At 46.0% G+C, this 57,671-nt stretch carries 52 protein-coding genes and 1 riboswitch (2 of these 53 cut by a window edge); of the genes, 25 read left to right on the top strand and 27 right to left on the bottom strand.

Going from position 1 to position 57,671, the window contains the following annotated elements; translation table 11 throughout:
- A protein-coding gene (gene radC, locus WR49_RS06335; RefSeq protein WP_046223504.1) for a RadC family protein crosses the window boundary here: on the bottom strand, nt 1-109 show its start. 566 nt of this gene lie to the left of the window's left edge; only the first 109 of its 675 coding nucleotides appear in the window; it begins with the start codon at nt 107-109; its stop codon lies off the left edge, out of view.
- A gap of 225 nt (nt 110-334) precedes the next feature.
- Here radC and coaBC point away from each other — a divergent pair, with 225 nt between their 5' ends.
- The 3 genes from coaBC to lpxL all read left to right on the top strand — a co-directional run bounded on the left by coaBC (nt 335) and on the right by lpxL (nt 3,326).
- Nucleotides 335-1,576 (top strand): bifunctional phosphopantothenoylcysteine decarboxylase/phosphopantothenate--cysteine ligase CoaBC, encoded by a 1,242-nt coding sequence (gene coaBC / locus WR49_RS06330; RefSeq protein ID WP_046223436.1) that lies wholly within the window; start codon nt 335-337, stop codon nt 1,574-1,576.
- Between the two features lie 139 nt (nt 1,577-1,715).
- Nucleotides 1,716-2,306 carry a nucleoid occlusion factor SlmA gene (gene slmA, locus WR49_RS06325; RefSeq protein ID WP_017055639.1) on the top strand — a complete coding sequence of 197 codons (591 nt, stop codon included), beginning with the start codon at nt 1,716-1,718 and terminating at the stop codon, nt 2,304-2,306.
- Between the two features lie 39 nt (nt 2,307-2,345).
- Nucleotides 2,346-3,326, top strand: coding sequence for an LpxL/LpxP family Kdo(2)-lipid IV(A) lauroyl/palmitoleoyl acyltransferase (gene lpxL / locus WR49_RS06320; RefSeq protein ID WP_046223435.1), 981 nt, complete (start codon nt 2,346-2,348; stop codon nt 3,324-3,326).
- A gap of 173 nt (nt 3,327-3,499) precedes the next feature.
- On the opposite strand, the gene pyrE is transcribed toward lpxL, so the two are convergent.
- A complete protein-coding gene (gene pyrE, locus WR49_RS06315; RefSeq protein ID WP_017059267.1) occupies nt 3,500-4,141 on the bottom strand; it encodes an orotate phosphoribosyltransferase in 642 nt (213 codons plus the stop codon).
- Between the two features lie 107 nt (nt 4,142-4,248).
- Complete coding sequence (gene rph / locus WR49_RS06310; RefSeq protein ID WP_046223434.1) at nt 4,249-4,965, bottom strand: ribonuclease PH; 717 nt, start codon at nt 4,963-4,965, stop codon at nt 4,249-4,251.
- A gap of 332 nt (nt 4,966-5,297) precedes the next feature.
- Here rph and WR49_RS06305 point away from each other — a divergent pair, with 332 nt between their 5' ends.
- Nucleotides 5,298-6,164, top strand: coding sequence for a YicC/YloC family endoribonuclease (locus tag WR49_RS06305; protein WP_017055635.1), 867 nt, complete (start codon nt 5,298-5,300; stop codon nt 6,162-6,164).
- Between the two features lie 318 nt (nt 6,165-6,482).
- On the opposite strand, the gene cspE is transcribed toward WR49_RS06305, so the two are convergent.
- From cspE to WR49_RS06290, 3 genes are all read right to left on the bottom strand, one after another.
- Nucleotides 6,483-6,695 carry a transcription antiterminator/RNA stability regulator CspE gene (gene cspE, locus WR49_RS06300; RefSeq protein ID WP_017055634.1) on the bottom strand — a complete coding sequence of 71 codons (213 nt, stop codon included), beginning with the start codon at nt 6,693-6,695 and terminating at the stop codon, nt 6,483-6,485.
- Between the two features lie 312 nt (nt 6,696-7,007).
- Nucleotides 7,008-7,433: a phosphate-starvation-inducible protein PsiE gene (locus tag WR49_RS06295; RefSeq protein ID WP_046223433.1), complete on the bottom strand. Its 426-nt coding sequence runs from the start codon at nt 7,431-7,433 to the stop codon at nt 7,008-7,010.
- A 171-nt stretch (nt 7,434-7,604) separates the two neighbouring features.
- Nucleotides 7,605-8,975 (bottom strand): NCS2 family permease, encoded by a 1,371-nt coding sequence (locus WR49_RS06290; RefSeq protein ID WP_046223432.1) that lies wholly within the window; start codon nt 8,973-8,975, stop codon nt 7,605-7,607.
- 58 nt (nt 8,976-9,033) lie between these two features.
- Nucleotides 9,034-9,133: riboswitch (purine riboswitch) on the bottom strand.
- 324 nt (nt 9,134-9,457) lie between these two features.
- Here WR49_RS06290 and gmk point away from each other — a divergent pair.
- The 4 genes from gmk to recG all read left to right on the top strand — a co-directional run bounded on the left by gmk (nt 9,458) and on the right by recG (nt 14,986).
- Nucleotides 9,458-10,081 (top strand): guanylate kinase, encoded by a 624-nt coding sequence (gene gmk / locus WR49_RS06285; RefSeq protein WP_017055631.1) that lies wholly within the window; start codon nt 9,458-9,460, stop codon nt 10,079-10,081.
- A 116-nt stretch (nt 10,082-10,197) separates the two neighbouring features.
- Nucleotides 10,198-10,470 (top strand): DNA-directed RNA polymerase subunit omega, encoded by a 273-nt coding sequence (gene rpoZ, locus WR49_RS06280; RefSeq protein ID WP_017055630.1) that lies wholly within the window; start codon nt 10,198-10,200, stop codon nt 10,468-10,470.
- 67 nt (nt 10,471-10,537) lie between these two features.
- Nucleotides 10,538-12,664, top strand: a complete 2,127-nt coding sequence (gene spoT, locus WR49_RS06275) for a bifunctional GTP diphosphokinase/guanosine-3',5'-bis pyrophosphate 3'-pyrophosphohydrolase (protein ID WP_017055629.1) — start codon at nt 10,538-10,540, stop codon at nt 12,662-12,664.
- Between the two features lie 243 nt (nt 12,665-12,907).
- Entirely contained in the window at nt 12,908-14,986 is a 2,079-nt protein-coding gene (recG, locus tag WR49_RS06270; RefSeq protein WP_046223431.1) for an ATP-dependent DNA helicase RecG, read from the top strand.
- Nucleotides 14,987-15,062: 76 nt separating this feature from the next.
- Here recG and envZ read toward each other — a convergent pair whose 3' ends face one another.
- Complete coding sequence (envZ, locus tag WR49_RS06265; RefSeq protein WP_017055627.1) at nt 15,063-16,364, bottom strand: two-component system sensor histidine kinase EnvZ; 1,302 nt, start codon at nt 16,362-16,364, stop codon at nt 15,063-15,065.
- A gap of 165 nt (nt 16,365-16,529) precedes the next feature.
- Nucleotides 16,530-17,249: an osmolarity response regulator transcription factor OmpR gene (ompR, locus tag WR49_RS06260; protein ID WP_046223430.1), complete on the bottom strand. Its 720-nt coding sequence runs from the start codon at nt 17,247-17,249 to the stop codon at nt 16,530-16,532.
- Between the two features lie 170 nt (nt 17,250-17,419).
- On the opposite strand from ompR, the gene greB reads away from it, so the two are divergent.
- Together greB and WR49_RS06250 are read left to right on the top strand one after the other, a co-directional pair.
- Nucleotides 17,420-17,902 carry a transcription elongation factor GreB gene (gene greB / locus WR49_RS06255; protein ID WP_046223429.1) on the top strand — a complete coding sequence of 161 codons (483 nt, stop codon included), beginning with the start codon at nt 17,420-17,422 and terminating at the stop codon, nt 17,900-17,902.
- A 696-nt stretch (nt 17,903-18,598) separates the two neighbouring features.
- Nucleotides 18,599-20,929, top strand: a complete 2,331-nt coding sequence (locus WR49_RS06250) for a Tex family protein (protein ID WP_046223428.1) — start codon at nt 18,599-18,601, stop codon at nt 20,927-20,929.
- A 208-nt stretch (nt 20,930-21,137) separates the two neighbouring features.
- On the opposite strand, the gene WR49_RS06245 is transcribed toward WR49_RS06250, so the two are convergent.
- Nucleotides 21,138-21,611, bottom strand: a complete 474-nt coding sequence (locus tag WR49_RS06245; protein WP_017055619.1) for a hypothetical protein — start codon at nt 21,609-21,611, stop codon at nt 21,138-21,140.
- Between the two features lie 193 nt (nt 21,612-21,804).
- Entirely contained in the window at nt 21,805-22,581 is a 777-nt protein-coding gene (bioH, locus tag WR49_RS06240) for a pimeloyl-ACP methyl ester esterase BioH (protein ID WP_046223427.1), read from the bottom strand.
- Between the two features lie 92 nt (nt 22,582-22,673).
- Here bioH and WR49_RS21745 point away from each other — a divergent pair, with 92 nt between their 5' ends.
- The 4 genes from WR49_RS21745 to cysQ all read left to right on the top strand — a co-directional run bounded on the left by WR49_RS21745 (nt 22,674) and on the right by cysQ (nt 25,809).
- Nucleotides 22,674-23,387, top strand: coding sequence for a ComF family protein (locus WR49_RS21745; protein ID WP_197078521.1), 714 nt, complete (start codon nt 22,674-22,676; stop codon nt 23,385-23,387).
- 109 nt (nt 23,388-23,496) lie between these two features.
- Entirely contained in the window at nt 23,497-24,081 is a 585-nt protein-coding gene (nfuA, locus tag WR49_RS06235; RefSeq protein WP_029626881.1) for a Fe-S biogenesis protein NfuA, read from the top strand.
- A 291-nt stretch (nt 24,082-24,372) separates the two neighbouring features.
- A complete protein-coding gene (gene nudE, locus WR49_RS06230; RefSeq protein ID WP_017055616.1) occupies nt 24,373-24,924 on the top strand; it encodes an ADP compounds hydrolase NudE in 552 nt (183 codons plus the stop codon).
- Nucleotides 24,925-24,981: 57 nt separating this feature from the next.
- Nucleotides 24,982-25,809, top strand: coding sequence for a 3'(2'),5'-bisphosphate nucleotidase CysQ (cysQ, locus tag WR49_RS06225; protein WP_046223426.1), 828 nt, complete (start codon nt 24,982-24,984; stop codon nt 25,807-25,809).
- A 119-nt stretch (nt 25,810-25,928) separates the two neighbouring features.
- Here cysQ and WR49_RS06220 read toward each other — a convergent pair whose 3' ends face one another.
- From WR49_RS06220 to gspC, 12 genes are all read right to left on the bottom strand, one after another.
- Nucleotides 25,929-26,708, bottom strand: a complete 780-nt coding sequence (locus WR49_RS06220; protein ID WP_017055614.1) for a type II secretion system protein N — start codon at nt 26,706-26,708, stop codon at nt 25,929-25,931.
- 1 nt (nt 26,709) lies between these two features.
- Entirely contained in the window at nt 26,710-27,198 is a 489-nt protein-coding gene (locus WR49_RS06215; RefSeq protein WP_017055613.1) for a type II secretion system protein M, read from the bottom strand.
- A gap of 19 nt (nt 27,199-27,217) precedes the next feature.
- On the bottom strand, nt 27,218-28,447 hold the full coding sequence (gene gspL / locus WR49_RS06210; RefSeq protein WP_046223425.1) for a type II secretion system protein GspL: 1,230 nt from the start codon (nt 28,445-28,447) through the stop codon (nt 27,218-27,220).
- On the bottom strand, nt 28,416-29,465 hold the full coding sequence (gene gspK / locus WR49_RS06205; protein ID WP_046223424.1) for a type II secretion system minor pseudopilin GspK: 1,050 nt from the start codon (nt 29,463-29,465) through the stop codon (nt 28,416-28,418). The genes gspL and gspK overlap by 32 nt, the downstream gene beginning before the upstream one ends.
- A complete protein-coding gene (gene gspJ / locus WR49_RS06200; RefSeq protein ID WP_046223503.1) occupies nt 29,458-30,243 on the bottom strand; it encodes a type II secretion system minor pseudopilin GspJ in 786 nt (261 codons plus the stop codon). Before gspJ ends, gspK begins: the two co-directional genes overlap by 8 nt.
- Before the next feature lie 4 nt (nt 30,244-30,247).
- The gene (gene gspI, locus WR49_RS06195) at nt 30,248-30,622 is read right to left on the bottom strand and encodes a type II secretion system minor pseudopilin GspI (protein ID WP_046223423.1); all 375 of its coding nucleotides are present in this window, start codon (nt 30,620-30,622) and stop codon (nt 30,248-30,250) included.
- Nucleotides 30,609-31,202 carry a prepilin-type N-terminal cleavage/methylation domain-containing protein gene (locus tag WR49_RS06190; protein ID WP_046223422.1) on the bottom strand — a complete coding sequence of 198 codons (594 nt, stop codon included), beginning with the start codon at nt 31,200-31,202 and terminating at the stop codon, nt 30,609-30,611. Before WR49_RS06190 ends, gspI begins: the two co-directional genes overlap by 14 nt.
- Before the next feature lie 100 nt (nt 31,203-31,302).
- Entirely contained in the window at nt 31,303-31,749 is a 447-nt protein-coding gene (gspG, locus tag WR49_RS06185; RefSeq protein WP_017055607.1) for a type II secretion system major pseudopilin GspG, read from the bottom strand.
- A 96-nt stretch (nt 31,750-31,845) separates the two neighbouring features.
- Nucleotides 31,846-33,066, bottom strand: coding sequence for a type II secretion system inner membrane protein GspF (gene gspF, locus WR49_RS06180; RefSeq protein WP_017055606.1), 1,221 nt, complete (start codon nt 33,064-33,066; stop codon nt 31,846-31,848).
- 1 nt (nt 33,067) lies between these two features.
- On the bottom strand, nt 33,068-34,570 hold the full coding sequence (gene gspE / locus WR49_RS06175; protein WP_017055605.1) for a type II secretion system ATPase GspE: 1,503 nt from the start codon (nt 34,568-34,570) through the stop codon (nt 33,068-33,070).
- Nucleotides 34,570-36,594 carry a type II secretion system secretin GspD gene (gene gspD, locus WR49_RS06170; protein ID WP_046223421.1) on the bottom strand — a complete coding sequence of 675 codons (2,025 nt, stop codon included), beginning with the start codon at nt 36,592-36,594 and terminating at the stop codon, nt 34,570-34,572. Before gspD ends, gspE begins: the two co-directional genes overlap by 1 nt.
- 41 nt (nt 36,595-36,635) lie before the next feature.
- On the bottom strand, nt 36,636-37,562 hold the full coding sequence (gene gspC / locus WR49_RS06165) for a type II secretion system protein GspC (protein ID WP_046223420.1): 927 nt from the start codon (nt 37,560-37,562) through the stop codon (nt 36,636-36,638).
- A gap of 287 nt (nt 37,563-37,849) precedes the next feature.
- Here gspC and hslR point away from each other — a divergent pair, with 287 nt between their 5' ends.
- The 4 genes from hslR to WR49_RS06145 all read left to right on the top strand — a co-directional run bounded on the left by hslR (nt 37,850) and on the right by WR49_RS06145 (nt 43,231).
- Nucleotides 37,850-38,236, top strand: a complete 387-nt coding sequence (hslR, locus tag WR49_RS06160; protein ID WP_046223419.1) for a ribosome-associated heat shock protein Hsp15 — start codon at nt 37,850-37,852, stop codon at nt 38,234-38,236.
- An 18-nt stretch (nt 38,237-38,254) separates the two neighbouring features.
- Nucleotides 38,255-39,148: an Hsp33 family molecular chaperone HslO gene (hslO, locus tag WR49_RS06155; protein WP_046223418.1), complete on the top strand. Its 894-nt coding sequence runs from the start codon at nt 38,255-38,257 to the stop codon at nt 39,146-39,148.
- Nucleotides 39,149-39,483: 335 nt separating this feature from the next.
- On the top strand, nt 39,484-41,109 hold the full coding sequence (gene pckA / locus WR49_RS06150) for a phosphoenolpyruvate carboxykinase (ATP) (protein ID WP_017055600.1): 1,626 nt from the start codon (nt 39,484-39,486) through the stop codon (nt 41,107-41,109).
- 151 nt (nt 41,110-41,260) lie between these two features.
- Nucleotides 41,261-43,231: an AsmA family protein gene (locus WR49_RS06145; RefSeq protein WP_046223417.1), complete on the top strand. Its 1,971-nt coding sequence runs from the start codon at nt 41,261-41,263 to the stop codon at nt 43,229-43,231.
- A gap of 63 nt (nt 43,232-43,294) precedes the next feature.
- On the opposite strand, the gene WR49_RS06140 is transcribed toward WR49_RS06145, so the two are convergent.
- Genes WR49_RS06140 through WR49_RS06130 form a run of 3 tightly spaced genes read right to left on the bottom strand, consistent with a single transcriptional unit; the run spans nt 43,295 to nt 45,594 of the window.
- Nucleotides 43,295-44,230, bottom strand: a complete 936-nt coding sequence (locus WR49_RS06140; protein ID WP_017055598.1) for a bifunctional GNAT family N-acetyltransferase/hotdog fold thioesterase — start codon at nt 44,228-44,230, stop codon at nt 43,295-43,297.
- Nucleotides 44,231-44,246: 16 nt separating this feature from the next.
- Nucleotides 44,247-44,681, bottom strand: a complete 435-nt coding sequence (dtd, locus tag WR49_RS06135) for a D-aminoacyl-tRNA deacylase (protein WP_046223416.1) — start codon at nt 44,679-44,681, stop codon at nt 44,247-44,249.
- Nucleotides 44,653-45,594 carry a virulence factor BrkB family protein gene (locus WR49_RS06130; protein WP_046223415.1) on the bottom strand — a complete coding sequence of 314 codons (942 nt, stop codon included), beginning with the start codon at nt 45,592-45,594 and terminating at the stop codon, nt 44,653-44,655. The genes dtd and WR49_RS06130 overlap by 29 nt, the downstream gene beginning before the upstream one ends.
- 42 nt (nt 45,595-45,636) lie before the next feature.
- Between WR49_RS06130 and WR49_RS06125 the strand changes: the two genes are divergently transcribed.
- Complete coding sequence (locus WR49_RS06125; RefSeq protein ID WP_046223414.1) at nt 45,637-46,278, top strand: DUF2959 domain-containing protein; 642 nt, start codon at nt 45,637-45,639, stop codon at nt 46,276-46,278.
- Nucleotides 46,279-46,321: 43 nt separating this feature from the next.
- On the top strand, nt 46,322-46,852 hold the full coding sequence (locus tag WR49_RS06120) for an AAA family ATPase (RefSeq protein WP_046223413.1): 531 nt from the start codon (nt 46,322-46,324) through the stop codon (nt 46,850-46,852).
- A gap of 258 nt (nt 46,853-47,110) precedes the next feature.
- On the opposite strand, the gene typA is transcribed toward WR49_RS06120, so the two are convergent.
- Nucleotides 47,111-48,946: a translational GTPase TypA gene (gene typA, locus WR49_RS06115; RefSeq protein WP_017055594.1), complete on the bottom strand. Its 1,836-nt coding sequence runs from the start codon at nt 48,944-48,946 to the stop codon at nt 47,111-47,113.
- A 561-nt stretch (nt 48,947-49,507) separates the two neighbouring features.
- Between typA and glnA the strand changes: the two genes are divergently transcribed.
- The 5 genes from glnA to WR49_RS06090 all read left to right on the top strand — a co-directional run bounded on the left by glnA (nt 49,508) and on the right by WR49_RS06090 (nt 57,099).
- Entirely contained in the window at nt 49,508-50,917 is a 1,410-nt protein-coding gene (gene glnA, locus WR49_RS06110) for a glutamate--ammonia ligase (RefSeq protein WP_017055592.1), read from the top strand.
- Between the two features lie 205 nt (nt 50,918-51,122).
- Complete coding sequence (locus WR49_RS06105) at nt 51,123-51,686, top strand: DUF4124 domain-containing protein (protein ID WP_046223412.1); 564 nt, start codon at nt 51,123-51,125, stop codon at nt 51,684-51,686.
- A 167-nt stretch (nt 51,687-51,853) separates the two neighbouring features.
- Entirely contained in the window at nt 51,854-52,930 is a 1,077-nt protein-coding gene (gene glnL, locus WR49_RS06100; RefSeq protein WP_046223502.1) for a nitrogen regulation protein NR(II), read from the top strand.
- 110 nt (nt 52,931-53,040) lie between these two features.
- On the top strand, nt 53,041-54,444 hold the full coding sequence (gene glnG, locus WR49_RS06095; protein ID WP_046223411.1) for a nitrogen regulation protein NR(I): 1,404 nt from the start codon (nt 53,041-53,043) through the stop codon (nt 54,442-54,444).
- Nucleotides 54,445-54,552: 108 nt separating this feature from the next.
- Nucleotides 54,553-57,099, top strand: coding sequence for an EAL domain-containing protein (locus WR49_RS06090; protein ID WP_046223410.1), 2,547 nt, complete (start codon nt 54,553-54,555; stop codon nt 57,097-57,099).
- A 97-nt stretch (nt 57,100-57,196) separates the two neighbouring features.
- On the opposite strand, the gene hemN is transcribed toward WR49_RS06090, so the two are convergent.
- Nucleotides 57,197-57,671 carry the 3' end of an oxygen-independent coproporphyrinogen III oxidase gene (gene hemN / locus WR49_RS06085; protein ID WP_046223409.1) on the bottom strand. 917 nt of this gene lie beyond the right edge of the window, so only the last 475 of its 1,392 coding nucleotides appear in the window; its start codon lies off the right edge, out of view; its stop codon occupies nt 57,197-57,199.

The following is a 57,671-nucleotide window of genomic DNA, read 5'->3' as shown; positions in this document are numbered from 1 at the left end:
CTGTACGAAGAAATATCGCGAGCAATTCGGCATCACTCAAAGAATCCGGCCCTCTATTTAGTAGTTTTTCTCTCGGCATCGATTCGGCAGGAATATTACTGATAGGCATATAAAGGCTATTTCGTTGGTCATAAATACAGTCCATCAGATTAACGGCCTTGCTCAATGAGATCCTTCAATGCAGTAGAAGGGGGTCGAGTCGCTTGTAAAACCGTGTAATTGATAAGTTTGATAACACCAACTTGATGCGCGTCAACTCTGTTCGAACTCTGCTTCTAGGCACTCATCCTTTGTTCTGATATCGTAAGTCGCAGAAAAATTAAGGAACAGAATCATGCAAACATTGGTTAATCAACTGAGTAACGCAGACCAACAAGGCCTAGCAGGTAAAAAAATCCTACTTGGTATTAGTGGTGGTATCGCTGCTTATAAATGTGCCGAACTGACTCGTCGCTTAATTGAACGTGGAGCACAGGTACAAGTCGTGATGACAAATGCGGCCAAGGAGTTCATTACTCCCCTCACCATGCAAGCCGTCTCTGGAAGGCCAGTGTCTGATAGTTTGCTTGATCCTGCGGCGGAAGCTTCCATGGGGCACATCGAGCTCGCAAAGTGGGCTGACTTGGTATTACTAGCACCAGCAACCGCCGACCTTATTGCGCGCATGACAGCTGGCATGGGTAACGACTTGCTGACCACTTTGGTTTTAGCAACCGATGCACCAGTTGCGGTCTCTCCGGCCATGAACCAGCAAATGTACAGCCATCCTGCGACTCAAGAGAACATCGCGACACTAAAACGTCGTGGTTGTGAAATCTGGGGGCCTGCGGCTGGCGAGCAAGCGTGTGGTGATGTCGGTATGGGTCGTATGTTAGAGCCAATGCAGCTAGTACATCGCTGTGAAGACTTCTTCCAACCTAAGCCGCTTACTGGCCGTTCTGTGCTTATTACGGCAGGTCCGACTCGTGAAGCGATTGACCCTGTGCGTTACATTACCAACCACAGCTCAGGCAAGATGGGCTATGCACTGGCTGAAGCAGCCGCTAAACAAGGCGCAACAGTCACTCTAGTCAGCGGCCCTGTATCACTCGCGACACCAAGCCAAGTGACTCGTATTGATGTCGACAGCGCTCAACAGATGTTTGATGCGGTTACAGCAACAGCTTCTCAACACGATATTTTCATCAGCTGCGCAGCGGTTGCCGATTACCGCCCTGAGACCATTGCAGACCAAAAGCTTAAAAAGGTCGACGGTAAAGACGACATGACCATTCAAATGGTGAAGAACCCAGATATCGTCGCTTCTATCGCTTCAATGACCGAAGGTCGCCCCTTTACCGTAGGCTTCGCAGCTGAAACTCAAGATGTTGAGAAATACGCGCGCGGTAAACTGGAAAGAAAGAATCTCGACATGATCTGCGCCAACGACGTCTCAGTCGAAGGGCAAGGCTTTAATAGCAGTAGCAATGAGCTGCACCTTTATTGGAAAGGCGGCGATAAATCTCTGCCTCTGGAAAGCAAAGACACACTTGGTTTCCAGATCCTCGATCAGATCCAACAGCTTATTGATGCATAAACGCACAAATTTGCTCTGACAATCTGCTGACACCTCTCGATTCTGTTGACCTAGGGCTCACAAAACTAGGAAACAGAATTGAATGGTGTTTATAATCCTTCTTCACTCAATCCTCATCTTTAGGAAAGGAAGTAAATAGATGGCTGGTGCTCGAAAATCAAACCGTCGTGAAGAAATCCTACAAGCTCTCGCACAAATGTTGGAATCGACCGAAGGTGCTTCTCGTATCACAACGGTAAAGTTGGCCAAGCAAGTGGGTGTTTCTGAAGCTGCATTATACCGCCACTTCCCAAGCAAAGCCCGCATGTTTGAAGGCCTGATCGAGTTCATTGAAGAAGCGTTGATGTCTCGAATCAACCGCATTCTGGATGAAGAGAAAGACACGCTAGAGCGCATACGCCTAGTGCTACAACTTATTTTAGCTTTCTCAGAACGTAACCCAGGCCTGACTCGAATTTTGTCTGGCCATGCTCTAATGTTTGAAAATGAACGCCTGCGTGATCGCATCAACCAACTTTTCGAACGCATTGAGACGCAACTTCGCCAGATCCTGCGTGAAAGAAAGCTTCGTGAAGGGAAATCATTCCCGGTTGATGAGAAAATCTTAGCCGCTCAGCTGCTAGGTCAAGTTGAAGGTAGCTTGAATCGATTTGTTCGCTCAGATTTCAAATATCAACCGACAGAAAACTTTGATGCTTATTGGGCTCTGCTAAGCGCTCAAATTAAGTAGCAATTAAATTAAGTAGCAATCAAATCTTAAGTGATGGTTATGACGACGAAAACTTCTCCGACAAACAGCACTGCACAACACGTTATTACTAAGCCACCTTTTACTCTGGCGTTACTCCACCCTAAATACTGGGGCGTTTGGTTCGGTTTTGGGCTATTAGCGCTTATCGTTAATGTTCTCCCTTACCGTATGTTATTACTTCTAGGTCGTTTATTGGGTTCTCTTGGTGCTCGTTTTGGCAAGAAGCGCGTCGCGGTAGCAACCCGTAACTTGGAACTCGCCTTCCCAGACAAGCCAGCTGATGAAGTCGCGACAATGGTCAGTGAAAACTTTAAGAATACTGGTATGGCGCTAATCGAAACCGGTATTACGTGGTTTTGGCCAACATGGCGTTTCAAGCGCATCCTAGTGGACAAAGACACCCAAATGCTGCGTACTCACAAAGCCAACGGTAAAGGGGTTCTTCTATGCTGCGTTCATGCCTTAAATCTAGAGATCACTGCGCGAGCAATGGCGGTACTTGGGGTTTCTGGTTTAGGTGTTTACCGCCCACACAACAATCCAGCTTATGAGTTCATTCAATACCGAGGTCGTACTCAGAACGGCAATCGCTTGATTCACCGTAAAGATGTGAAACGTATGATTCGAATTCTGCGTCAGGGTGAGATCCTTTTCTATCTGCCGGATCATGATTACGGCCGTAACAAATCAGTGTTTGTGCCTTTCTTCGCGGTAGAAGATGCGTGTACTACCACAGGGACTAGCATTCTGGCTTACACCAGCCGATGCGCAATTGTTCCGGGTTCAGGTTTTAGAAATGCCGATGGCAAGTATGAAATCATGGCCGATGAATCAATCGAAGATAACTACCCACAGAAAGATGAGAAAGCAGCGGCGGCTTACATGAACCGCTACCTTGAGAAGATTATCTTACGTGCTCCAGAGCAATGGATGTGGCTACACAAGCGCTTCAAAACAATGGAAGATCCAGAAGTGGAGCGCGGTATTCGTTATAAATAGAGTAGCCGTTATAAATAGAGTTACCGCTACAAATAGAGCGCCTATCTTTAGATAGGAAACTGCTCACTTCAATAGAAAAGTAAAAGGCCCGACAGATATTTATCTCTCGGGCCTTTTTGATTTTTCGATTCTAAACTTAGAACGCTAAACTGTTAGATTCGACATTTCAGGAATTAGATTCCGTATTGAGCGCGGTACGCTTTTACAGATTCTAGGTGCGCGGCGTCTGTGCCTTTCTCTTCAAGGAAAGTCACCAAGTCAGTCAGGCTAACGATTGAGATGATTGCACAACCGAAGTCACGCTCAACTTCTTGAATCGCAGACAGTTCGCCTTTGCCCTTCTCTTGACGGTCGATAGCAACAAGCACGCCCGCTAAATCAGCGCCGTTTGCTTGGATGATTTCCATCGACTCACGAATCGCAGTACCTGCAGTGATCACGTCGTCCACTAGCATGATGCGACCTTCAAGTGCGCTACCTACTAGATTGCCACCTTCGCCGTGGTTTTTCGCTTCTTTACGGTTAAAGCAGTAAGGCGTGTCTACATCGTGGTGATCTGCCAATGCAACCGCTGTTGTCGTTGCAATTGGAATACCCTTGTATGCAGGGCCAAATAGCACATCGAATTCAATGCCAGAATCAGCCAATGCCGCTGCGTAGAAGCGACCTAAGCGTGCTAGGTCACGACCTGTATTAAACAATCCAGCATTGAAGAAGTAAGGGCTCTTACGGCCAGACTTTAAAGTAAACTCACCAAACTTAAGTACTTCTTTCTCTAGTGCAAATTCAATAAATTCACGTTGATATGCTTTCATGTTTTTCCTCTACGTTTATCCAATAAAACTTAACTTACGCTCTGCACTACCCTTTCGAGTTTTACAGACAAAAAAATAGCCCCTTTAAAAGGAGCTATTAAAAATGATTAGTCGGCCAACGCAGCTTTTTGCGCTTCAACAATGTCAGCAATGCCCTTATTCGCCAGGGCTAAAAGCTGCATCAGCTCTTCGTGGCTGAACGGTTCGCCTTCTGCGGTGCCTTGAATCTCAATCATCTTACCGTCTTCGGTCATTACAACGTTCATGTCGGTATCAGCTGCTGAGTCTTCAACATACTCAAGGTCACACAGTGCTTGTGCACCAACGATGCCCACTGAAACTGCCGCTACGTGGCCTTTCATTGGGTTCTTTTTCAGTTTGCCGCTGTCTAATAGGCTCTTGATTGCGTCAGCCATCGCTACGCTTGCACCAGAGATAGACGCAGTACGTGTACCACCATCGGCTTGGATAACATCACAATCGACAGTGATCATGATTTCACCCATTACTTTCAGGTCAACAACAGCACGCAGGCTACGAGCGATCAGACGTTGGATTTCCATCGTACGACCACCTTGCTTACCGCTCGCCGCTTCACGACGGTTACGAGTGTGTGTTGCACGTGGCAGCATACCGTATTCAGCGGTTACCCAACCCTTTCCTTGGCCTTTTAACCAACGCGGCACGTTTTCTTCTACCGTTGCATTACATAGAACTTTAGTGTTGCCGAACTCAACTAATACAGAACCCTCAGCATAAGCTGTGTAGTTACGAGTAATTTTAATTGGACGAATTTGATCTGCAGCGCGGTCATTTGGACGCATTGGTATCTACCTTATTAACAGTCTGAAGTGATTTACTATCGAAAGAGTGCATCACCTGAGAAAGGGGTGAGACAGTTTTGATTGGGGCAAGATTATATAGCAGTTTACCTTTCAAATCTATTTACCGTTCAAAGCGATTTATCATCGAAAGCTATTTTTCGTAACAGGAGGTTTACCGTGAAAGGGGAACTACTGCGAAAAGGAAACGAACATGAAAGAAAGAATGAGGCTGAAAGGATAACTACGTGAAAAGCTCCGGCTTCGGGTGCAACCCGTATCGTGATACTATGCGTGCGCGTTATTTTCAGAATGATAAAAGACAGGAAAATTCGATGATTTATAGTATGACCGCGTACGCACGCAAAGAAGTAAAAGGCGATTGGGGCAGCGCAGTATGGGAAATCCGTAGTGTAAACCAACGCTACCTAGAAACTTACTTCCGTATGCCTGAACAGTTCCGTGGTTTAGAGCCAATCTTGCGTGAGCGTTTCCGTAAGCGTCTTGCACGCGGTAAGGTTGAATGTAACCTACGCTTTGAGGCAAACCCTGCAGCAAAGGGCGAGCTAAGCATTAACGAAGGTTTGGCTCAGCAAGTAATCAATGCTGCGAACCAAGTAATGACGATGACAGGCGAAGACAGCCGTTTGAACCCATTCCAAGTGATGAACTGGCCTGGCGTGATGGAAACACCTGAGCAAGACATGGATGCCATCAACAAAGACCTGCTAGAAGCATTCAACGAAGCAATCGCAGAGTTCATTGATGCTCGTGCTCGCGAAGGTGAGAACATGAAGGCGCTCATCGTACAGCGCTTAGATGCAATCACTGAAGAAGTCGTGAAAGTTCGTGCACGCATGCCTGAGATTTTAGAATGGCAACGTGAGCGTCTACTTAACAAGTTTGAAGAAGCGAAAATTGAGCTTGAAGGTTCTCGTGTTGAGCAAGAGCTTATCCTGCTAGCGCAGAAGTCAGACGTAGCAGAAGAGCTAGACCGTCTAGACTCTCATGTCAAAGAAGCAAACGCAGTACTGAAGAAAGGTGGCGCTTGTGGCCGTAAGCTAGATTTCATGATGCAAGAGTTCAACCGTGAGTCAAACACGCTAGCATCTAAGTCTATCAGCACAGACATCACAGCATCAGGCGTAGAGCTTAAGGTTCTTATCGAACAGATGCGTGAGCAGATCCAGAATATTGAATAACAGTTTGTAAGAACAAGCTGAATCAGTGTTGATTAACTTAAAGATAAGCTCCTAAATTTAGGGGCTTTTTTTATAAATACAATAATGCACAGCAAGAAAATCGAAGATCAGAAAGTGAGCCGGAAAATTAGCTTAGAACGAAGTATAGATTGTGGATTACGATAAGGGTGTAAAGAAGTAATAGGGGTAACGAAAGTAAAAAGGTATTAAAGATATTTCAGATAGAGATGAAGAATTGAAGCAGAAGATAGAAATTAAAGCAGAAGGTAAAGCAGGAAAGTGACGCAGGTTGTATACAACCTGCGTCGACTTAAAATCTTATACAGCTACAACGTTTGCAGCTTGAAGACCTTTTTGGCCTTGCTCTACTTCGAAAGACACTTGTTGGCCTTCTTTAAGAGTCTTGAAACCTTCAGAAGCGATAGCACGGAAGTGAACGAATACGTCAGCGCCGCCGTTGTCTTGAGTTAGGAAACCGAAACCTTTCTCTTCGTTAAACCATTTTACTACGCCGTTTGTTTTGTTAGACATGTTGTGTCCCTTATATAAAAATAAAAAATTAATCGCCAAAAGTGCGATGCGCTGAAAGCTTGAATTATTTAATGTATCTATGAAGCTAAGGGAAACACTGAGGATAACAACGAAGCAATACTGAGGGTTTTTCTTTACAACTGGATGTTTCATTTAATAACTCTGAAAACAGAGCGAGGTGATTATTAGTTATCTGAGCTGAGTTGTAAAGCGTTATTTCAATAAAATTTATTTTTCGTTCAATTTGCATCTATTGAGCCCCAGCGAACTGGGGTTCTTGTGCTACGCGCTGAGTCGAAAGAAAACCAACTCCTACTCATCAGGTTGCTTAGTTCGAAGGTCTACATAGGGCCAATAGTGATGTCCGACTCGAATCAGTAATGTGGCAGCTGCCAGGGTAAAGGCCGCTAAAGACAACCAAACGATCAATACTGCATCGAGCTCCTTCATACCTAAGGTGATGTAACGAGCAATCGCCATCATCGCAATGTAGATTGGGTATCGGACTGGGATCTTACCGTTCATCACAAACTGCTGAACCATCGCCAACACTTCCAAGTAAATAAACATCAGAAGAATATCGGTCAGTTGCACTCGCCGTTCAGAAAAAACGTGCATGAACTCTTCGACCATCGCAAACAAGGTCGCCAGTGTGATCGCCACCAGCAAGACCGCTTCCATAATGTGGAACACTTTTAAAAACGGTTTACTAAAAGATTTAGGTAAATGAGAAGACATAGTCACTCTTCAAAAAATAATTAATCCAACCTCTACATTAGCATGCATCAATATAAGTCGCGCATTCTAAGAGATGACGAATACAAAAATGGCCCCACATTCACTGCAGAGCCATCTATTGGTTTTTTACTTAACGACTGTTACTTAACAAACGTTACTTCTCTATTAAGCTTATAGCAGGATTAGGTAAGTTAAGAACACCACACACAGTCCGTAGATAAGCGGGTGTACTTCTTTACGCTTACCCGCGACAACCATAGTGAATGCGTAACTGATGAAGCCCATCGCCATACCGTTCGCAGGTGAGAAGCTTAGCACTGTGAACATGATGGTGAAGAAGGCTGCAATGCGTGACTCTTTCTTTTCCCAATTAATCTGGCCAAGACGGCCCACCATATAAATACCGACCACGACCATCGCTGGCGCAACCATTGCTGCCGAGAAGATAGAGAAGATTGGGTATAGGAAGAGCGAGATTAAGAACAGGCCAGCCACCATCACTGCCGCTAACCCCGTTTTTGCACCTTGAGAAGAAGCAATGCCAGACTCAGAGAAAGCGGTAATTGATGTCGTACCAAGAATCGAACCAATCACCGTACCGCCGGCATCAGCAACCAACGCTGACTTCGCGTTTGGCACCTTGCCATCTTTATCGATGATACCCGCATCACGGCCAACGCCCACAATGGTGCTCAAGCCATCAAAGAAATCGACAATCAGGAAGATAAGAACGATGAACAAGAGATCGAACATTTTCTCAGGCGTGAAAGCAGAGAAATCAAAAATAGCACCGAAGCTGCCGGCCATGCTTGGCGGCATAGCAACAAACTGATCTGGAATGGGTGCGTTTGAAGTGCCCATGAAGAAGTCAGCAAGAATAGTCAATACGATAGCAGAAACGAACGAGATGAACGTCGCTAGCTTGATGTCACGAACCATACAACCCAATGCGATAAAGATACTCACGTAAGCAATGATCACTTTTGGATCGGAAATGTCGCCTAAGCCAACCAGTACGAACGGGTTAGAAACGATGATGCCTGCATTCTTAAGGCCTAAGAATGCAATGAATAAGCCGAGAGACACAGTAATCGCCAGCTTCAAGTCTTCAGGAATCGACTCAATCATCGACTTACGAATATTGGTTAACGAAAACGCGAGGTACAAGATACCTGACAGGAAAATGCCGAACAGCGCCTCATTCCAAAGCACTGCAACTGAACCACTTAATAGCAAACCTTTGAAGAAGCCGTTCATGCTCATACCCGGTGCAAGCATGACTGGGTAGTTGCCCCAAATGCCCATGATGAGCGTTGCGATAGCCGCAGCCAATGCCGTTGCAGTAAATACCGCCCCTTTGTCCATACCTGGGATCCCCCCCAAAATGGCCGGGTTAACCGCAAGAATGTAGCTCATCGCCAAGAAAGTAATAAAACCCGCGTACAGTTCAGTGCCAATAGTGGTTTTTCTTTCAGTGATTTTAAACATCGAATCAAGCGAGCCAGAGGTGTTCTGGGCTTTCAGGGTGGAATCGGTACTCACAACAAAACCTTTGCAATAAATTAAGAATTTGGTGATTCAAATGCTGTGAGAATAGAGAGGCCTCTACACTAAAAACTGTAGTCACCAAGATAGGCTCGGTAGTAGAAACATCTAGTCCATATCACTAGACATATACAGCATTTAATCGTTTGCGCGGATTGTAAGGATTGAGATTAAAACATCAACATTTTTTGCCTAGATCACATAAAAAAATGAGCGTCGAGGGTCATTACATTTATACCAAACTCAGTCAAAGGATCATTCACTAATAAATAACGATCAAGCCAGTTGTTCTCAATCATCTAAATATGCTACTCTTCGCCTCCATTTTTCTGACCTAATTTTCACCAGTTGCCTCTATTGGTTTCACTCGCTATTCCTTTATAGATGCAATCATCGGTACAACAATTAAGGTCAGTGCTATCTTTTATAGTGTCGGTTTATCGCCTGCACTTAATCCAACCAACAGTGGAAATATACAGATGGGCAAAGGTACTCTTTACATCGTATCTGCACCTAGTGGCGCAGGTAAGTCGAGCTTGATCTCAGCAATGCTAGAAACCAATCCAACCTACGCAATGAAGGTATCTGTTTCACACACCACTCGCGGTATGCGCCCTGGTGAAGAGAATGGTGTTCACTACCACTTTGTAGAAAAACATCACTTCGAAGACCTTATTGGTAAAGGTGAGTTCCTAGAGTACGCTGAAGTGTTCGGCAACTACTACGGTACTTCACGCGTTTGGATTGAAGAAAACCTAGACCGCGGTATCGATGTATTTCTAGATATCGACTGGCAAGGTGCTCGTCAGATCCGTAAACAAATGCCTCAAGCAAAGAGTGTTTTCATTCTTCCACCATCAAATGGTGAACTTGAGCGTCGTTTGAATGTTCGCGGTCAAGACAGCAACGACGTTATTGCGAAACGCATGAGCGAAGCAAAATCAGAAATTTCTCACTATGCAGAATACGATTATGTGATCGTGAATGATGACTTTGATGCAGCCCTAATGGACTTCAGAGCTATCATTCGTGCGGAACGTTTAAAACAAGATAAGCAAGCAGCAAAATACAGCGGCATGCTTACTGCTTTATTAGCGGAATAATCTATAACTGGATTTTCCACTGAGATAAGTATACGGTAAGCTAGTAAGTCTCTAGTTAAACTTGTATACTTTCTCGTCATTAAAAATTTATTAGTTAATTACTATTTGGAGTCCTCATGGCACGCGTAACTGTTCAAGACGCTGTTGAAAAAGTTGGCAACCGTTTCGACCTAGTTCTTATTGCGGCTCGCCGCGCACGTCAAATGCAAACTGGCGGCAAAGATTCACTAGTGCCTGAAGAAAACGATAAGCCAACGGTTATCGCCCTTCGCGAAATCGAAGAAAGCCTTATCACTAAAGACGTACTAGATGCTCGTGAGCGTCAAGAGCAACAAGAGCAAGAAGCGGCTGAACTTGCAGCAGTAAGCAGCATCGCTCACACTCGTTAGCTCGCAGTCGTTAGCTCACAGCCGCTAAAAGCGTCATTCGAACTAATTAACCTTCCGGGCCTTTAATTTGTATCTATTCGATAGCCTCAAAGACGTTGCCCAAGAATACCTAACAGAGCCTCAAGTTGAGGCTCTGCGTCAATCTTATGTGGTAGCGAGAAACGCCCATGAAGGGCAAACCCGTTCAACGGGTGAACCATACATTATCCACCCTGTAGCAGTTTCAAGAATTCTGGCAGAAATGCGTCTGGATATCGAAACTCTGCAAGCCGCCCTACTCCATGATGTAATTGAAGATACTGAAGTTACAAAAGAGGAGCTAGAAGCTCAATTCGGCAATACCGTTGCTGAATTGGTTGATGGTGTATCTAAGCTGGATAAGCTTAAATTTCGTGATCGCAAAGAAGCGCAAGCAGAGAACTTTCGCAAAATGGTTCTCGCTATGGTGCAAGACATCCGCGTTATCTTGATCAAATTAGCTGACCGCACGCACAACATGCGCACGCTTGGGGCTCTTCGTCCTGACAAAAAGCGTCGTATTGCCCGTGAAACCCTAGAGATCTATTCTCCGCTAGCTCATCGTCTTGGTATTCATAACATCAAGACCGAACTGGAAGAGTTGGGCTTCGAAGCCCTCTACCCTAACCGTTATCGTGTACTTAAAAACGTAGTGAAAGCTGCACGTGGTAACCGTAAGGAAATGATCCAACGTATCCATAACGAAATTGAAGGCCGTCTTGAAGAAGTCGGGTTACCAGCGCGTGTACTTGGTCGCGAAAAAAATCTGTTCTCTATCTACAACAAGATGAAAACCAAAGAACAGCGCTTCCATACCATTATGGACATTTACGCTTTTCGCGTCGTAGTTGATACCCCAGATACTTGTTATCGCGCACTTGGTCAGGCTCACAGCCTATACAAACCACGCCCTGGCCGCATGAAAGATTACATTGCGGTACCAAAAGCCAACGGCTACCAATCTCTGCATACATCAATGATCGGCCCTCACGGGGTGCCCGTTGAGGTACAAATCCGTACTGAAGATATGGATCAAATGGCAGACAAAGGTGTCGCTGCACACTGGTCTTACAAAGGCAATGGTTCGCGCAGCAGCAACGGGACAACCGCACAGGTTAAAGCACAACGTTGGATGCAGAGCTTACTTGAGCTTCAACAAAGCGCAGGTAACTCATTCGAATTTATTGAAAACGTTAAATCTGATCTGTTCCCAGATGAGATCTTCGTGTTCACGCCGAAAGGTCGCATTGTCGAACTTCCTGCAGGTGCAACCGCGGTCGATTTTGCTTACGCGGTCCATACCGATGTCGGCAACATGTGCGTGGGGGCTCGTGTAGACATGAACCCTTATCCACTCAGCAAGTCGCTGAAGAATGGTCAAACGATTGAGATCATCAGTGCTCCGGGCGCTCGCCCAAATGCAGCATGGCTCAACTACGTAGTGACCTCACGCGCTCGTACTAAGATCCGTCAGGTTCTAAAAACGATGCGCCGCGAAGAGTCGATTACGCTAGGTCGTCGTTTACTTAATCACGCACTTGGCGAGCGTTCTATTGCCGATATCGGCCAAGAGAATATTGACCATGTATTGTCTGATCTTCGTCTAACCAACATTGAAGACTTACTGACATCAATTGGTCTCGGTGAGTTGATGAGTATCGTGATTGCTCGCCGTCTACTCGGTGATGCTGACGAACTGACTGAAATGGAAAACAACAGCAACAAACCTAGGAAGAAATTACCTATCCGTGGGGCTGAAGGTCTATTGCTGACATTCGCTAAATGTTGTCACCCGATTCCAGATGATCACATCATCGCCCATGTCTCTCCAGGCCGTGGTCTTGTGGTCCATCGTGAAACGTGTCCAAACGTTCGTGGTTACCAGAAAGAACCAGATAAATACATGGCGGTTGAATGGTCTGATGATTATGATCAAGAGTTCATCGCTGAACTTAAGGTTGATCTACAGAACCACCAAGGTGCGCTGGCTGAGTTAACGAATGTTGTCTCAAAAACAGGATCTAACATTCACGCGATTTCAACTGAAGAACGTGATGGACGCTTGTACACTGTGACAATCTTGCTGACCACTAAAGATCGTGTTCACCTGGCAAGTATTATGAAGAAGCTACGTGTGATGCCACACGCGCTGAAAGTAAGACGTCGTAAGAACTGATCAAAATAAAGATGAGGGATTCGAGATGGCGAGATGCGAAGAGCATAAAAATTCGTGACTCACCATCTTGGCTCCACATCTGTTTTAATCCCTTCGCATCCCATTAACTCGCACCCCGTATCTGCTCTTATTCCCTCGAATCTCGTTTACTCACATCCCGTATCTGCTTCTAAGCTTTATCCTGTACAAAAATCCAGTAAAATGCTTGAATAGATCATCTCTCTTACGTATATGAGCCTTGTTATGTCACAGCTTTTATCTGCTATCCCTCTCAACTCTTTATCTGGAGTCGGCGCTAAAGTCACAGAGAAACTGGAAAAGGTTGGGCTTAACAACGTACAAGATCTGCTGTTTCACCTCCCTTTACGCTATGAAGATAGAACACGTATCTATCCCATCGTAAAACTGCACGCTGGCCTTTGGGCGGCAGTGCAAGGCAAGGTGATGCACGTTGATACTATTTTCGGTAAACGTAAGATGCTGACGGTAAAGATCAGCGATGGCAACGGTACGATTACTCTGCGCTTTTTTAACTTCACTGCCGGTATGAAAAATAACTTTGCCGAAGGAAAACAAGTGCATGCTTATGGTGAGATCAAGCGCGGCAATATGGGACTGGAGATCGTCCACCCGGATTACAAATTCTTTGCCCCAAGGCAGCAGCCTGACGTTGAAGCTAACTTAACTCCGGTATACCCAACCACCGAAGGGCTAAGACAAGTCACACTGCGCAATCTGACTGACCAAGCGTTAGAGCTGATCGACAAGGCCGCGGTGAATGAACTTTTGCCTTCCGGTTTATACGATCACCAAATTACCCTCGCCCAAGCACTGCACACAATTCACAGGCCACCTCCAGGGATTGACCTAGAGCAGTTTGATGAAGGTAAGCACCCTGCTCAGCTGCGCCTAATTATGGAAGAGCTACTGGCTCAAAACCTATCGATGCTATCGGTTCGCAGTAAAGGACAGCAAGACAAAGCGATACCCTTTCTTCCAGTACATACACTCAAAGACAAGCTATTAGCTCAGCTACCGTTTTCGCCAACCAATGCTCAAGCACGAGTAACCAAAGAGATCGAAGCTGACCTTGAAAAACCGCACCCTATGATGCGCTTAGTACAGGGTGATGTTGGCTCAGGTAAAACCTTGGTTGCTGCACTGGCAGCGGTTCGAGCATTAGAGCATGGCCAACAAGTGGCGCTGATGGCACCCACCGAACTCTTGGCAGAACAGCACGCGATCAACTTCGCCAACTGGTTTGAAGCGATGGGCATTCAAGTCGGCTGGCTGGCTGGCAAACTCAAAGGCAAAGCCCGTGAAACCGAGCTAGCGCGCATTGCCAATGGAGAAGCGCAAATGGTGGTTGGTACTCATGCGCTATTCCAAGAGCATGTCGAGTTCAAAAACCTTGGCTTGGTGATCATTGATGAGCAACACCGATTTGGTGTCCACCAGCGATTAGAACTGCGTGAGAAAGGCGCAAAACAAGGTTATTACCCACATCAATTGGTGATGACCGCCACCCCGATTCCAAGAACGTTAGCCATGACAGCGTATGCCGATCTCGAAACTTCGATTATTGATGAATTGCCACCGGGTCGAACACCGATTCAAACCGTGGCGATTCCTGACACCAAACGGGATGATATTGTCGAACGCGTACGTTATGCGTGTCTCAATGAGGGCAAGCAGGCCTATTGGGTGTGTACGCTCATTGATGAATCGGAAGTCCTAGAAGCGCAAGCCGCGGCTGATACTGCAGAAGAGCTGCAACGCAAACTGCCAGACGTAAAAATTGGTTTGGTGCATGGACGGATGAAGCCAGCCGAGAAGCAAGCAGTGATGCAGGAGTTCAAAGAGAACAAACTGCACCTATTGGTTGCGACAACCGTGATTGAAGTGGGTGTAGATGTGCCAAATTCGAGCTTAATGATCATCGAAAACCCAGAGCGTCTTGGCCTAGCACAACTCCACCAGCTTCGTGGCCGTGTCGGCCGAGGTTCGGTCGCGAGCCACTGTGTATTGCTGTACCACTCACCACTGTCTAAAACTGCTCAGAAGCGCTTAGGTGTGCTTCGTGAAAGTAACGATGGTTTTGTGATTGCGCAGCGTGACTTAGAGATTCGAGGACCCGGTGAACTGCTTGGTACCAAACAGACGGGCTTAGCCGACTTCAAGATTGCTGACTTGGTACGAGACCAGCGACTGATTCCTGAAGTGCAGCGTATTGCGCGTCATATTCACGATAGCTACCCAGAGAATGCCAAGGCGATCATCAACCGTTGGTTGGGCGAGCGTGATGTGTATTCTAAGGCTTAATGAACAAAGCAACTTTAATCTAAAACGTCAAAAGGCTTCCCTCAAGGAAGCCTTTTTCGTACTAGTCCGTTCAACTCTAAGGTTTTACAGGGAAACTGATCTGCGCTTTCAAACCACCTTCACTACGATTGTTAACCACCACTGCGCCTTGGTGCTGGCTGACAATACGTTTGACAATAGCCAAGCCTAAGCCTGTCCCTTCACTGCCACGCGCCGTATCACCGCGCGTGAACGGTTCAAACAGCTTACCGACTTGGTCTTGCGGAATACCCGGACCATTATCCTCCACCGTTACCCAAGCAAGCTTATTGTCGGCTGTCATTCCCGTTGATACTTTGACCCAACCATTACCATAACGCAGCGCGTTGACCACCAAGTTGCTCACCGCACGCTTCATTTCAATCGGGTTCCCTAAGGCGGGTTTCATTGATTCTGAAATATCAGTTTCAATCTGTACCTCGTACCCACCCTCAGAGCTAGAAACTTCTCGAGCAATATCATCGACAAACACCGCTTGGAATGAATCTCGATCAACAGGCTTTAGGTAATCCATAAACTGGCTGATGATCTCATTACACTCTTCGGTATCACTGATGATCCCTTCCGCTAAATAGCCATCTTCTGGCGACATCATCTCAGTCGCTAATCGGATTCGCGTTAATGGAGTACGTAAGTCATGGCTGATACCTGCCATCAGCAGCGCTCGATCTTCTTCCAACTCTTGAATACCTTTCGACATTTGATTAAAGGCTCGAGTGACGGAACGAATCTCTTGTGCACCTTGAACTGGCAATGGTGGGGGAATCTCACCTCGCCCGACACCTTGAGCCGCTTTCTCCAAGGTAATTAATGGTCGGTTTTGTAATCGAATAAACAACCAACCACCCGCGACAATCAACATCGCCATGATCAAGCTATTACGAAAAAGAGGGGCAAAGTCTTCCTCTTGCAACTCTGATAGCGGAATACGAATCAAAGAATTAGGTAGCTGCGCAATGTCCATCCACAACACGTAACTCTCTTTGCCTAACATCAGCCGCACTTCCGTCTCAGAGCCGAGTTCTTTGGTCATCTCCTCGCTCATCAGATCAATCGCCACCGCATGGTAATACTCATCCGCCGCTCCGCTGTCCTTGGCATGAACGGTGACTCCTAGCTGTTCAAGCACACGCTGACGTAGCGGTGCATCAATCTCGATATCCATGTCACTGTCTTGATCCAACACTAGGTTTAACTCATGAGCCAAGATCTTATTAAACTGCTGCAAACTCGGCATCAAAGCATAGTTAAATACGGCGTAGTAAGAAAAAACTTGGCTGGCAACCAGCAAAGTTAACAAGAGCACTATCGACTGAGTAAAGGAGCTACGTATACGCATAGAAGGCCTAAAGTTAGAGGTGATAAAGGGACATAATGGAAACTATAACTGTAAACCACTGTGCTGAATAGAAAACGGGCCACCACATATCAATGAGGTGGCCCGTAAATAATAAACTCTGAATCACAGAACCGGTAAAGCCGCTTTTGATCTTATAACGCGAGATTACACCGCTTTACCTTCTGGAACGAAGACATAACCTAGGCCCCACACGGTTTGGATATAACGGGGTTTACTTGGGTCTTCTTCAACAAGGCGGCGCAAACGTGAAATCTGAACATCAATAGAACGTTCCATCGCTGCATATTCACGGCCACGTGCCATGTTCATTAGCTTATCGCGAGACATTGGCTCACGAGCGTTGGTCACAAGTGACTTCAACACAGCAAATTCACCGGAAGTCAGTGGCATTGGCTCATCACCACGGAACATTTCACGCGTACCTAAGTTCAGGCGGAACTCACCAAATTCAACCACAGACTCTTCCGTGCTTGGTGCGCCCGGCGCTTCAATCACTTGGCGGCGCATTACCGCTTTAATGCGAGCCAAAAGCTCACGCGGGTTAAATGGTTTCGGCAGGTAGTCATCGGCCCCCACTTCCAAACCCACAATACGGTCGACCTCATCACCCTTTGCTGTCAGCATTAAAATAGGTAGTGAGTTATTTGCGTTGCGTAGACGACGACAGATCGAGAGGCCATCTTCGCCCGGCATCATTAAATCCAATACCATCAAGTGAAAATTTTCACGGGTTAACAGGCGGTCCATCTGCTCACTGTTTGCCACGCTACGCACTTGAAAGCCCTGCTCAGACAGATAGCGTTCCAACAATGCACGTAAGCGAGCATCGTCATCGACCACTAAAATTTTGTAGTTTTCTTGCATGTAATGGTTCCACCTATTAAAGCTCAAACCGTAGGTTAAGCATTTTTGGTAAATTGTATAAGACATTAAAAATGTAACATTCTTGGAGAAAAAGTCGCCTAAAGAATTGTTAACGTATGTTGCCTTTCTATATATTCTATCTTAGAACATCATTTCATTAAGTCCGATTTATGAAAACCAAACTTATCACCCGAGAAGGTTATAACAAGCTCAAAGCAGAACATGACCATTTATGGCACGAAAAACGTCCAGAAATAACAAAAATAGTCACTTGGGCTGCAAGCCTTGGAGATCGCTCGGAAAACGCAGATTACACGTTCAATAAGCGTTTGCTTCGTCAGATTGATCGTCGAGTGCGTTTCTTACGCAAATTCCTACCTGATGTCACTATCGTGGATTACTCTCCGCAGCAAGAAGGTAAGGTATTTTTCGGTGCTTGGGTCGAAATTGAGAATGAAGATGGGGACATTAAGAAGTTTCGAATTGTCGGTCCCGAAGAGATCTACGGCGATGCTAAAGGTTATATCTCTATCGACTCGCCAATGGCGAGAGCTCTACTCAAGAAAGAAGTGGATGATGAGTTTACGGTAACCACACCGGAAGGCGACAAAGAGTGGTTCATTAACTCGATTCACTACACAAACGACGCGTAGAGTTTATTGTTTATACCTTGGTTTATAGGCTTATGGCTTAGCGTGACTAACCGACCAGCACACTCAAGACAGACAAACCCAAACGCCAGATAAAAGAAAACCCCGCAAGGCTTTCGCCTCGCGGGGTTAAATCTCTATCGCAGCAATCCGGCTACTGTTTATCTCTTCGAGATAAGGTGCTCCCTGCATCTTTCCTTGATAGTGGCTAAATCCTTTAACCAATTTCCTTTTTGTTCATCGCCATCCTAGCGGTGTCCATTCTAGCCTGTCATCCTGACTGGCGAATCTCATCCAGAGATTATCACTTCCTTGCTGACCACTCATCCTAAGTAATCAAATCTTCATCCTGAAGATACCTAGTCCATTAGGCTTTTTCCTGTTCCTGCCAACTCCCTGTCGACAAATTAAATATTACGGTAATTGAGCGAGTTTCCTAGATAGTCGCAAAAAACATTTCAGGTGGGAAATACGCCCACAAACACACAGTTAAATAAAATCAGTAACTTAAGTTGATTTTGAGACGGCATCATCGGTTTAAAGCGACTTAGTCTCACATCACTTGTAAGAGATCTCGCACAAAGCAGGTATCACAAACGGAAATTCGACTTCTGACAGGATAATTACACAACCAAAGCTAGAAAAAGCGTACGCTCACCCCCATGTATTTGTCATGATATTAAATAAGAGATTCATCGGATGAGCCAAGCTATCTGTCGACTGATCGCTGAAGAACTGAATGTCCGTTCTGAGCAAGTCACTGCCGCAGTAAACCTAATTGACGACGGTAACACCGTTCCCTTTATTGCCCGCTACCGTAAAGAAGTGACGGGTGGCTTAGACGATACCCAACTACGTAACCTTGATAGCCGCCTTTCATACCTTCGCGAACTTGATGATCGTCGCCAAACGATTCTTAAGTCGATTCAAGACCAAGGTAAACTCACGCCAGAGTTAGAGCGTGATATCACTCAAGCCGACAGCAAGACGCGCCTAGAAGACCTGTACCTACCGTACAAACCAAAGCGTCGCACTAAAGGTCAGATCGCCATTGAAGCAGGCTTAGAGCCACTCGCCGATACGTTATGGAATGAACCACAGCACGATCCGGAAACCGAAGCGGCTAACTTCATCAGCAGCGATAAAGGTATTGCCGATACCAAAGCGGCACTCGATGGCGCACGTGCGATCATCATGGAGCGCATTGCTGAAGACGCCAACCTACTTGAGAAGATTCGCCAACACCTCACACGCAACTCGGAGCTAGTGGCGCGTGTTGTGGCAGGCAAAGAACAAGAAGGCGAGAAGTTCAAAGACTACTTCGAACACAACGAAAAGCTCAGCAAAGTGCCATCTCACCGTGCGCTTGCGATGTTACGTGGCCGCAATGAAGGCTTCCTAACGCTGGCGATGAATGCAGACCCAGAGCAAGAAGAAGGTGTTCGTGCTTCATACTGCGAGAACATCATTTCTGATCACTACGGCATTACCCTAAGCAGCGCACCTGCGGATGCATGGCGTAAGCAAGTGATCAGCTGGGCATGGCGCATCAAGGTTTCTATGCACATGGAAACTGAATTGATGGGCGCGATGAAAGAGCGTGCAGAGATCGAAGCGATTGAAGTGTTCGCAACTAACCTTAAAGACTTGCTGATGGCAGCGCCGGCTGGCCCTCGTGCAACTTTAGGCTTAGATCCGGGTTTACGTACTGGTTCGAAAATCGCGGTGGTGGATTCAACTGGTAAAGTTCTGGCGACAGAAACCATTTACCCTCACCCGCCACAAAAGCAATACGACAAATCCGCACACGTTGTTGAGCAGATGATTCGTCAATTCAATGTTGACCTAGTTGCGATTGGTAATGGTACCGCTTCACGCGAAACCGACAGTTTTGTGGCTGATGTGATTAAACGCGGCAACCTAAAAGCGCAAAAAATCATTGTTAGCGAAGCGGGTGCATCGGTGTACTCAGCGTCTGAGTTAGCAGCAAAAGAATTCCCGAACATGGATGTATCGATTCGTGGCGCGGTGTCTATTGCTCGTCGTCTACAAGATCCACTGGCAGAGCTGGTGAAGATTGACCCTAAATCGATCGGTGTGGGCCAATACCAGCATGACGTTAGCCAAACCATGCTCGCTAAACGCCTAGATGCGATTGTCGAAGACTGTGTAAACGCCGTAGGTGTTGATGTGAATACCGCGTCTGCTGCGCTGCTGACTCGCGTTGCCGGCCTTTCTAACACCATCGCACAGAACATCGTGGATTTCCGTGATGAGAATGGTCGCTTTGAAGCGCGTACTACGCTGAAAAAAGTGGCTCGTTTGGGGCCAAAAGCCTTTGAACAGTGTGCCGGCTTCTTACGTATCATGGATGGCAAGAACCCGCTGGATGCTTCATCGGTTCACCCAGAAGCTTATCCAGTGGTGAAAACAATCGCTGAGAAAAACCACAAAGACATCAAGTCTCTGGTGGGCAATACAGATTTCCTACGAGGTTTACATGCGATTGATTACACCAACGAAAGCTTTGGTGTACCAACCGTAACCGACATCATTAAAGAGTTGGATAAACCGGGACGCGACCCTCGCCCTGAGTTCAAAACAGCAACCTTCGCTGATGGCGTAAATAGTGTTTCAGATCTAGAGCCAGGCATGATTCTAGAAGGTGTGGTTTCAAACGTGGCCAACTTTGGTGCCTTCGTTGATATTGGCGTTCACCAAGATGGCTTAGTGCATATATCTGCGCTCACCGATCGCTTTGTCTCTGACCCACGAGAAGTGGTTAAAGCCGGTGACATCGTCAAGGTGAAGGTGATGGAAGTGGATGTTCAGCGTAAGCGTATTGCGCTAAGCATGCGTATGAAAGATGAACCAGGCCAAGACAATAGAGCTCAACGTTCAAGTACACCTCGCACGCAAAACCGCCCGAATCAAAATTCACAAGGTGGACAGCGTCGTCGTGAGGAACCGCAACAAAACGCAGCGATGGGCGGTGCTTTCGCTGCTGCCTTTGCTAAAGCGAAGAAATAAGTTGCGCTAAAGCGAATAGCCAGCGACTAACAAGTCAGTTTTCATCTTCAACAAAACTGACGTGCTAAAACAGAAAACCTGCACCCCTAAGGGTATGCAGGTTTTTTATTATGTGTTCAAAAAAGACATCAAAGCTGAACTGTATTCTACGTATTTTATACTCAAAATAATTGGAGTTGCTGCGAGGCAACAAGTATGAAGAGTATAATCACAATACAACCAACACTTCCGATGGAGCATGAGGCGCAACAGCATGACCATAATGATATTTTATGACCTTACGTCGTTTCTCCATCTGTCCCTCCTGAATCGCCGCACCTAAAACATGCTTTGGCAGGCGGAAACGCATGGTATAGCCTTTGCCTTGGTCTGCACTGTATGTTCTCAGTGCCAATAGGCTGAATAACCGCTCAAAAGGATCTTGAGGTTCTTCATGGCTAATCGAATTGGCCTCTGACTCGTTTTCCATGTCATAACCTGGATGGTCTGAAGGATCCCAAGCCGACTGCTGCCTTCGCTTATCGTCCGGTTTTACCTTTCGTTCTGCATTGGTTTTGGCCAATGCTACTGCGGGAGCGACGGGTACTCGAACTCTATTATCACGCGCAACTTGCTCTGTTTGCACATTAACGGATGGGGCAATTAGTGGCACACTCACTGCAGTTGCAGGTGACACAATCATCGCGAACTCTCCTCAAGAATCGCCCATCGCTATTGCTAGTTTGCCGCGAGCATCATCTTCAACAACTCAACGCTCACAAACATAGCCCCTCTAGTTCAAATCCATACCGCGAATACAACCACGTTGGCCTAATTCATATGAACTACTCTAGGGGTAGTCTATATATCGACCAAGTTATTTATTAATTTAGCAGTTATTTTTGAGCGAAGCTGACCAGTTCACTACAAAAGGCATCCGCTTCTGTCATAAATGGTGCATGCGAAGACTGAGTAAAGATGTATTGCTCGGTATGAGGCAAGGCTGTGCCCAGGTCTTTGGCGACCTTGATTGGCACCAATCCATCTAATCGACCGTATAAGCGCAACATAGGCACTGAAATCTCAGGTAACTGGTCACGGAGATCCACATCCGACAACATTTTCAAACCAGCTAACAACGACTTAGGGTTAGGTAGTGGACGGGACAACACCGCTTGCTTGAGCTGTTTTACATCTTGCCTTGCTGAAGGGCTCCCCATGGCTTGCAATGCCATAAAGCGTTCGATAGTAGTTTGAAAGTCTTCAACTAACTGCTCGGTAAACGCCGTTAATACGTTGGGTTGAATACCTCGCCATAGTACTGGTTCTTTTGCAGCAGAAAATTTAGGAGAACTCGCAACCGTCACTAGTTTGCTTACGTAATCAGAGTGATGCAAGGCCATATGTGTCGCGACCAAACCACCGAGCGACCAACCAACCCAAATAGCTTGTTTCGGTGCGTCGACCATCAGTTGGTGAGAAATTTCTTCAAGGTTTTGAGCATGGCAATGCGCGCTGTGTCCATACCCCGGCAAATCCACAACGTGAACTCGGAAATTAGCCTCTAAAGCATCAACGGTTTGCTGCCATACCGCCCCATTCATTCCCCAACCGTGAACCAAGACCAAATCCGTTCCTTGCCCGGATACATGCCAATACAACGCGTCACTCATTCTCAATATTCCCTACTTTTTCCATCAGCAATAACCTGCACTTTTCACTATGGTGAGTAAAAGGAACACCATAACCCAAAGCATCACAAGCTATGTTATCCGATTGGCTACAAAAACACACACCGCATCTGGTCACATCACAATGCCATATGTGCAAGCTAGAAAAGCTCCTCAGCGATACTCATCCTCGATGGTGCCAAACTTGCCTCGATCTCTTTTGCCAACAGCCACGCTGCCAGCAATGTGGCTTGAAAACCTTAACTAACGTCGAGCAATGTGGTCAATGTCTATCGAATCCACCACCTTGGCATCGTCTCTATTGTGTGGGTGACTACGTCTTTCCAACAGCACACTATATCCAACAGATGAAATACGCCGATAAGTTCTGGTTCGCTCGCGATCTATCAAAATTGTTAGCGCCACGTATTCAGCACCCAGCGCCATTGATCACTAGTGTGCCTCTACATTGGGGGCGGTATATTCATAGGGGCTTTAATCAGAGCCAGTTATTAGCCCATTACACAGCCCAGGAACTGAACGTTAAAAGTGCAGTTTTATTTCGTCGATCTCGTTCGACGGTTTCGCAGCAAGGATTAACCAAATCCGCAAGGCAGATCAATCTAAAAAACGCTTTCACGCTGCGCAATATGAATTTTTCAACGAACAATTATTCTCACATCGCGATAATTGATGATGTTGTAACCACAGGCAGTACTGTGTATCAATTATGCCAATTACTACTTGAAGTGGGCGTTAAAAGGATTGATATTTACTGCATCTGCCGCACTCCTGAGCCCTCTGGATAAAAGCTGTGGATCGCTACTTGTACAGCAATCCAACAAAAAAGGGCTGAATTACAAATCTGACAGGGGTAGAATGGCGCTAATAACCTACAAATCTACTCAGGTATTCGTCGTGTCAAATATTACTATTACAGAAACAGCTCAAACTCACTTTGCCAATCTGCTGTCACAGCAGCCTGAAGGTACAAACATTCGTGTGTTCGTGGTAAACCCAGGCACACAAAACGCTGAGTGTGGTGTTTCTTACTGCCCAACAGATGCTATCGAAGCGTCTGACACTAAACTGTCTTTCGACGCTTTCTCTGCGTACGTAGATGAGCTAAGCCTACCATTCCTAGACGAAGCTGAGATTGACTTCGTAACAGACAAAATGGGCTCTCAACTAACGCTTAAAGCGCCAAACGCGAAAATGCGTAAAGTATCAGATGATGCGTCTCTTACCGAGCGTGTTGAATACGCAATTCAAACACAAGTTAACCCGCAACTGGCTGGTCACGGTGGTCACGTTAGCTTGGTAGAAATCACTGAAGACGGTGCGGCTATTGTTGCATTCGGTGGCGGTTGTAACGGTTGTTCTATGGTTGATGTAACCCTAAAAGAAGGCATCGAGAAAGAACTTCTTCAACAATTTGAAGGTGAACTAACGGCAGTTCGTGACGCAACAGAACACGATCGTGGTGAGCACTCTTACTACTAATCACTGATTAGCGTTAGTAACGAATAAAAAGGTTGATGCACTAGCATCAACCTTTTTTGTTTTTTAAAGGTAGAGAACGCCTGTCTGTTGCCATTCAAAATACCACTTTCCAATCAACTCACTGAGCCGTAGAAGCCCGATTCCACTTTGATTTAAACAATAGCAGTGATCGCAATCGGTTCCTGTTCAATAATTCTAGGATATGAAAACTCGCCTCTAGGAACTCAGCGTCATTTCCCCTATATTAGAATGACTTTCTAAGAAAAATCCAATGAGTTAAGGAGTGGGCGCATGACAAAAAGGACCAAGCCGGAAATATTGGCTCAGCAAACTGTCGCTCAGTCAAAACTGTTCTCTATAGAGTCGCTCGATTTACGCTTTTCAAACGGTGAAGAGCGTACGTACGAACGCATGAAGCCCAGTGGCCGCAATGCCGTAATGATGGTTCCAATTACTGAACACGGCGATATTCTGTTAGTGCGTGAATACGCAGCAGGGACCGAACGCTATGAACTTGGCTTCCCTAAAGGACTCATTGATGCTGGTGAACAACCTGCTGACGCTGCCGTTCGAGAGCTGAAAGAAGAGATCGGCTATGGTGCCAACAGACTCACTCCACTCAAAGAGGTTATCCTCGCGCCCTCTTATTTCTCTAGCAAAATGACACTATTCATTGCAGAAGAACTATACCCAGAGAAACTCGAAGGGGATGAACCAGAGCCACTAGATGTCGTGCGATGGCCGCTCTCGCAAGCCGAAGAGCTGCTAACACACCTCGACTTCTGCGAGGCTCGATCTATTACTGCCCTACTATTAGCCCTTCGAGTCTTAAATAACAATTAGAACAAACGATCGCACTCGAAGACCAAACAAGCTCGATCGAAGAGTAAGAGAACATTTATGCCAATAACAAAAGATTTTTCTCACCTCCTTCCCTCTGTCATTGAGATTGCTCGTTCTGCTGGACAGCTCATCTTAGAGATATACGAGAAGAAAGATTACGAAGAGTTCACCAAAAGCGATGACACACCGGTCACCAGTGCCGACCTTGCAGCGCATAAACTGATCTCGAAAAAACTCAGTGAACTCACCCCTGATATTCCCGTGTTATCTGAAGAAGCTGCAGACATTAGCCTAGAGCAACGTTCTCAATGGGATCGCTACTGGTTGGTTGATCCACTAGATGGAACTCAGGAATTCATCGCAAGAAGTGGCGACTTCGCGACAATCATCGCCCTAATTGAGCATAATAAACCCGTCATGGGGGTCGTATATGCTCCTGTTTCCGGTGTGAGTTATTACGCTTACAGTGGCAAAGGGGCTTGGAAGATCCCAGACCTTAACGACAGCGTTAAAATCAAGACACATCGTCATGAACTGCCAAACCAATCCATCGCAATGGCAATCAGTCGCCGCCAAGATATCAATCGCATCACTAGCCGTATGAACTCTGCTTGGAATTATGATTTGGTTCCGCTAGGTTCAGCCGCGCTTAAAGCCTGCTTAGTCGCTGAAGGGGCGGTGGACTGTTATCTCAGACTTGGACCAACGGGCGAGTGGGATACCGCAGGGACACAATGCATTGTTGAAGAGGCTGGCGGTCGTATTTTGAGTACACAGTTAGAGCCGCTTTCTTACAATGAAAGAGAGACACTTGAGAACCCGAACTTCATCGTGCTTGGTGATGCAGACTTACCATGGCCCGAGATCTTACAAGGTAAAGACTAAATCGCGTCGTGTCATGACCATCTGATATTCAAATAAAATGGGCACCTCAGTGAGGTGCCCATTTTTTATATCTCGTTGTTTGATAACCAACGGATGCTAGTTCAGAAGTAGATACCTGGCTAAAAACGACCTTGGTAGGTAAATTGGTATTTCCCTTGGTTATCAGGGTTACCTAACCATTTAAGCTGGCTCTGCATCGTAGGCGGGAACTCAGCTCCCGGTTTAAACCATGCCGATGAGGTGTAGCTTTGATTCGGCGTTACGCTCGCAGAAAACTCGCTGTCCACTTGTGGGCTACTCTGTAGTCCCTTGGCTGAAATAGCGCTATCTTGACAGGTAATATCCGCTATCACAGGGCCTAGGTCTAACGAACCAACAGGGGAATCCACTGCCGCACCAGACCACGCTACTGTGCCTTCGCCCGATTGACACCAAGGCAGAGCATGAGCCGCGTGCTTGATCGTCAATTCAACTTGCCCACCAATCGAAACAGGCACTGGGATGGTTGGGGCATATTTCATCACGTTCATAGCAGGCATTGAAGCCACTAAGTTTTCCGCATATGCACCACTCATGCTATACCCAATATGCCCTTTACCTGACAAGTTCATGTCGCTGTTACGGCCAAAACGAACGGCTAGCTCCGCTTTAGCTTGGAATAATTTAGAGAACTGGAAATCCCACTGAACTGCTCCGTAATTGACTCGCTGCCACACAATATTGTTGGCGCGACCCTGCCAAACTGTACCTTCAACACCTTCGATGCTCAGACCGCGTACAGCAGGTGCATGCTTAAGAGCAAAAGATGCCGGTAAGTGCAGCAACAAGCTGACAGAGAAAAAGACAATAAAGGTGCCACTGAATAGCAGGCCATATTTAAGAGATAAACCGCGTTTCACATTAACCTCGTTTAAACTGTAGTCGGTTGACGTCAATAACCCCAGGGTTATCAGAGCGATCAATATCCATAAACTCAACCTCAACACCCTGTTTTTCTTTCAGGTATGTCAGCCAGTCAACGAACTTATTAAAAGGCACTGGTTTTACCCACACTTGCAGCATCTCGCCACGCGGTTGCACTCGAATCAACTCAATCTTAAAACGACGCATAGAAGCGGGCACAGATTGGTTCAAAGGCTGACTAGCACTAATGCCTGCACTGCCTCGTAACTCAACAACTTCATTGGCTTTATTGGTTACCCAAGCTAAGAGTTGTTTCTCACTTTGAATACGACTTTGCGCCAATTCAGCTCGCTGACTAAGTGGCTGTATTAATCCCCAATAAACGACACCCACCACCAATAAAATTGAACAACCAATGACCAGCCGTTGCTCTCTTTGACTTATTGAGGTCCACCACGCTTGGAGTGGTTCAATCATATTTCTCATCACTGATCTCCTTGCGCGGTTACTGTCGTGGTTTAAGAGTAAAGCTGCCAAATACGGCATCGCCATTACGATTTAATGGCCCTTGTTCCACAGCAAACTTCTCGTCGAGCTTCATTCTAGCGGTCTCAAAATGTTGGAAGTTCGAACTTTTAGCCTGTAGTCGAATTTCAGAACGGTTACCATCGTAGCGAACGCTTTCAACTTCGATTGACTTCACTTGACCTAGCGTTTCTGGCAATAAAGCTAACCACCCTAACAAGGAATCGTTAGTACCTGAGCCACCATATTTCTTAGCTTCGTCGCTCATCTGACGCTTAAGGTAGCTCACGGTCGGAATGCGTTGCTTGCCAGGTAGTACGGATCTAAAGATACGCTCACTCTCCATGCGGTAAGCTTGTGCTTGCGCTTCGTATTGCTGAACCTTCAACACTTGTTGAGTCACAATCACGGCCACCAGCAAACAAGCGGCAATCGCTACTTTTTGCCATACGCGCCAATATTTACTGAAGGAAGATTTGGTTTTAAAGGTGCCAGTCAGTAAATTCACACTGCTCATGATCGCTTGTTGGCTCAATAAAGACATCACCAATTCCGCAGGCTTCGCTTGCCACTTCACACCACTTTGTTGCTGAACGTCGTCGCTCGGCATCGCAGTGTAACTGAAGATAGTCGCTGGCTGCTCTTCGTCATCAACGACAACCCAGTCACTCTGCAAGAACATCGGGAGCCAGGCTTCACTGATCGATACCGCTTGATAGCTACCTTGGCGTAAAAGCCAATATTGATCAATCTGCAACGCACTGATGCCCTGCTCTTCCAAAGGTACCGCTAACGCATCCGGCAGCACTTTACGAAAGACAATACCGGCTTCGCGAAACTTATCTAAAGCTTGTTTCAACCATTTGCGTTCGACACCGCATACTGTGGCATGGGTGGCGTCTTTATGTAGAATGGTTAAATGTAAATCTTCGATATCTTGCGCCACTTCGTCTTCTAACAAAAACGGCAGCATAGAATCGAACTGGCGAGCTGCACCTTTCGGGATTTCAACGCGCTTTATCAAGCATTCGCTTCCCGGTAATAAAGCGATACAGCTGCGCTTTTCAGCGTAAGGCGTTAACTCATCAAGCTGTTCCCAGCTAGACAGTTCACCGCTTGCTATCACTTCTTGTTGGCTTGTCGACCAAACTAACCACTGCACAGGGCTTTGTGGTTCGCTACTCAGTCGAACGGTCAGAAACTCGCTCACTGATTCCTCCAAAACGACGGCGTACTACCGTCACTGTTTCTCGATTACTACTATAGAAAAGCGTTCGTATACGTACACGTGACTGCTCAACTAATACCTCTGCATCTAGCTCAAAATAGGCGCTATCTACAGTTAAATATCCTTTCGCTTTCTTGCTGACTTCAGCACTCACACCAACAATGGCAGGCTCTGCCATAAAAGCATCCACCGTATTCCAGCCATCAAATGGACGTTTGTCTAGCAGTTGCTTTGCATCCGACTCACTTAAGCTAGGAGCAAACATCGCTTCCAATAAAGGCGCTTGCTTTTCCGTGAGTGTGTTTACATTCAAGCGGAAATCATCGGTTGGTAAAGCGCAAACAAAGGGACGAATCTTATTCATCACCTCACCAGTAACCTGATAAACCGCTCGTAACTCGGATTCATCGGCCATTAAGCCATTAGCCGCCAAATAAGATGGCTTCATCGCCTCATAAGTACTGTCCTCTACGCCTACTGTAGAAGTGGTTCTGGTATCTGCATCGACAAACTCCCAGCTTGAGTTTGCGATCACCTCTGCCTGATAAGGTTCAATATCTTGGTTTTCCAACAAGGTTTGCCAAACCGTCACTAAATAGGGTGTTTGATTGCTTGAAGTCGCCGTTACCCCAGCCAAAGCATTGAGGTTAAAACACGCTTGGGCATCGACAATGCGACCCGATACTTGTCCATAATCCAATGGGTATACCTGTTCTTCTAATGCCCATGGCTGACTTAGATTCACGGTATCACTGTCTTTATAGCTTTGACTAATCCCGTCTTGTACTAGTGCTTCCACACCAATGCTATACCAATAGGCCTGTTGGTAATTTAACTGATTACCAACACGTTTGAATTGTGTAAACAAACGCTCCGACATGCTGCCCGCAATGGTGGCCATGATAGCCAAAAGCATCAGAATGATGATCAGTGCTACACCATTTTGTTTTCGTCCCATTGCAGAATTTATATTAGCAAGATCATGGGTGCGATTAGCCATTGTTCCCCTCACTATTTGAAGAGTCACTCGCGTCATTGACCTGATCTAGAGTACCACTTGGCGTGAGATAAACTCGCTCTATCTCATCGTAGTCTTTCAACGTCAGCTTGAGTCTCACCGCTTTCGGCAATGATTTATCGGTTTGCCACTCTTTGCCCCAGCGACTCCCATCATAAAACTCGATTTCAAAGCCTTCGACATCATCAAGCAGCGGAGTAATCACACCCTCTTGGCCTGCTGGGGTATCGGGGTATCGCCACCAGACACGCTCAAGTGTTTCTTCTTTGATGCGGTAGCCAACCTTCGTGACTTCTCCACGAGGAAACTGCTGCTGTGGGTTGTGCCAACCCAGGCGAGTAAATATGATGCCAACACCGTCGGAGTCCAATAAATACTCTTTCATTAATATCAGCTTAGATGATGCTTCTTCACCATTGGTACGAAATTTTCGCACCGCCATCTGACGAAAATCATTATCTAAAATGACTAAGCTACGTTGCAGTTGATTCAAACGAGCACTGCGTTCGATTGAGAGTTCGTTGCTTCGCTGCACCTGATTCACGACCTGATAAGCCGCCATGCTCAACGTGGCAAAGATAGCGATCGAGACCAACACTTCAATTAAGGTAAAGCCTCTCCCTTTTGAAGATAAACTTTGTTGGCGTGGCATAGGTTTATTTGCCAAGCTGCTATTACTTGATGAGCGGTTGTGAGTTAACGACACGCTTTTAATTAGCCCGATGCTTTTAGTTAACCACAGGCTCCTAGTTAACCACATGCCCCTAGTTGACCACATAGCTGCGCACCGTGACCACTGGAGAAGCTTGTTTACTGGTTGCCACACTCACATCAAACGCCTTTAATAAATCATCACTGGTATCAATTGGCGTCACTTTCCAGAACCACTCTCTTCCAGCCAACTCTTGTGTACCCTGCACTTTTTTTAGCTTCTCAGGGTGCAACATCACCAAAGCCATTTGATTATCAACGACCATAGCAGCAAAGGTTTTTTCTTCTAGGTAACTGAGGGTATTGATGTGCTGAGTGACAGCACGAATCACACTGATCGCCGCGGTCGCAAAGATAGCGAGCGCAACCAACACCTCAAGCAGCGTCATACCACGAGAACGATAAGGAGAATGGTTATTCCTCTTCATCTTCTTCCCCCGGTTCTAGCAATCGAATGACACCGTTGTCCAATACTCGAATACGCCAACCATCTTGTATGGTGTCTCCGGTATTTGGATAAAACGACAACACAAATGGCGTCATTTCAGCACTCGACAAGATGTAGATCTGTGGTGGTTTCGGTTTCTTTTCCTCTTCAAGATCAGCAAACATATCTTCATCAAACAAGCTTCCTGGATTGAACAACCGCTCATCGTCTTCCCATACGCCACCACCTAGAGTCAGTGACAATGCGAGTTCTTCCGGTAATTCCGTTGAAGAGGGGATCTTTTCGAATTCGACCTCCTGCCACCCTTCTGACTTTAGCGCCATCAGTACATAGGTCGATTTCTTTTCATCAACACGAACGCCAAAGTCTAATCCACTCAAGATAGCCTCTTCATTGAGCAATAGAACTCGCTGATAAAAACTTTGAGCGTATTTTTTGGCGACATCTTTACTATTGGTAGGAATGGTCGCGATCACCGCAACCGCCGTTAATGATAATAATACCAACACCAAAAGAATCTCAATTAAGGTGAAACCTGGCTGTGTTTGCTTAGTTTTCACCTTTAGACTCCATCTGTTTGCGTCCTACCATCAAATAACGGCATCAATCCCAATAACTTATCAACCAACAGGAACTTATCAAGCAACAATAAGCCGAAGCTTATTGAAAGTCTTGTATGTTCCAGTTACCAACATCGGCAGCAATACCTTCACCACCTTCTTGGCCATCAACACCTAGAGTAAAGATATCGATAGTGCCGTTATCACCTGGGCTTAGGTATTGGTACTCGTTACCCCATGGGTCGTTCGGCAGACGTTTGATGTAACCACCATCGCGGTAATTACGAGGCTCAGGGCTACTTGTTGGCTTAGAAACCAGTGCATCAAGCCCTTGATCCGTTGTTGGGTAAACGCTGTTATCCAGTTTGTACATATCCAGCGCGTTTTCTAGCGCTACAATGTCCGTGATGGCTTTCTGTTGGTCAGCCTTCTCTTTGTTACCCAGTAAGTTAGGGACAACAAAGCTCGCCAAAATACCAAGGATAACCACAACAACCATCACTTCTAATAAGGTAAAGCCTGACTGTTTCTTCATTTTAGTTTTCATTATTTTCTCCAAATTAAAGACAGCGAGTTGAAGGGAGTGATCGCCTTCATCTCGATCATCCAAAAACTAACGTTCTGTTCTATGAGTCGATTGTTGTTAACCGCTCATTAAATTATTCATTTCAAGCATCGGCATCAGAGTCGCCATCACAATGAACAGCACTAAGCCTGCCATCAACGCGATAAGAGCCGGGGTAAAAATGCCTAAGGCGATATTGACTGTCGACTCAAAGTTTTGATCTTGGGTGTCTGCTGCTCTGGTCAACATCTGTTCCAATTGGCCACTCTGCTCACCACTGGCGATCATATGCAACATCATAGGAGGGAATAGCTTAGTTTGGTCGAGCGCTTTACGTAGGCTAGCCCCTTCTCTAACACTATCCGATGCCTGTAATACTTGTTGTTTAACATGGTGATTCGACATCACGTCAACCGCGACCTTCATTCCTTCAAGGATTGGAATCGCACTCGAAGTACAGATAGAGAGTGTGCGTGCAAAGCGAGAGGTATTGATCCCTTTGGCTATTTTGCCGATCAGAGGAATGCTCAATAATTTGCGATCCCAACTCATGCGAGCAGCTGGCTTTTTCAGTGCGGTCTTAACCAAAACAATCACACCAATGGTCAACAACAGTAATTGGATTCCCCAATTCTGAATAAATTCACTCGATGCTAATAAAAATTGTGTCGATTGAGGCAGCTCTTGGCCCATTTGGATAATTGGCTCAACGATCTTAGGGACCACGGTTGCCAGTAGGAACGAAACAATCGTCACTGCAAATACCACCAGCACCACAGGGTAGATCATCGCTTGCAGCAGCTTAGATCGCATCTTTTGGCGATTTTCAGCGTAATCGGCTAATCGCTCCAATACCGCATCTAAGTGCCCCGATTTCTCACCAGCCGCAACCATAGCCCGGAATAGTTCATCGAAAATATGGGGATAATCAGACAGGCTGTCAGCGAGTGAGTAGCCTTCAGTTACCTTAGAGCGAACGGCCAACAGCATAGTTCGAATACGTGGCTTTTCCGATTGCTCGGCAACCGCTTTTAAGCACTCTTCGAGTGGCATACCCGATTGAACTAGCGTTGATATTTGGCGAGTAATCAAAGCCAAATCAGGCGTGCTAATGCCACGCTTAAAGCTGGTCGAGGGCTGACCACCTTTCGCAGTTTTAGCCTTGGCTTCAGTCATCTCAACCGGCATCAAGCCTTGTTCTTTCAAGCGTTGGCGAGCCTGACGAGCGTTATCAGCTTCGATAGAACCCTTTTTGCTCTTGCCTTTAGCATCCAGCGCTTTGTATTCAAATGCCGCCATACTAGACTTCCTTGGTCACGCGCATCACTTCTTCTAGGGACGTTACCCCATTCAGAACTTTGCTCAAGCCATCCTCTCGAATACTTGGTGTTGTGCCACGAATTGCTTTCTCAATCGCTTGCTCGCCCGCTTCGCTGTGAATCAACTCTTGCACCGATTCATCAATCATCAATAGTTCATGGATACCGGTACGGCCTCGGTAGCCCTTGTGACCACACTCTTCACAACCTTTCGCATGATAAAGGGTCAGGCTTTCTTTTTTCTTCAATCCAAACAGTTTCTTCTGTTCTTTATCGGCTTCATAAGGTTCTTTACAGTGGTGACACAAGGTGCGAACTAAACGCTGAGCCAGAACACCAAGTAGTGAAGAAGAGATTAAGAAGGGTTCAATCCCCATATCGCGCAGACGGGTAATCGCACCAATTGCGGTATTGGTGTGCAAGGTCGACATCACTAAGTGACCTGTCAAAGAGGCTTGTACCGCGATTTCTGCCGTTTCCAGATCTCGGATCTCACCAATCATGACGACATCGGGATCCTGACGAAGAATGGCACGTAAACCACGCGCAAAGGTCATATCAACCTTAGGGTTTACTTGAGTCTGGCCAATACCATCAATATCAAATTCGATTGGATCTTCAACGGTTAGAATATTTCGTTCGTTGCTATTGAGCTCTTGCAGGCCGGCGTACAAGGTCGTTGATTTACCAGACCCCGTAGGCCCCGTCACCAAGATAATGCCGTGTGGGCGCTGAATAAGCTTGCGGAAGTTTTCGTGGTTCTCTGCCGTCATGCCTAAACTGTGCAAATCTAGACGAGTGGCGTTTTTGTCCAACAGACGCATTACTACACGCTCGCCGTGCGAAGAAGGCATGGTTGATACACGAACATCGACCGCTCGGCCACCGATACGCAAAGAAATACGACCATCCTGTGGCACGCGTTTTTCCGCAATATCCAGCTTAGCCATAACCTTTACACGTGAAACCAACAACGGAGCCAGTTTACGACTCGGCGCGAGAACATCACGTAGTACACCATCAACCCGGAAACGGATACAGAGTGACTTTTCAAAGGTTTCGATATGAATATCCGAAGCTCCTTCTTTGATCGCTTCACCCAACATCGCATTGATTAATTTGATGATAGGCGCATCGTCCTCCGATTCGAGTAAATCTTCATCTTGAGGAAGCTCTTCTGCCAGAGAGAAGAAATCATCGTTGTCAGCACCAATATCTTCCATCAGTTGACGCGCTTCTGATGAGTCACGCTGATAAGCATCGGTCAGTTTTTTATCAAATTCGTCTGCAGTAATCGCTTGTGGTGTGAAACCACTTTTCACAACACGGCTGACTTCAATGATCGCCGCTGATTTCAGTGGTTCAACATAATAAAGTATCGGCGCACGCTCTGGATGCTGATATTCCAACACCATCTTATAGCGATTTGCAAAGCTAAACGGCAAGCGCTGATAAGTACGTGCCGCCCCTACCAATTCAGCCATTATTCTTGTTCCATTTGATCGATGAACGCTTGGATTTCAGCCGGGTGATTCATGCTTTCGCCAAACTTGGGTAATACTGGGATATTGTCGTCATCCATTAGTTTCAAACCTTGCTCAGACTTATACAGCTGCTCAGCACGGATGAAGTTGTATTTACGCTGAGTAATACCATCTGCCGTCATGCCATCACGAATGATGGTTGGTTTAATGAAGACCATTAGATTCTTTTTCTCGACCTGAGTACTGGTTGATTTGAACAAATGTCCAAGTACTGGAATATCACCCAAGAACGGCACTTTAGATTCACTTTCCAATGCGCGTTCATCAATCAAACCACCCAACACCAGCATTTGTCCATCTTGAACAATCACTGACGTATTTAGCTGTCGCTTAGCAAAACGCACGTCAACCGCACCATTTGCGCCCAATACGTTCGATACTTCTTGTTCGATTTGCAGCTGAACCGAGTCACCTTCATTGATTTGTGGCACGACTTTCAGCTTGATACCCACTTCTTTACGCTCAACCGTCTGGAATGGGTTGTCGTTACTTGAACCCGCCGTCGAACCGGTTAGAACCGGCACCTCTTCACCCACAATGAATGAAGCCTCGCCATTGTCCATCACGGTAATACTTGGAGAAGATAGGATGTTTGAATTGGAGTCGGTGGCTACCGCACTGATCAATGCAGTCCAATCGCCCATTACCACACTCATCGCAGCGCCATTAACACCAGAAAGAGCAGTCGCTAACGTTGAATAGTCGCCTTCTTCAGTAGTCGTTTCATTTCTCAGGAAGTTATTATTCTCATCGTAAACGGCTTTAGTTGTCGTTGAGTCTTTCGCTTCTTCTAGGCCAACCATCACACCACCAATCGATGCGCCGGTGTTGCTGTACTGAATCATGGCGCCAGTATCAAGGTTACCCCACTGCACACCAAGGTTAATGCCGTCGCCTTCGGCCATTTCAACAATCAGGGCCTCAATCAATACTTGAGCACGACGAATATCCAGTTGCGCGATCACGTCTTGCAATGCGTTCATAATGTCCGGCTGAGCGGTAATAACCAGAGAGTTGGTATCACTGTGCGCTGAGATCATCACTTGATTACGTTGAGACGAGCTGCCTTTGGTTGAAGATTGCTTCTCTGACTGTAGGTTGTCCGACACGCCCTTTAACACATCGACAAGATCTTCGGCTTTTGCGTACTTAAGATAGATAACTTGGTTGTTGCCCTTGGTCGCCATTTCGACATCAAGTTGCTCGATAAGCTTTCTTAAACGGCTACGAACTTTAGGGTCACCAGAGATAAGAATCGCATTGGTACGCTCATCAGCGACTAATTTTGGTTGCAGAAATGCTGGCGTATTTTTAGCATCGTTGGTTTTGCTCAGTGCATCCACGATACGTACCATTTCGGCCGCAGACGCATTTTTTAACTCAACCACCTCAACCTCTTTGTCACCAGCTTGGTCAACACGCTTGATGATTTCCGCTAAGCGATTGACCACCGCCGCACGGCCAGTAATCAAGATGATATTAGCGGGATCGTAGTGCACGACGTTACCCGCGCCAGCATTGTCATTCAGTTGACGAAGCAAAGGAGAAAGTTCGCGAACCGAGACATTGCGAACGGTTACAACACGTGTAACCACGCTGTCACCTTTAATCGAATCACGCTCACCGACAACGGGGATTGCCGATGTTTTTGAGTCTTTAGCTTTGATTACCTTGAGAACACCCGAGTCCATTTCAACGACCGCGTAGCCGTACACTTCTAACACGTTTAAGAAGAAGCTGTAATATTGTTCTTCGTTGAGTACATCATAGCTACGGACATCGATTTTACCGCGCACCGATGGGTCAACGATGATCGTCTTCTCTAGATTACGGCCAACAATATTAATAAACTCTTGAATGTCAGTGCCCTTAAAACTGGCACTAAAATCACTAGCGATGGCTGCGGGGGCGCAGATTAAGCTTCCTGCCAATAACCACGCACTTTTCTTAAACCAATGCTTCACGTACTTCTCCTACACTTTCGTCCTTGGTTAGACGCAAAGTTCTAAAATTCAATAAATACTTCATGTTGTTGACCATCTCGCTCAACGACGAGATTTAGCTCGGTTAGCTCTGAGATTGATCGGAATATGTTGCCCATAGCGGCAGGGTCAGTCAGATCTTGTCCATTTAACTGAGTAGCAATATCCCCGTTTTGGAGCCCAACAGAGTTAAAAAGTTCTGAATCTTTGCCAGGGCTCACACGATAACCGATCACTTGATCGTCACTCTTTACCTGAGATAAACGAACATATTGGAAAATTTGTTGCGGATCCTCCATTATCTTCGCTTTTATTTCATCAAGCTTCTCTTCTGCAGAAGCTGGGTTATTGCCACGAACCGAAGAAGAAGCGCGAGGTGGCGCAGGTTCAGATACGGCTAAACGTTTGTATTCAATACCTTCAAGCATCAGGGTTTCATCTCGCCCTGAGTTATCAATAATGACACGATCCACTAACACCGCTTTGATCTTAGCTCGAGTGCCTTCTATTACTTCGTTAATTCCGTAGGTTGCTTGTGTGCCACGATTAGCAATCACAGCTAAGCTTAATTTGGGGTTAGAACTGGCGACCGCCCCCACTAAAATCAGGTTCAACCGTGTCTTTGGCGCATCTTGAATAACTTGCTGCTCAACCACAGGAGGCTTGGTTGGGTTATAGGCGCCAAAAAGGTTACTCTGTTGCAAAGAAGAGATATCAAGGGTCGGTTGAAGTGCTGAAGAAGAAGATGAAACAGACGCTTTCCAAGGCACAACCGTTTGCTCGGCAGGTACAAGAAACCATGCAAGCTGTCCTAAAATCCATGCTGAAGCCGCAATCAACAAACAACAAGTCGCTAGGCTTAGTTTCTGCTGAAATACAAATTTATTCTCTAATAAGCGGCTCAACACAGGTGAGTGTCCTATGCGATTTTTGAGCTCTAAAAAGTTCACTTCCCTTGCCCCTTTTCAAGACGACAAACGCTGAAAATCATTAAGCTTCCAACTTTTTCATTCATTCGTTCGATACCAAGCGCATTTAAGCATAAGATCATGAATTATATCATAGCCAATTCATAAATCGGCATTAGATGGCTATTTTGTAATATGACTTGAAAAAAATGCCAACCGCCTCCACTTTAAGCTTCTACTTAATGTGATAAGCATCATCAAGAACATGTTGCGCTCTGTTAATTACAGTTAAACCACATTCATTTTTCACTGAAAAGGCACAACCCTATATGAAAGCTGTTGATGAAGCTGTCAGACTCGATAAATGGTTGTGGGCAGCTCGTTTTTACAAAACCCGCTCTATTGCTCGCAACATGGTCGATGGTGGCAAAGTCCACTATAATGGTCAACGCAGCAAACCAAGTAAAATTGTCGAACTTGGGGCGGTGATTACACTGCGTCAAGGGAATGAAGAAAAAACGGTGACTATCGAGAAAATTTCGGCGCATCGTGGCGGGGCTCCGATCGCTCAAACACTCTATGAAGAAACCACCGAGAGCTTGGCAAAAAGAGAAGAGTTTGCGAAACAACGCAAACTGAATGCTCATAACCCAGCTCCAGATCGTCGTCCGGATAAGAAGCAACGTCGTGACATCATCAAGTTCAAGACTCAATAAGCTAGAAGGAATAGCCAAATGGCAGACCCAATGTCTACAAGTAATGTTTTAAATCGCTACCTATTTGAAGACCTATCAGTACGTGGTGAATTGGTACAAATGGATGAAGCGTACCAACAGATTATTTCTAGCAAGGAATACCCAGCGCCAGTACAGAAACTGCTGGGCGAGCTATTGGTCTCAACGACGCTACTAACGGCGACCTTAAAGTTTGAAGGTTCTATCACTATGCAGCTTCAAGGTGATGGCCCAGTGTCTCTCGCTGTGATCAATGGTGATAACAACCAGAAGATCCGCGGTGTTGCTCGCTTTGAAGGGGATATTGCTGACAACGCAGGCCTACACGACCTTATGGGTAAAGGCCATCTAGTGATCACTATCGACCCTAAGCAAGGTGAGCGTTACCAAGGTATCGTTGGCCTTGAAGGTGACACTCTCGCCAAGGTGCTTGAAGGTTACTTCGCTAACTCAGAACAGCTTAAGACTCGTCTATGGTTACGCACTGGCGATCATGAAGGTAAAGCACACGCTGCTGGTATGTTACTGCAGGTTATGCCAGACGGCACAGGTACGCCAGACGACTTCGAACACCTAGAGCAGCTAACTGACACAGTTAAAAACGAAGAACTGTTCTCCCTAGAAGCGAACGAACTGCTTTACCGTTTGTACAACCAAGAGAAAGTCCAGCTGTTCACCCCACAACCAGTTGAGTTCTACTGTGGTTGTTCACGTGAGCGGAGCGCGGCGGCTATCATTACGGTTGCTCAAGAAGAGATGTACGACATCCTAAGTACCGAAGGTAGTGTTGCTCTGCATTGTGATTACTGTGGCACAAATTATTCATTCGACAAGAACGACGTTGATGCACTGTACGCTGAAGCAGCCGATAAAGGCAGCAATACCGTTCATTAATTTATAACGTACCCAAAACACGTAATTTACCCAAAAAGGTCAGCTGCAAGCTGGCCTTTTTTGTGATCAAAATAGCGCAAAGCCCGTTACATCTCGTAATAAAATCACCGCTTAATTTTCATCAATTAATAATGTTCCAGCCCCTAGCGCAAAGGTTTGCGTACAGGATAGACTAGTTGGGCCAATATGTGACGAGGCACTTAAAACCTCAATGTTAATATGGATACTTTTTGAGCTGTATCCCTGTTTCCCCCGAGTCTCGTTGCTAGCATGGTGAGCAGATAACCATAAAAATTAATACAAAATCCCTACAAAATATCCTACAAGGAGCACCTATGACCGTTATGGAACATACAAAGGCTGCACAAATTGATCTAACTAAGCACGGACTGACAGGCGTTACTGAAGTTCTTCGTAACCCTAGCTACGAGCAGCTATTCGTTGAAGAAACATTGCCAGGTTTAGAGGGCTACGAAAAAGGCGTAGTAACGGAACTAGGCTCTGTTGCGGTTGACACTGGTATCTTTACTGGCCGCTCACCAAAAGATAAGTACATTGTTAAAGATGACACGACCCGCGATACCATGTGGTGGTCAGATCAAGGCAAAAATGACAACAAACCGATTACACCTGAATTATGGAATGAGCTGAAAGAGCTTGTAACAACTCAGCTATCTGGCAAGCGCTTGTTTGTGATTGATGGTTACTGTGGTGCAAACCCAGATACGCGCTTAAGTGTTCGTATTATCACTGAAGTAGCGTGGCAAGCGCACTTCGTTAAGAACATGTTCATTCGTCCAACTGACGAAGAGCTCGCAACGTTCGAACCTGATTTTGTGGTAATGAACGGTGCTAAAACAACCAACCCGAACTGGGAGAAGCAGGGCCTAAACTCTGAAAACTTCGTTGCGTTCAACCTGACAGAGCGCGTTCAAATCATTGGTGGTACTTGGTACGGCGGTGAGATGAAAAAAGGCATGTTCGCAATGATGAACTACCTACTTCCTCTGCAAGGCATTGCTTCAATGCACTGCAGTGCAAACGTTGGCGAGAAAGGTGACGTAGCCGTATTCTTCGGCCTATCAGGAACGGGGAAAACAACACTATCGACGGATCCTAAACGTGAGCTGATCGGTGATGATGAGCATGGTTGGGATGACGACGGTATCTTCAACTTTGAAGGCGGTTGTTACGCGAAGACGATTCGCCTATCGAAAGAAGCGGAACCTGAAATCTACAACGCAATCCGTCGTGATGCTCTGCTAGAAAACGTAACGGTCCGTGGTGATGGTTCTATCGATTTTGATGACGGTTCAAAAACAGAAAATACTCGTGTTTCTTACCCGATTCACCACATCGAAAATATTGTTAAGCCAGTATCAAAAGCAGGTCACGCTAAAAAAGTTATCTTCCTGACTGCGGATGCATTTGGTGTGCTACCACCAGTATCGAAACTGACTCCTGAACAGACTAAATACCACTTCCTATCTGGATTTACAGCGAAGCTCGCGGGTACAGAACGCGGTATTACAGAGCCAACGCCAACGTTCTCTGCGGCATTTGGCGCTGCATTCCTAACGCTCCACCCAACTCAGTACGCTGAAGTACTCGTGAAGCGCATGGAAGCGGCTGGTGCAGAAGCTTACCTAGTTAACACAGGTTGGAATGGCAGTGGCAAGCGTATCTCTATCAAAGATACTCGCGGCATCATCGACGCTATCCTAGATGGTTCAATCGACAATGCAGATACTAAGGTTATCCCTATGTTTAACCTAGAAGTGCCACTCGCCTTGCACGATGTAGACTCGACCATTCTTGACCCACGTGATACGTACACTGACCCGCTACAGTGGGAGAGCAAAGCGAAGGATCTAGCAACACGATTCATCAACAACTTTGATAAATACACAGACAACGCTGAAGGCCAGTCACTGGTTGCGGCTGGTCCACAATTAGACTAACCCACCTATCTGCTCGGGCTAAGTCCAAAACGAACGCCCATTTACAATGATATTTTGTAGCAAGCCCCTCTTTTGAGGGGCTTTTTTGTTGATGCTTATCCCTTTTTGTTCCACTCTGTTTGAGACTATTGAAATTTAAGGCTTTCAGGGAATGAAAAAGGTATTCATGGTATTCGGTATTGTGCTGGCTATCGCCGTTGCGGTTATCGCTGCGTTGTTATTAAGCCTGCAGACTCAATACCGTGCTGATGTTGCTAATTTTTTTATAAAACATACGCTTGAACAACCTCTACTCATTGAGGATGTTGAGTATCAGGCGCCTTATCACATCACTTTGATGGGTATTACCCAAAACCGACCTAAAAAAAAGTCGCCTTTGTACATCGACAAAGTCAGTATGTGGTTTAGCCCTAGCTCTATAGTTCAAGCCAAACTGATCTTGGATTCAGTGTTGATCAGCGGTCTGCAGTTAGAAGTTGATGATTTAAAAAACCTCACATCGGTACTTACGCAGCCAAACCTCAAGCTTCACCAGTTGGCCATCAATAATCTAGATTTCTCGACCCCAGACTTTAATGCGCGAGGCATTGATCTTCAGATCTCCGATCCCATATGGGACGGGCACAACTCATTATTACCTTATGGCAAAACCCAACTCTCAACCACGCAACTGTATTGGCAAGGCGAAGCATTCGATAACCTGTTGATTGACCTCGAACTAAAGCCGATTGACAGCACTCTTTATGGTGCTTCATTTGACTGGCGTGGCGCTAAGGTTTCCGGTCAAGCAGAACAATATCAACATGACTGGTCTTTGGTGAATGTGACGATCGATGGTTTACGACTCAACCAAAAACAGACCCAAAGCCTATTGAACAAACAATGGGATATGACAGGTATCCAGATCAATCACATCAACAGCTTAGATATTTTGCGTAGTGACCTAGAATGGGCAGACGGACATCTAGCATCCTTTGACGCCTCATTAGAAAACATACAGCTGCCTTTTGAATTGTGGCAACAACAGAACGCCATTTTTTCTCTACAAGCTGAAGGCGTCACCTTAGACAATGACCAATTCATCGAGCCAAGCCTTAAACTCAACCTAGAGCCCAACCGGATTCAGATTGAAGACTTCTATACTCAGTTCCTTCAAGGCAGTGTTCAGCTCAATGGCAAGGTGACGCCTGATACCATTGACTTAGCACAGCTCGACCTGCAAGGCATCAAGTGGCTTACCGAAAGCCAAGATAACCACCTACCAGCCGCACGCCTAACACCTTGGCTGACACAACTCCAGAACGTCGAAATTAACCGGCTTAACATAGAACGCAGCCAGCTCATCCAGCTCGCAGAAAAACCTTACTGGCAGGTATCAGGGCTGCACGTAGAAGGGCATCAAATCCAACTGTTACAAGATAGAAAGCTAGGCTTGTGGCAAGGAGAGTTATTGGCAAGCGCCAACGATGCGAGCTATCAAAACATTCTCAGTGCTCAGCCTGTGATTGAGATGAATAGCAAACAAGGAAAGTGGACGTTAACACGCCTGTTTATGCCATTAAAACATGGTTATATTGAAGCGGACGCCACCTTAGACTTCAGTCAAATCAGCAAGCCGTGGAGTGTCGATATCTCGGCTGATGGATTACCAATATCATTAATGTTACAACCATTGGAGTTACCACTCGATGCAACAGGCTACGGGGAGTTCGAACTTCAAGCTGCGGGGTTATATGGTGATTCGTTAATGCTTGGCTACTCAACCACTGGCCAACTCACCGGTAGCGTTCGCCAAGGGGTGATGACCTTTAACGATACGCTTTCAGAGGCATCGACTGATAACGTGTTTGAAATCCCAGAATTCAATGCGAATTTTGACCGTGGACGTTTCACACTCGAACCATTGCACATCATTGGTGCATCCGCAGCCGAGAAAGGTACGCAAAGGGTTCAAACGTTAAATGGTGAGGTAAAGGGAGAGCTCGACTTGCTTAAAACTGAGCGACATACGCTATCCATTACTCTGTCTGACCAATGCCATCAAATCTCAGGAAAGATCGACCAAGCCGAATACTCAGAGATAAATGACTGCCAACAAAAAAGCGCCACTCCGCAGAAGTAGCGCTTTCAATCAATATCTGACTAAATCAATATATTGGTAAATCAACAGAGTACGAAGTGTGGTCTACTCGCTCACGTTAGTGTCTGTTGATAGTATCTTTTTGTAATCAGGGATCAGCATATAGGTTCCCGTAAACTCCACCGCTTCCACATCGCCACTGCGAATCGTCACGTGAATAATAATACGAGCCTTCCTGCCTGAAGCGAGACGATCCAAGTCACCACTTATCCCATCTAGAGATGTCGCCGCAACCGGATTTTGCTCGACTGGGTGACGGTAGCGAATATTACTGTCTGCCAGCACAATATCACCACTAAGGCCACGCTCTTTCATCAGTAACCAAGTCATTCCCCAGCCCGTTAAGGTCGCTAAGGTAAAGGCCGAACCTGCAAACATAGTGTTGTGAGGATTGAGGTTGGGGTTCAACTGAGCACTACACTCAAACTGATAGCCAGTATATTGGTTGATCTTGATGCCCATTTTGTCACTGATTGGGATTTGATGCTCCCAACGCTGCTGCAGTTCATTACACCATTCTGGTTTGCGAAGCACGTCAGCCATAGGGTCAAGGTGCTTAACCATCTGTTGATGACGAACTGGGCCACGTTGGTCACTAATCTCACCGCGACATTCAAATTCATTCTTCTCATAGAATGAGATCGCATCTTCACGTGCATTACACACCAAACGCTTGGCCCCTTCTTGACGTGCCAGTGACTCTAACGCAACCAAGATAAGTGAGCCCATGCCTTTACTTTGGCGAGATTTCTTCACCGCCATGTAGCGGATTTGACCTTCTAGATCTGATGTAATATACAGGCGACCAATCGCCATTGGACGACCTCGACCATCCACAATTACACGATGATGACTCATAGGATCGTATTCATCACGCTCTGAGCCAACGGGCATACGCCAAGGCTCACGCAGCATCTGCCATCGAAAATGGTAATACTTATTCAGTTGATTTTCGGTGGTTGGAGTTATGAGTTTAAACATGCTTATTCCTTTAAGCTTAAACCTGTAGCCAGAATGTCACTGGACCATCATTAACCAACGACACTTTCATGTCGGCTGCGAATCGGCCACGTTCCGTTGGCAACACTGATTCACATTGGTCTGAGAAATAGTTGTAAAGACGCTCAGCATCTTCTGGGTGAGCACCACGAGAGAAACCCGCTCGTGTCCCTTTCTTGGTATCGGCTGGCAAAGTGAATTGAGACACCACCAATACCTTACCTTCTGCCTGCTTCACGTTGAGGTTCATTTTTCCGTTTTCATCTTCAAAGACACGATAAGTGGTCACTCGTTCCATCAAACGCTTCGCTTTGGCTTCGTCGTCACCTTTTTCTACGCCTAACAGCACCAACAAACCTTGCTCTATCTCGCCAACGACTTCGCCATCAACACGGACGGCAGCGTCACTTACTCTCTGGATCAGTGCTATCACTATTGTTTCCTTGCTCTGTGATTTTGTCTTTATCTGACGAGTGTACCACTTCTTGCGAACCACTCCACTGTTCGTGCTCACCAAGCGCAGCGGTCACTTCAGCCCCGACTAACACGATAAGCCAACACAAATAAACCCAAACAAAGAGAATCGGAATCGCCGCTAGCGCACCGTAAATCAACTGGTAAGACGGAAACTGAGTAATGTAAGCCGCAAAGCCTTTCTTGCTGAGTTCGAACAACAGAGCCGCAACGAGAGAGCCAACTGCCGCATGAGAAAAATGTACCTTTTTATTTGGCACTAGCAGATACAAACCGAAGAAAGCCAAGAAGGAAATGATCAAAGGAAGCTTTCGAATGACAGTGTTAAATGCATCAGACACGATGTCATGTTGCAACAAACTTAAGGAAGTGACATAAGAAGTGACTGCAATGCTCGCCCCTACCAAAATAGGTCCAAGCGTTAATACCATCCAATACATAGAAAAAGACAACACCGCACGTCGCTTTTCGGTCACACGCCAAATGTAGTTCAGGTTCTTATCTATATTGGAAATCAGCATCAAGGCTGCGATAAACAAAAACACACTGCCCACCGCCGTCATCTTGCCCGTATTAGCGACAAACTCAAGCAAGGCACCGTGTACCGCATCACCTGACGCAGGCACAAAGTTGGTAATAATGAAGTTTTGAATCACCAGGCCGACATCGGAAAAAACTGAAAACGAAGACAAGATAGAGAGCAAAACCGTCAGCATCGGTACGATCGAGAGTAAAGTGATGTAAGCCAAGTAGCCCGCATTTACGTTCACTCTATCGTGTGTCATCCGCGTGAGAAGATAACGGGAAAACTGGATGCTTTCAGTGGTTGCGTTTTTTATCTTCAACTTGTAACCCTCTTGTAACTCGTTCATAGTCCTAATTAATATTCCGTCATTTAACTATAGGAAACTAGGATGCCTTATTTAATCGTTATAGTCCTCTCTATTTTCACGCTGACTGGGTGCCAATCCGCTTATTACTCCGCTATGGAGCAAGTGGGCTACCACAAGCGCGATATTATGGTTGATAGAGTAGAAGACGCGAAAGAGTCACAACAGGACGCTCAGGAAGAGTTTAGCAGCGCGCTAGAGGCACTCAGCAGCCTGACTAACTTCAGTGGTGGCGACCTTGAAGATATGTACAACCAAATCAACGATAAATACCAAGACAGCGAGAAAGCCGCGCAAAATGTCAGTGACCGCATCGCTGCCATTGAAGACGTATCCGATGCGCTGTTCGCCGAGTGGCAGAGCGAACTAGACCTCTACACCAGCGACTCACTGCGCAGCTCAAGTGAACAAAAACTGCGAGACACTAAATCGTCTTACCAAACGATGCTGTCAGCAATGAAACGCGCTGAGAAGAAAATGGACCCAGTACTCAATACCCTTCGCGACAACACGCTTTATCTAAAGCACAATCTCAATGCGAGTGCCGTAGGTTCATTGCAAGGAGAGTTTATGAGCTTAGAAAAAGACATCGCTTACGCGATAAAGCAGATGAATGCCGCGATAGCAGAATCAGATAAATTCCTAGCTCAGCTAAAACAGAAATAATACTAGTTGAAGCTAGCCAATATAAGTTAAGTAGTCACTTGTTATGAGCCCAATCATTATCACTGGCGGTCCCGGAGCCGGAAAAACAACCTTAGTGAATGCCTTAGGTAGCGAAGGTTACCCTATCTTTTCTGAATCCTCTCGCCAGTTAATTGAACAGCAAAGTCAGCTTGAAGGTGGAGTCCTGCCTTGGCTAGACTTACCGGGATTTGCTCGCCTGTGTTTAACGTTGATGAGTGAACAGAAGGAACAAGCTAATCAACATCAGATTACATTTCTCGATCGCGCGATCCCAGATATCTGTGGTTACCTAACTCAGGCTAACCTTGAGATTAATGAGATTTACCGAGAAGCCAGCAAAGGCTATCACTCCCAAGTCTTGTTCTGTCGTCCTGAGGCGTCGATTTACGTACAGGATGATGTTAGACCTTATCCCTTTGAGGAAGCACTAGAGATTCACCACGCGCTAGTAACAATCTACCAAGAGCTTGGTTATGAGGTGGTTGAAGTGCCGTTTATGTCAGTCGAAGAACGGCTTCAATTCGTTGAAAGTCATCTAGGAATCAAAAGCTAGATTCCAGATATTTCGTTCCTCAATTCTGGAATGACGATTCGATGACAGGAAATGGATAAAAGAGAACGGGTACCAAAGATAGTCACCCTCTTAGTGGCTGACTATCTCCAGCCTAAATACGCTCTTCGTATCCCGCATCTCGTTTACTCGAATCTAAACAAACTAAAAAACAAAAGCCCCGAGCAGCTAGGCTACTCGGGGCTTTCTTACTTATTCTAAAACGTATTGCTTGTTAGCTAGAAGCTAGTCAGCTGGCAATTAAGCCTTAGCTGGACGTGCTGCACGCTTACGTTCGTTTTCAGTAAGAAGCTTCTTACGGATACGAATGCTTACTGGCGTTACTTCTACTAGTTCGTCTTCGTCGATGAACTCAAGAGCTTGCTCTAGAGTGTGACGGATAGGTGGCGAAAGAACCTGTGCTTCATCAGTACCAGATGCACGAACGTTCGTTAGCTGCTTACCTTTCAGACAGTTTACTGTTAGGTCGTTTGAACGGTTGTGAATACCGATGATTTGACCTTCGTATACTTCATCCGCGTGCTCAGCAAATAGACGACCACGTTCTTGTAAGTTGAATAGTGCGTAAGTCAGAGCTTTACCAGTCGCGTTCGAGATTAGAACACCGTTGTTACGTTGACCGATTACGCCGCCTTTGTGAGGACCGTAGTGATCAAATGAGTGGTAAAGAAGACCAGAACCAGACGTTAGAGTTAGGAACTCAGTTTGGAAACCGATAAGACCACGAGAAGGCATCATGAAATCCATGCGAACACGGCCTTTACCATCTGGAGACATATCAGTTAGCTCACCTTTACGTAGACCGATGTTTTCCATGATGCCACCTTGGTGCTCTTCAAGCACGTCGATAGTCACAGTTTCAAACGGTTCAGTTAGGTTGCCATCTTCGTCTTTCTTGATGATAACTTCTGGACGAGATACAGCTAGCTCGAAGCCTTCACGACGCATGTTTTCGATCAGGATAGATAGGTGAAGCTCACCACGACCTGAAACACGGAAGCGATCTGGGTTATCAGTTTCTTCAACACGTAGTGCAACGTTGTGTACTAGTTCTTTCTCTAGACGCTCAAGGATGTTACGTGAAGTAACGAACTTACCTTCTTTACCCGCGAACGGAGAAGTGTTTACTTGGAACGTCATTGTTACTGTTGGTTCATCAACAGAAAGCGGAGTCATTGCTTCAACATTGTTTTGGTCACAGATAGTATCTGAAATTTTCAGTTCACCAAGACCAGTGATTGCAATGATGTCGCCAGCGTTAGCTTGTTCAACTTCGTGGCGGTCAAGACCTAGGTAACCAAGAACTGTACCGACTTTACCATTACGCTTCTTACCGTCAGAACCAACGATAGTTACTTGTTGATTTGGTTTAACAGAACCACGTGTAACACGAGCAACACCGATAACACCTACGTAAGAGCTGTAATCAAGTTGTGAAATTTGCATTTGTAGAGGACCGTCAAGGTCAACTGCAGGCGCGTCTACTGTGTCAACAACAGCTTGGAACAATGGTTCCATGTCTGTACCAGTTTCGCCTTCAGTCATTGTTGCCCAACCGTTTAGAGCTGAAGCGTAAACAACTGTGAAGTCTAGTTGCTCATCAGAAGCACCTAGGTTGTCGAAAAGGTCGAATACTTGATCCATAACCCAATCAGGACGAGCGCCTGGGCGGTCAATCTTGTTGATTACAACGATTGGCTTAAGACCGTGTGCGAATGCTTTTTGCGTTACGAAACGAGTTTGAGGCATTGGGCCATCAACTGCGTCAACGATAAGCAGAACAGAGTCAACCATAGACATGATACGCTCAACTTCACCACCGAAGTCCGCGTGTCCCGGAGTATCTACGATGTTGATGCGGTAATCATTCCAGTTGATTGCTGTGTTCTTAGCAAGAATGGTAATGCCACGCTCTTTTTCGATGTCATTCGAATCCATGACACGCTCTTCAGCTTCACCACGAGACTCAAGAGTGCCTGACTGTTGTAGCAGTTTATCAACCAAAGTCGTTTTACCGTGGTCAACGTGCGCGATGATCGCGATATTTCTTAACTTATCAATCTGTGGAGTAGACATGGATTCTCGATTCACTCATAAAAGTAGCCGTCAGTTATCTCAAAAGTTTGGATAATAACCGCTAGCTTGATTTAAAAAACGGTCAATAATATACCAGATTCTAGACAAAAACCTAGAAATATGTGATCTGAACCAAAGCTTTTTTCTTAGTTAGCGATTCATATCCGCTAACTTTGAGCCAGTACGGTGCTGCACAGCTAAATTCGCAGAGCTCTCAAAAAACATCGCACGTGAGCTGCGAGCTAAATCTCTGGCAAAACCATAAAAGTGGATTGACAACTTAAGCAATTCATTGCTGAATGGTGCTCTCATATGTCATATATTGGTGCACAGGTAAACAACTGCACCAATAAAGTGCAATGAGAGATCATTTTGGTGCAAAAACTAAAATGAACAACACAGATAAACAAGTAAACCGTTGAAATTAATGGAATAATTTTTTTGGCACGTTTTTGGCTTTAGATAAATCAGCATCGATTAATGCACTTATAGACATTAATCAATGCTAGTTTCAACCGAATCGAGCTAATACCGAATTAATAACACTGGAGGTTATCCAAGATGTCAGTAGAAAATGTACTATCCCTGATCCAAGAGAACGAAGTTAAATTTATCGACTTACGTTTTACTGATACAAAAGGTAAAGAGCAGCACATCTCTATTCCTTCTCACCAAGTTGATGCAGACTTCTTCGAAGAAGGCAAAATGTTTGACGGCTCTTCAGTAGCTGGTTGGAAAGGCATTAACGAATCTGACATGGTAATGATGCCAGACGCAGCCTCTGCTGTACTGGACCCATTCACAGAAGACGCAACACTAAACATCCGTTGTGACATTCTTGAGCCTGCAACAATGCAAGGCTACGACCGTGACCCACGCTCTATCGCTAAACGTTCTGAAGAGTACCTACGTTCTACAGGTATCGCAGACACAGTTCTAGTTGGTCCAGAGCCAGAATTCTTCCTATTTGACGACGTTAAGTTCTCAAACGATATGTCGGGTTCTTTCTTCAAGATTGATGACGTAGAAGCAGCTTGGAACACAGGTTCTGACATCGAAGGCGGTAACAAAGGTCACCGTCCTGGCGTTAAAGGCGGTTACTTCCCAGTCGCTCCTGTAGATTCATCTCAAGACATCCGTTCAGCAATGTGTCTAGTAATGGAAGAGATGGGCCTAGTCGTTGAAGCTCACCACCACGAAGTAGCAACTGCGGGTCAAAACGAAATCGCAACTCGCTTCAACACGCTAACAACAAAAGCCGATGAGACTCAAATCTACAAGTACGTTGTGCACAACGTTGCTCACGCATTTGGTAAAACAGCGACATTCATGCCTAAGCCACTCGTTGGTGATAACGGTTCTGGTATGCACGTTCACCAATCTCTAGCAAAAGACGGCGTTAACCTGTTTGCGGGTGATAAGTACGGCGGCCTATCTGAAATGGCGCTTTACTACATCGGTGGTGTAATCAAACACGCTCGTGCAATCAACGCATTTGCTAACCCATCAACGAACTCGTACAAGCGTCTTGTACCTGGTTTTGAAGCTCCGGTAATGCTTGCTTACTCAGCACGTAACCGTTCTGCTTCTATCCGTATCCCAGTAGTACCAAGCCCTAAAGCTCGCCGTATCGAGCTACGTTTTGGTGACCCAGCTGCTAACCCATACCTATGTTACTCAGCAATGCTGATGGCTGGCCTTGACGGTATTAAGAACAAGATTCACCCAGGCGAAGCGATGGATAAAGATCTATACGACCTTCCTGCAGAAGAAGCGGCTGAAATCCCAACAGTTGCAGAATCACTACAAGAAGCTCTAGCTGCGCTTAACGAAGACCGTGAATTCCTAACCGCTGGTGGCGTATTCTCTGATGACTTCATCGATTCATACATCACTCTGAAATCTGACGATGTACAACGCGTGAACATGGCGACACACCCACTTGAATTTGAATTGTACTACTCAGTTTAATCCTCTTGGAAGTGCTGCAGCCCTTACCCTAACAGGTGAAATCCACTGCAACATGTAAGAACTACTAAAAAATATTAGGCTCGCCTCGCAGGTGGGCCTTTTTTCTATTCTCCCCCCCTCTTCTTCTTCGTAACATGCCTTCTACCAAACACAATACAATCAACGCCCAACATCAAACCACCTGCGGTGGAAAGAGCCTAAACATATGAAAAATATACTGTTCTTAATCGGGTTAACCGTCGCACTCTCATGCACTGCTCAAACGGTATATACTTGGGTAGATGAAGATGGTGTGCTCCACTTTAGTGATACTCCTACCAGTCAAAGTGCCAAGTCCCTGCACTTACCTGACGTACAAGCTTCTGCGCCCGCGCCTAAATTTGAAAACTCGACACCCGTTGACGCTGCAGCTTCATCTACAACTAAAACGGCAACGCCAGCTCAAACTCAACCAAAAACTACAGAACGCGAGGCACCAACTCAATTAACACTCACCATGCTAAATCCAGTTCATGATCAAACCATACGTAGCAACCTCGGCTTAATCCCTGTTCAGATAGATCTTAACCGCAAACTCGGTATTGGAGAGCAGTTGCAATTGATGCTCGATGGACGCCGCTATGGCGCCCCGCAGACTCAAGCGAATTGGCAACTCAAAGACATAGAACGAGGCACACACACCATTGCCATTCAAGCACATAGAAGCGGCAAGCTTATTGCATCTACTAGTCCAGTCACCGTGTATTTACATCGAGCGACGATCAAGTAGGCCAATGTGCAAAAAGAGACGAGATTCCCTCTACTTTTCACCGAATCGAAGCAGCTTTCAGCGACCCTAATGAATTACCTTTAGCTTCTGATTGATATGCGCCATACTTGAACTTAGCTTCGCACCAACTTGGTGCAGCGATAAAACACCAGTTCAAGGACGAAACAGTGAATCGATCAGCCAAAAGCGACAGTATAGATACAGATCATCTTTCCAGCGCCATTCTCGACAATATGGTGACCTCGACATTGATGCTCGATGAGCAACTGTATGTCCGATACGCCAACCCGGCGGCTGAACAGCTCTTTTCACAGAGCGCACGACGCATCGTTGATCATCCATTGAGCCAACTTATCCAGCACGCCTCTCTCGACTTAGCACTGCTCACTCAACCACTACAAAGCGGCCAGAGTATTACCGACAGTGACGTTACCTTTGTCGTAGACAACCGCCCATTAATGCTTGAGGTAACGGTGAGCCCAATCTCTTGGCAGCGTGAGACGTTGCTATTGGTTGAGATGCGTAAGATAGACCAACAACGACGACTCAGCCAAGAGCTCAACCAACACGCGCAACAACAAGCGGCTAAGTTACTGGTGCGCGGGTTAGCGCATGAAATTAAGAACCCTTTAGGTGGTTTAAGAGGAGCGGCGCAACTGCTTGGAAAGATGCTCCCTGATCAATCTCTGAATGAGTATACGCAGATCATTATTGAGCAAGCCGACCGCTTACGTGCTTTAGTCGACCGCCTGCTTGGCCCTCAAAAGCCGGGAACTAAGTCAGAAGAGAACCTTCACCAGATTCTAGAAAAAGTCCGACAGTTGGTAGAGCTCGAATCGGGTTCGGCACTCGCTATCGAAAGGGATTACGACCCTAGCCTACCGGACATCTTGATGGATTCGGCACAGGTTGAACAAGCCATGCTCAATATCGTGAGCAACGCTGCACAGATTCTAAAGACTCAGGAATCTGGGAAAATCACCATTCGCACCAGAACGGTGCATCAAGCAAACATACATGGGCAACGACACAAGCTCGCTGCTCGCATTGAGATCAGCGATAACGGCCCGGGCATTCCCGACGAGTTAAAAGACACCCTGTTTTACCCCATGGTCAGCGGACGAGAGGGTGGCACAGGGCTTGGGTTATCGATATCTCAAAACCTCATCGATCAGCACAATGGAAAAATTGATGTTGAGAGCTGGCCGGGTAACACCACATTCACGATTTATTTGCCGATATAGGCGAAATCTTGTCTCCCACTGGAAACAACGTTTCATCGGCAACAACAAATACCGAACAATAAAAACAACAATGATCATCACAATAGATTTGGCTGCAAAGGAATTGAATTATGAGTAAGGGATACGTTTGGGTCGTCGATGACGACAGTTCTATACGCTGGGTCGTAGAGAAAACACTGTCATCTGCGGATATAAAGTGTGAAACATTTGCTGATGCAGAGAGCGTGTTACTCGCTCTTGAGCGCGAAACACCAGACGTATTAGTGTCTGATATTCGCATGCCTGGTATCGACGGGATTGAGCTGTTGCATCAAGTGCATCAACGCTCTCCCGATTTGCCAGTGATCATCATGACCGCACACTCCGACCTTGATGCTGCGGTAAACGCTTATCAGAAAGGCGCTTTTGAGTATCTGCCTAAGCCGTTTGATATCGATGAAACGCTTACTTTGGTAGAGCGAGCCATCGCACACAGCCAAGAACAGAAGCGAGAACAAGCCAGCGAAGTGGTCGAAGAGACTAACGCACCCGAAATCATCGGTGAAGCACCGGCGATGCAGGAAGTTTTCCGTGCCATAGGGCGACTATCGCGTTCATCTATTTCTGTTCTCATCAATGGTGAATCGGGTACTGGTAAAGAATTAGTGGCTCATGCCTTACACCGCCACAGCCCTAGAGCAAAGAATCCCTTTATCGCTCTTAACATGGCCGCAATCCCCAAAGACCTAATCGAATCGGAGCTATTTGGTCATGAGAAAGGTGCCTTTACTGGTGCAAATAGCATTCGCCAAGGACGTTTTGAGCAGGCTAACGGTGGCACGCTATTTCTTGATGAAATTGGTGATATGCCACTCGACATTCAAACTCGCTTACTGCGTGTGCTTTCTGATGGTCAGTTTTATCGCGTGGGTGGCCACTCTGCGGTTAAGGTCGACGTTCGTATCGTGGCGGCAACCCACCAAGATCTTGAACGATTAGTGCATGAAGGTGGCTTCCGTGAAGACCTTTTCCACCGACTCAATGTTATTCGAATTCATATCCCAGCACTGCGCGAACGTAAGCAAGACATAGAAAAGCTTACTCATCACTTCCTAGCTTCAGCCGCAGAAGAGCTCGGGGTGGAAGTGAAGACGCTGCATCCTGAGACGGTTTTAAAACTGAATCAGCTGAATTGGCCTGGTAATGTTCGTCAGCTTGAAAACATTTGCCGTTGGCTCACCGTCATGGCCAGCGGTAGTGAAATACTACCTTCAGATCTGCCACCGGAGCTGTTGGAAGAGAAAACAGTGGCCACTTCAGGCTCTGGAGATAACTGGCAACAACTGCTCGCTAATTGGGCAAAATGTGCCCTTGATTCAGGAGAAAAAGAGCTGCTCACTTATGCTCTGCCTGAATTTGAACGGATACTGCTGGAGGCTGCACTCAAACATACCAATGGTCACAAACAAGACGCAGCCAAAGTGTTGGGATGGGGGAGAAACACCCTTACTCGTAAACTCAAAGAACTGTACTAAGCTTATATGACTATCGGTGCAGCTACTTTTTTAATCAAAAAAGTGTCGCTTGATGTTAATAGTATCAGTACAATCACAAAACGGCATTCACCAAAATTGTAGCTAAAAATGTCTTTGAAAACACAAATTACATTGAGAACCGCAGTGGTTCTGCCATTCGTGATGATTTTTCTGTTCACTATGGGCGTAATGGTTTTCACTCAAAAGCAGAACTATGAAGAAACGGTGAGTGATCTTAGTACACGCCAACTAACATCACTCACTGATAACGTTCATCAAAGCCTCACAGAATTTTTAGAAAAGCCGTTTCACGCTAACCTTTCACTCAGTCACAACATTGGTTATCACCACCTTTACCAAGCAGGTGACCTCAGTAAGGTCCAAGACTACATTCTTTATAAGTTTTCAAATCATTTTACGACTGTACCTCAACTCGATGTGATCGGCTTTGGCTCTGAAAACGGTAATTATGTGGGTTTCCGTAAAGAAGCGAATAATGGCTACACCTTGATGGTGCAAGATGATCGCACTCAAAATCAACTCGTGATCTACCGTGGTCGCCAGATCAGTGACGATATACGTTCAGTCATTTCGGGATATGACCCAAGAGTTCGCCCTTGGTATACGCCTGTGGCTAACCAGAAAAAAGCCTCATGGTCTTCGATTTACACTAATGCTGATGAACGCCAAGAGATCACCTTATCCGCCCTCGCCCCTATCTATGACGGCAACGAATTTAAAGCGGTTATCGTCAGTGACATCAAGCTCAATACCTTTAACGTATTCTTGAATAATTTAAAATACAAAACCGATGCCTCTGTCTACATCATTGACCAAGAGCAGCGCTTGGTTGCGCACTCCGGAGGAGGTAAGGTTGTCTCCAAAAGGACGGATAAAAGCCACACAAGTCAGCGCTTATTGGCTACAGAGAGTGACAACCCAATAATACGAGAGAGCGCCAGTTACGTTAACCAATTCCATTTGATTGAAAACAGGCAAATACAACGTTTCGACTTTACTCTGAATGGCGAGCGATACTTCAACCAAATAACGCCTTACGAGGATGAGCATGGCATCACATGGTTTATTGGTATGTCGATCCCTGAAACCAACCTACTCGGTGCATTACCAGAAAACCAAAGAAACAGCTGGTTACTTGGACTAACGCTGAGTTGCATTGGTGTCATCGCCGGATTAATTGCTTTTAATCGAGTGACCCAACCCATCACCTCCACCGCAGATGCAGCAAAAGGTCTAGCGACTGGCGATTGGGACAGCAGCATGCCGAAACCAGGTAATATCTATGAAACTAGCATGTTGGTAGAAGCCTTTAATGAAATGACTAACAACTTAAAGGCTTCTTTTGAACAATTACAGTCTCAACTTACCTATGACTCATTAACCAAATTGTACAGCCGAGAAGGTTTTATCGATGCTGTACAGAAAAATACAAAAACCGAGAAAGGCACACTGTATTTAGTCGGTATTGATCGCTTTCGCGACATTAATGACAGCCTAGGCCATTACAATGGCGACCAACTGCTCATCATCGCAGCCGCTCGTTTGAGAGGTACGCTACCATCTGAGTATCTATTGGCACGTACTGGTGGTGATGAATTTGCGATTTACGCGCCTGACGCTCTCCAAGAGGGGGGTGTTCATCAGATCACTAACCGCTTACTCCAAACCTTTGCGGCTCCATTTGCCATGGAATCCGAGAATGTCGTGATCAATGTCTCTATCGGTGTGGTTCATGTTTCAGGCACTAAAGATATTACATTGTGGCTGCGTAACAGCAGTATTGCCTTGAGTAATGCCAAGCAAGACAAGACTCGCGTCAGTATATACAGCCCAGAGATGGGCAACGCTTCTAGGCATCGAACCCAGATGCTAGCACGCATCAATCGAGCAATTGAGCAACAACAGTTCGAGCCTTTCTATCAACCAATCATAGACCTTGAATCTGGCTCCCCGATAGGTGCAGAGGCTCTGGCACGATGGGTAACGAAAGAGGGCGTCATTTCACCACTTGCATTCATTCCGCTTGCCGAAGATACAGGGCTTATCTACGATATCGGCAAACAAATACTACACAAGTCCTGTCGAGATACCGCCATCGCCATTGAGTTAGGAAAATGGGACGAAGACTTCTCTCTGCACGTTAACCTTTCTGTCGATCAACTCACCGAAAACGGTTTCATTGACTTGGTTAAAAACACTTTGTCTGACACCAAGTTACCGGCCAAAAACCTCACATTAGAGATCACCGAGTCACGCATCATCGACAATGATCCAACGATCATCGAAAACATGCTAACGCTGAAAGCATTGGGTATCTCAATTGCGATTGATGATTTTGGTACCGGCTACTCATCGCTTGCTTACTTGCACAAGCTGCCATTTGATTGCCTTAAAATCGATCGCAGCTTTGTTAGCAAACTCGATCAAGAGAACCTCGACAGCTCCATCGTCGCAGCCATCGTTAACATCACTAAAGGTTTCAAAGTAAGCTTGGTAGCCGAAGGCGTTGAAACTCAGCAACAGGCTGAACTACTCAAGCAGCTACAGTGTCCACTAGCTCAAGGTTTCTTATACAGTCGCCCTGTTCCTTTTGATCAGTGGCCTACCAACATCACGAATCACAACAGTAAATAAAGCATGGCGTAACAATCAGCAGAGAATCGAATAAACCAAATACAAAAATGCCAGCATGATGCTGGCATTTTTTACATTTCTATTCTCAATCGAGCGATTAGATAACGCGAGAGAATTGTTGTTGGCGAGCCTTAGCGCGCAGGTATTTATCAAAACACATACAGATATTACGAATCAACAAACGGCCACGCAAAGTCACGCGGATTTCCTTGTTATCGACTTCAATTAACCCATCATTAATGAAGGTTTGTAGAAGCGCTAAGTCTTCCTTGAAGTAGCGATTAAAGTTAACTGAAAACTCAGATTCAATCGTGGTTTTATCAAGCTTAAAGTTACAAATAAGCTGCTTAATCACCTCACGACGCAGCAGATCATCATCGTCTAGTACCACCCCTTTCCAAAGGGCATGGCGCAGGTCATTGACCTGAGCGTAATACTTCTTCAGCTCTTTTTGGTTCTGCGCATAAGCATCGCCTACCATAGAGATAGCCGAGACACCAAAACCAATCAGATCACATTCACCCTGAGTGGTGTAGCCTTGGAAATTCCGGTGCAGAATACCTTCACGCTGC

Origin of the sequence: Vibrio sp. ECSMB14106, from assembly GCF_000972265.1 — a bacterium.
Classification (GTDB): domain Bacteria; phylum Pseudomonadota; class Gammaproteobacteria; order Enterobacterales; family Vibrionaceae; genus Vibrio; species Vibrio kanaloae.
This window is presented reverse-complemented; position numbering and strand designations above follow the sequence as displayed.

Bases quoted from the DNA above. Each gene is read 5' to 3' on its own strand.
- WR49_RS06250 (WP_046223428.1), top strand. From the start codon at position 18,599: ATGAGCCAAGCTATCTGTCGACTGATCGCTGAAGAACTGAATGTCCGT.
- WR49_RS06305 (WP_017055635.1), top strand. From the start codon at position 5,298: ATGATTTATAGTATGACCGCGTACGCACGCAAAGAAGTAAAAGGCGAT.
- WR49_RS06145 (WP_046223417.1), top strand. From the start codon at position 41,261: ATGAAAAAGGTATTCATGGTATTCGGTATTGTGCTGGCTATCGCCGTT.
- glnA (WP_017055592.1), top strand. From the start codon at position 49,508: ATGTCAGTAGAAAATGTACTATCCCTGATCCAAGAGAACGAAGTTAAA.
- lpxL (WP_046223435.1), top strand. From the start codon at position 2,346: ATGACGACGAAAACTTCTCCGACAAACAGCACTGCACAACACGTTATT.
- nudE (WP_017055616.1), top strand. From the start codon at position 24,373: ATGACAAAAAGGACCAAGCCGGAAATATTGGCTCAGCAAACTGTCGCT.
- gspI (WP_046223423.1), bottom strand. From the start codon at position 30,622: ATGAAGAGGAATAACCATTCTCCTTATCGTTCTCGTGGTATGACGCTG.
- WR49_RS06215 (WP_017055613.1), bottom strand. From the start codon at position 27,198: ATGAGAAATATGATTGAACCACTCCAAGCGTGGTGGACCTCAATAAGT.
- WR49_RS21745 (WP_197078521.1), top strand. From the start codon at position 22,674: ATGTTATCCGATTGGCTACAAAAACACACACCGCATCTGGTCACATCA.
- greB (WP_046223429.1), top strand. From the start codon at position 17,420: ATGAAAACCAAACTTATCACCCGAGAAGGTTATAACAAGCTCAAAGCA.
- cysQ (WP_046223426.1), top strand. From the start codon at position 24,982: ATGCCAATAACAAAAGATTTTTCTCACCTCCTTCCCTCTGTCATTGAG.
- gspK (WP_046223424.1), bottom strand. From the start codon at position 29,465: ATGGCTAATCGCACCCATGATCTTGCTAATATAAATTCTGCAATGGGA.
- rph (WP_046223434.1), bottom strand. From the start codon at position 4,965: ATGCGTCCAAATGACCGCGCTGCAGATCAAATTCGTCCAATTAAAATT.
- WR49_RS06245 (WP_017055619.1), bottom strand. From the start codon at position 21,611: ATGATTGTGTCACCTGCAACTGCAGTGAGTGTGCCACTAATTGCCCCA.
- glnG (WP_046223411.1), top strand. From the start codon at position 53,041: ATGAGTAAGGGATACGTTTGGGTCGTCGATGACGACAGTTCTATACGC.
- WR49_RS06295 (WP_046223433.1), bottom strand. From the start codon at position 7,433: ATGTCTTCTCATTTACCTAAATCTTTTAGTAAACCGTTTTTAAAAGTG.
- gspG (WP_017055607.1), bottom strand. From the start codon at position 31,749: ATGAAAACTAAAATGAAGAAACAGTCAGGCTTTACCTTATTAGAAGTG.
- WR49_RS06140 (WP_017055598.1), bottom strand. From the start codon at position 44,230: ATGTTTAAACTCATAACTCCAACCACCGAAAATCAACTGAATAAGTAT.
- pckA (WP_017055600.1), top strand. From the start codon at position 39,484: ATGACCGTTATGGAACATACAAAGGCTGCACAAATTGATCTAACTAAG.
- cspE (WP_017055634.1), bottom strand. From the start codon at position 6,695: ATGTCTAACAAAACAAACGGCGTAGTAAAATGGTTTAACGAAGAGAAA.
- envZ (WP_017055627.1), bottom strand. From the start codon at position 16,364: ATGCGTATACGTAGCTCCTTTACTCAGTCGATAGTGCTCTTGTTAACT.
- gspJ (WP_046223503.1), bottom strand. From the start codon at position 30,243: ATGTGGTTAACTAGGAGCCTGTGGTTAACTAAAAGCATCGGGCTAATT.
- WR49_RS06125 (WP_046223414.1), top strand. From the start codon at position 45,637: ATGCCTTATTTAATCGTTATAGTCCTCTCTATTTTCACGCTGACTGGG.
- hslO (WP_046223418.1), top strand. From the start codon at position 38,255: ATGGCAGACCCAATGTCTACAAGTAATGTTTTAAATCGCTACCTATTT.
- WR49_RS06105 (WP_046223412.1), top strand. From the start codon at position 51,123: ATGAAAAATATACTGTTCTTAATCGGGTTAACCGTCGCACTCTCATGC.
- WR49_RS06130 (WP_046223415.1), bottom strand. From the start codon at position 45,594: ATGAACGAGTTACAAGAGGGTTACAAGTTGAAGATAAAAAACGCAACC.
- gspE (WP_017055605.1), bottom strand. From the start codon at position 34,570: ATGGCTGAATTGGTAGGGGCGGCACGTACTTATCAGCGCTTGCCGTTT.
- slmA (WP_017055639.1), top strand. From the start codon at position 1,716: ATGGCTGGTGCTCGAAAATCAAACCGTCGTGAAGAAATCCTACAAGCT.
- WR49_RS06120 (WP_046223413.1), top strand. From the start codon at position 46,322: ATGAGCCCAATCATTATCACTGGCGGTCCCGGAGCCGGAAAAACAACC.
- recG (WP_046223431.1), top strand. From the start codon at position 12,908: ATGTCACAGCTTTTATCTGCTATCCCTCTCAACTCTTTATCTGGAGTC.
- gmk (WP_017055631.1), top strand. From the start codon at position 9,458: ATGGGCAAAGGTACTCTTTACATCGTATCTGCACCTAGTGGCGCAGGT.
- rpoZ (WP_017055630.1), top strand. From the start codon at position 10,198: ATGGCACGCGTAACTGTTCAAGACGCTGTTGAAAAAGTTGGCAACCGT.
- hslR (WP_046223419.1), top strand. From the start codon at position 37,850: ATGAAAGCTGTTGATGAAGCTGTCAGACTCGATAAATGGTTGTGGGCA.
- bioH (WP_046223427.1), bottom strand. From the start codon at position 22,581: ATGAGTGACGCGTTGTATTGGCATGTATCCGGGCAAGGAACGGATTTG.
- WR49_RS06090 (WP_046223410.1), top strand. From the start codon at position 54,553: ATGTCTTTGAAAACACAAATTACATTGAGAACCGCAGTGGTTCTGCCA.
- coaBC (WP_046223436.1), top strand. From the start codon at position 335: ATGCAAACATTGGTTAATCAACTGAGTAACGCAGACCAACAAGGCCTA.
- pyrE (WP_017059267.1), bottom strand. From the start codon at position 4,141: ATGAAAGCATATCAACGTGAATTTATTGAATTTGCACTAGAGAAAGAA.
- ompR (WP_046223430.1), bottom strand. From the start codon at position 17,249: ATGCAAGAAAACTACAAAATTTTAGTGGTCGATGACGATGCTCGCTTA.
- typA (WP_017055594.1), bottom strand. From the start codon at position 48,946: ATGTCTACTCCACAGATTGATAAGTTAAGAAATATCGCGATCATCGCG.
- gspF (WP_017055606.1), bottom strand. From the start codon at position 33,066: ATGGCGGCATTTGAATACAAAGCGCTGGATGCTAAAGGCAAGAGCAAA.